The following is a 53,118-nucleotide window of genomic DNA, read 5'->3' on the forward strand; positions in this document are numbered from 1 at the left end:
CGCTGCCCTTCGACAGGCTCGGCGACTCGTTGAACGAGCAGTAGCCGGCATACAGCAGCACGCCGCCGCCTGGGAGCAGGCCGCGCAGGCAGGTCAGCGTCACGCTGTCCGAGACCTTCTTCAGTGCAGCGTGGTGTGGCAGCGACTTATCGTCGGCGGTCGTCAGTGTGACGGTGGTGGCAGTGAAGCCGTCGGGCAGCACCACAGGAACGTCAGTGTCCACCAGCGGAACCTCGACGTTTTTGGCATCACCGCCCGAGATCTCAGCAGCGGTCACGCCGGTAATCGGCACCCAGGTGGTGATCTTGCGGACGCTGCCAGTACCGGCGCCGGCCGGGTACTGGCTGGTGTCGGTCGTGTCCAGGCCCTCGATGGTGAACGAGGTGCCTGCGGCCGCCTTCAGGCGAAACACGCGGCCGTTGGCCTTGCTCCAGCCGCCGGTGTATTCGACGAAGTCGCCGGCGGCGAATGCGTTGGTGGCGGTGAACACCGCTTCCGAAGCGTTGCTCGCGGCGCTGATGAGAACGGCGGCGGAGAATGCGGACGCCAGAGCGAACGCGATGTTATTTGGCAATTGCATATCGGCCTTTCAGGGGTAAAGCCCGGAAGCCGGGCATAAAAAAACCGCCCGGCTTTCGCGGGGCGGCTTGTGGGTAAAACTGGTACGGGTCAGCAAAACAGCATGAAGTCCTGCATGACGCCGCGGCGGTCTGTTCCTTCGTCGTAGGTGGCCACGCGCCCGGTCGCCACTTCGACCTGCAGCGCGCTGGCGGAGCGCAGCGTGTCTTCGACCAGCATGCCGATCTCGGATGCTTCGATGCGGCGCGTGGCCCAGACGTTGACCTGGATGCGCACGCGCTGCTTGTCCGGACGGTCACCCGTGAGGAAGTTCAGCGGCTCCCCGCCCACCACCTGGTAGGTGATGTACGGAGTCGGCGTGTGGACCTCGGCCAGATCGGGGAATATCCGGCCGCCGGCCAGGTTGCTCAGCGCACTGTGTACGTGTTCTTCGGGTGTCATGATTCTGTGCGGTTCCTCGCAAGTTGCTGGGTCAAGGTGCTCGTCATGGCATCGACGGCAACCTGCTTTTTGCTCTCGTACGCCGGGCGCATGAACGGGTACGCCGGCGCGCTGGCCGTGCCATACTCGAGCTCGGCAGCGCGGCGGTGAGCTTCCCACCCCGTCGTCTTGCCGGTCTTCTTGCTGAGCTTCTTGTTTCGCGGCACGAACTTGTGGCCGCGCTCGACGAAGCGCCAGTAGAAGGCATCGGTCCCGCCGTACGTGCCGGCGCGCACCGTGACCAGGTAGACCTGGCGCCGCGCGCCATCCGATTCTTCTTCGAGCCGCTTGACGATGATGTTGTTGTGGATCGTGTAGGTCTTCGCCCGTGCCCGCGCGTTGCGCTTCGCTTCGTCACAGAATGGCTCGGCGCCGGAGAACCCGACCGCGCGCAGCCCGTCCTCGTCGATCGCGCTGGCGACCTGGTCGACGGTCTGCTGCACGGCGGCCGTCAGCTGCGATGTGTCGAAGCGGATCACGATGCCGACTCGCAGACCAGGAACATGAATGCCGAATCCCGGCTATCTGGCAGCGCCGACTTGATGTCGTAGATCTTCGCCTTGAACAGCACCCGGGCGCCGGTGTCGACGTCGGCCCGCGCGCGGATCCGTATCGAGCACTTGACGATCGCCGTATCGGCGCCGGCGCGCATCACCTCGGCGCCCGACTGGAACAGAACGTCGGCCCACACGGTGGCGATATCGGGCCAGCTCTCGATCGGCTGGCCCAACGCGTCCTTACCCGAGTCCCGGCGCTGCAGCGTGATTCGGTCGTTCATGTTCATGCGATCACCACCTCTGGCCACAAAAGCCGCTTAACGTGCTCGTTCTTCGGCTGACCGCCGGACTGAAAGTGTTCACTCAGGCGCGCTAGGATGAAGCCGGAGATGGCGTCCGGCACCGTCGTATGGTCGGGTCCGTAGCCGCACCGGATCTGAACCTCGACCGAGTTGATCGAACGTCCCGTTGCCGGCCAGGCGCGGCCCGGCGCAGCAATGATGAAGCCCGGCTCGCTTTCGCCGTCGACTTGGTAGTCCTCCGGGTGGAGCGTATGCAGGACCAGGCCGGCATCGTAGAACTTCAAGTGCACTACTTGGAGCAGCGGCGGCCGGCGAAGCGCGATCGCACCGTTGAAGCCGTCCAGCGTCAGGCGCCAGGTCTGCTCCATCACCGCGCGGTTCGTTTCGCCTTCAGCTTCAGTGGTGTAGGTCCGGATAGCACGTTGGATTTCTCCGTCAAGGGGCGACGTCCCGTCTTCGCCGACGTCCACGCGCGCCGCGGTGCGTGCTTCGGTCATCGAAACCGCCAATCCGACAGGAGGAGTAATCAGCTTCCAGCTCATCGTGTCGTCCCCTGCACTGCTGGCGGGCGGCCGGCGCCGTGCTGCGTGCCAGGCGCTGCCGGCGCGCGGGCATACTCGACAGCGGCCTCTTCTTGCTGCTTGAGCAGCTCGGTATTCGGCACGCTCGGCAGTTGCGATGCATCGATCATCAGTTGTCCACCCTGTTGAATTGAATGGTTCGGTAAAAGCGCTCGCTGTTCGCACAGTCGATGCGCAGGTCGCAGTAATTGACGCCGGCCGGCAAGGTGTCCATGCCACCCAGCTTCACCAGGATCAAGGGGCCCTGGATCACCGCCGGCACGAGCTCCTCCACGCCGACCGGGAGCGCCTTCACCGCGATCGCAGTCGTGTTGCTGTCAGCCAGATCGTTCCCGATATCGCCGACGTAGTAGCTTTGATCGTCAGCATCCTTGTTGAGCGAGTACACGCCCACTTGCTGCTTGAACCAGATCGTGCGGTCGAACCGCTCGCCATTCGCGCACGTGACGCGGAAGGTGCAGAAGTTGGCCGCTCCGGTGGCGGCATTGAAACCGCCCAGCTTCACCGGGATCAGCTTGCCTTGGATGACGGGCTGCTGAAGCACTGTTACGCCGGCGACGAGCGGCTCGACGGACACAGCCGTGGTCTTACGCTCGTCCAGGTCAACCGTGATGTTCGCTACCCAGTAGCGCTCGTCGAGCGGATGCTTCTCGCTCCACCACCGCCCTGCCTCCAGGTACGGGGCATTGGGTAACCGTACGCTCGGCACAGTGCCGAACTTCACCACACGGGTGCCGCCCGGGAATGCGACCCGGCGGGATTCTGCCACCGTCGCGGCAATGACGCTGTCTTGCGCCGGTGGAGCAGCGGCGACCTGCTGCTCTCCGAATGCATATTCGCCGAAGGCGCTAGTCCCAAATCCAGTCATTGCTTAATCGCTTCCGTTGGACGTAAAAAAACCCGCTCGGGGCGGGTCTCGTTTGCTACTTCGAAAATCTGGGTCGTAGTGTCCTGTAGCCATCATGCACTTTATCAATTAGGTACTTGGTCCAACCCTGAAGCCACGGCTCTGCACGCGTAGCTATCGCCCATGAGAAGACAAAGATTATGGTGGTTGTAGTTGCCAGCGCAAGCCATCTGTTAATACCATTCGCGGCCACCCAGCCCATCATTGCGGCACCCACAATTTGATGGAGCAGATACAAAGGGTAGGTCATCATGCCTGCGATTTGAATTGCTTTAACCATGCCAACTGGGAGGGCATGCAAACTTGCGTTTGCACGCACGGAAACGACGATCAGCGCTATGGATGCAAGCCAGATAACGCAAGGGATCGCGGCAGAATGATCAGATGCCACAGCTATCTGAGCGCAACCCGTGATGCAAAACAAAATAATCCAAAAAATATTTTCCGTATCATGCTTTTTTATTAGCTCTGACCAAAGGAACACTCCCAGTGCGAAAAACATGCCGTGTTCCATCAAGAGCAACTGCGGCACCCTCCCCTCTAGTGCCCAAGCCAATTTCGGTGCGAACGCATGGATTTCGTCGATTGCATAACTAGCACGAAAGATTGCATACATTGAGCTGAATATTCCAACCACAGCCGCTAGCAATTTAATGCGTTCAAACCGAAAGAATTTGATGACAAGAAAAACCGCTGCATAAAACGAAATTTCAATCCCAAGCGTCCAGTACGAACCATCAATCCACGGCGCCCAAGGCAAGAACGCCATGCTGTGCCTGAACGCGCGATACATGTCCTCATGTTGTCGGAAACCAACAAGAATCGTAGCTAATAACGTAATGGGTGCGCATATCCATACAGCCGGCCCAAGCCGAACAATCCGACTCCGAACGAATGAGAATGCACTGGCCTTCTCGCCAGAAAATGCAATGACAAATCCTGAAATGACAAAGAAAATTTGAACTCCGACCCATCCGAATTCCGTGACTTCGTAAAGCTCAGGAAATTTCACAATGCCTCTACTCGCACTTCCAACCAATCCATGAGGGTTAGTGCCCATCAGAAAACAGTAATGGAAGGCGAGTACTAGGCATGCTGCAACGAATCGCAATACATCAAGTCCAAGGATATGCTTAGCGTTGACTACAGGTCTCAATTTACGTTCTCCTAGAATATTACTATTTTATCATGGGATTTCCATTGAGAACTATCGCAATATTGCTATTTCATTTGCTTACGCCGGAACCGGCAGTTCCCAAATAACCGAATTCGGCTGCGCCTCAAGATCAGGCAGCAGGCGCAGTTTGTTGTCCAAGCGAAGCGCTGCCGAGTCAATGTAAGCGCCGCTGTACGCGCCGACCGGGTGCGTGATCGTGTATTTCTTCCACGACGTGCCGGAATCAGTGGTCGTGAACAGGTACATCTGGTTGTTCGTGCCGAGCGTCGCCGTGATGTTGTCGTCGGTAGTCGCTGCCGTCACGATGATCTTTCCGCCGTGGTACGCGACGTGTGGCGTGCCCGCGTCCTGCGCGCCGTTGTGCGCCATCAGACGCGTGCGCACCCATTTGTTGGTGGTCGTGTTGAACTTGGCCACCCACAGGCTGCGGAAGGCTTCGTCAGGGTGCTGCCAGCTTGCGACCAGCAGGGGTTGCCCATCAGCGCCGATCGCGATGCGTGCCACGCTTGAATTGTGGTTGTAGTTGTTGTTCGGGAACGCGATGTCACTGTCGTCCGTGCCGCTGACCAAGGGAAGATTCAGCGCCTTGCCTCGCATGGTCGTGAAGGTCGCCCCGCCATCCGTCGACTTGACCAGGTTGATGTTCTGGCGCGGGTAGCCCGACATTTCGAACGGTCCATTGCCTTGCAGGAACTCAGTCGTAACGTACAGCGTGTCGACGCTCGCAAAGGCAATCTCCATACCGTAAGAGCCAAGGTACGAGGCCGCATTACCAGCGAGGAAGTCAGCGCCTTTGCGGTCGAACGTGGTGCCATTCCACTTGTAGATGCCGGCCAGGTAGCCATTGCCCCGCGCGCCCATCCACATACTGCCGTCGAACTGGTTGCGGAAGAAGCGGCGGTACGAGCAATTCCCGTCCAAGCCGGTTGGCGCAGTTGTTGCAGCCAATGCCGAAATGTCCTCGGTAGGCGATGCAACACCCCTCCAAGAAGTGTGGTGCGCCTCGCCGTAAGCTATGACCTTGCCGTCATCGGTCACGCACACGCTGCCGTCCCGGTGCCCGATGGTCGTATCGTGCGTGCCGGTGGCCAGCTGAACGTCCTGGATCATCTCGTACGTGTTCTTGTTCAGCTTGGCAAGGCGCGATTGCTGCACGCCGCCAACGGTCACCGGGGCGACAACATAGACCGCGTTGACCGTCGTCCAGATCGGCGTGTATAGCGACAGCAGCGAGATCACCTTGGTGCCTGAGTACGGCGTGTTGAAGCTCGTTGGCGACAGGTTGCCTGCAGGCGAGACGCTCGCCTCGACCAACACAGGGCTTGGGACAAGCTCGAATCCTCGGATGCGCATCGTGCCGCCGACGGTGTCCTGCTGGCGGCCCATCTTGAAGTGCGAAATGCGGCCGGCATCTTCGCGGGTGAACGAAAACGGCAGTTGCGACCGCTCGACAATACCGGCCGCTTGAGGCGGGACGAGGTTGATCACTTTGTTCGCGTAGACAGGTTTTGAAGATTCGGTCCACGGCTCATAGGCCCCATAGAATTTAACCGATGCAGGCGATGGCTGATTCGGCGTGCCGGCCAGCGACCACAGCATGTAGACGTCGTACTTTTGCCCCACGACTGCGGTATCTGCCGTGAAATGGATTTGCCCCTGTGCGTTCGGGAAAGCGTAACTGGCCGCCCCGTCAACGTCCGTGGCGGTATATGGCGAACCGGTGCTGACTGCCATTTTGGATGGCGCGATCGTGATCGTCGGGTTCACAGGGACCAGGATCGGATTGGCGCCGTCGATTGTCTGAAGTGCACCAGCGGTCTTCGCGAACAGGCCAGTCACAGCCGCATACACACCGCCCTTCTTGATGAACGTGCCGACTGGACTGACGTACGCGCCGCCCTTCTTGACCTTGATGCCCATTACGACACCTGGATGTAGATCGTGCCGTTCGGGCGGCCGTCAGAATTGCTCGGCGCAGCGGTGGACAAAACGAAGCCAGGAACAGCGCCAGCGATATCGGTCTCGAAAGCCGCCAGCTTGGCTGCAAACGACGCCGGCATCGAGTTGAAGACGCTCAGGGTTGCGCCGGCGAACGTGGCCGCCGTCGTGCCGCCCGCTGAGCTGGACAGGACTGACGTGCGGGTGAGCACCGTCGCGCTGGTGACGGTGAACAGCGACGTTTCCTTATTGCCGGCGCCATCGTCGACCATGAACGGCACGCCCGTGTCGCCGACCGCTAGCGCCCCATCAATGATGGCCTGCGCCAGCGTGCGGAAGCCCGCCACTGCCGCGCTCAGCGTGATCGTTGCGGCGCTCGTGCCGGTAGCAGTAAATTTCAAGCGGTCAGCAAATTTCATGGGGCGCGGTCTTTCGTGGGGGATCGGTTACAGATAGATGGTTTTTATTTGCCCGCGCCGCTCGTACATCACCGTAGTGATGCCGCGCGCGCGGAGCATGTCCAGTGCAAGTGCATGCGTCGCGCGGTCGATCTTGCCGACGGCGCCATGCATATACACGGTGTTGCTTGTCAGGTGGTCGACCGTGATGATGCCGTCATACGGCCTGCGTGCTTCGTAGCCTCCCGGCCCGTCGTACGCGCGGATGGTCGAGACGGTCGTTTCCATGTGCAGGTGGGTCATCACGGTTGCTTTCTCTTAGCGCTGTGCCGGGTCGACGCGCGCGGTGCGTGCCTGCCCGGCGCCGGAGATGCGGAAGATTACTTCGCTGCTTTCGCAGCTTTGGTGTCTTCTTCGTGCGGTTTTGCGACCTTCCCGTCGATCAGGATCTTGGCCTGATCGGCCTCGAATCCGGCGACGTCGCCTGGACTGTAGATTTTCCAGGGCTTGATGAATTCGACTGTTTGCATGATGCGGTTCCTTGATGAAGGGTTGGCCGACCTGCAGCAGCAGGCCGGCAGTCAGGTCGCTTTAGGCGCCCCAGGTGACCGCGGTCAGAATTGCGATCGATTCGACGTGGCGCGGACCGAAGTCGTGCTTCGCGATGACGCGCACCAGCGTTTGATCACGCTGGAAGGCGCTCACGAGATTGCCGCCTTCGTCCTTGTACGTCGCTTCCTTCGAGTAATCGATCAGAAGCGTTTCGTCTTCGCCGATGAAGCAGTCGTTGAAGTCCACGAAGTAGATTTCCGACTGGTTCGAGCTGGCGCCCAGGTTGTTCGGGATCTGGGTCGTCTTGCCGACTGGATAGCCCTTCAGGTTCCCGTCCTTCATCTCGGGGTAGACCTTGTTACCGTTGCCGTCGCGCAGGCCTTCCAGGAAGCGGAACGAACGCGGCGACATGATCCAGCCTGGCGCACCCATGTTGGCGTTCACGTTTTCCAGAGCCAGAATCAGCTTGTTCAGATCGGTTTCAATCTTTTGCAGCGTGTCACCTGCGGACGCCGCGAATTTGAAGCCGGCCAGCGCCCAGGCCAGCAGGCCTTTCGGGGTTTCCAGGGTGCCGTCGTCGCGGATAAATGCCTTGTCTTCGCGCGAGCTCATGGCACCAGTCAGGTCATCCACCACCAGCTTGTCAACGTTCGGACTCGTACCGGCGTAGGCCAGCAGGTCGTTCGAAATCGGGACCAGGCCGGTCAGCTTCTTCGCTGACAGTTTCAGGTTGTCGAAGGTCTGGCCAGTCACACCGATATCCGAATCGCTGCCGGTGTAGCCAACGACTGCACCACCCTTCAGGCGCGGCAGGGTGATGTTGCCGTTCGTGAGCGGCAGCGTGCGCGCGCCGAGCCGGCGGACAACCGACTGCGGACGCCACAGCTCGATCACCTCGCGGGCCATGTTTTGCGGGACGAGCACGCCGCCGGCGCCAGGCGTCAGGGTGTTCAGTGCCATCGCGACGTCTTCACCGAAGTGATTGTCCATCGCAAACTTGGCGGCCACCTGTTGATTGCCTTGAGCGACAACCAGTGCGCGCACCATGCGCGACATGCCGGTACCAGGCGCGCTTGGCATGCGCGGCGTCGCCGGCATGCTTGCAGCGGCGGCAGGCGGTGCCGCGGGTTGGTGGATCGCCGACAGGGCGCGGTCGACAGGCACGGCGGCCGCAGCGGCCATGCTCTCGGACGCTTCCATGCGGGTGATCTGCGCGGTGAGCTCGCCGAATTTGGTTTGCAGACCGGTGAACTCGACCAGCTGTTCCGCGGTCAGTTGACCGCCGCCGGCTTCGATCAGGGCCAGGGCTTGCACGCTGGCGTTGACCTTGGCGCGTTCGCTGCGGAGTTCGTTAATGGTTGGCATATTGCCTCTCCTAGAATTGAAAAAGCCGCCTCGAGGGCGGCTTGGTTGCTTGTCCCGCGAACGCGGTCAAATTTGGGTTTGGAGCGCCATTGCTTTTGCGCGGGCGCCGATGGATTGCTTCGAATTGCGGGAGACGCGCGCCTCACGCGCCTGGGCAGCGATGCGGTCAATGGCAGCTTGGGGCGTCTCGATACGATCGGCGAAACCGACATCGATACCTTGCTGACCCATGAACACGCCAGCCTCGGTGCTGCGCACCGCGTCAGCGCCGATACCACGGTACCGGGCGACGGAGTCAACAAACTGACCGTAATATCCCTGCACCATGTCATTCAGAAACTTGAGTGACTGGTCAGTCAGCGGCTCATGCGGACTCAGGTCGTTCTTGTGCGCGCCAGCGTAGACCGTTGTCACCTTCACGCCCATTTGCTCGTTTCGGGCCGAGACATCCATGTGCTTGGCGATCACACCGACAGAACCAACGCCTGAGGTGCGCGACATGGAGACGTTGCCAATTGCCGACGCGATCAGGTAACCGGCCGAGTAGGCGCTGTAGTGGGTGATCGCGCTCATCGGCTTGACGCCGCGCGCTTCGAAGAGGAAGTCAGCCAGCTCGAAAGCGCCGACGGTGCTGCCGCCAGGGCTGTCGATGTCGAAAGCGATTTGTTCAACCGCTGGATCTGCGAGCGCTGCGCTGACTTGGCCACGCAGCTGCTCGTAGCTGGTCATGGTTTCACATGGGTTCATCTGCATGCTGCGACTCACCAGCACGCCATGCACTGGGATGATGGCCACGCCAGTATCTGCAATCATCTGACGGCGCGATGACTCGGCCCGCATGGCGGCCGTTTCGTACGGGCCATTATCGTCATCCATCATCTGGGGCTGCGCGCCGTTGAGGCTCAGGTTGACGATGTTCAGGCTCATTTGCTGATTGGCCCATGCCGCAGCCTGGTCTAGCATCGACTCGGTCACCATGAGTGGCTGATTAAAAATCATGCCGGCGATGCGGAAACGGTTCTTCATGCAAGGATTCCTTGAATTTCGGCGACTTGCTCAGCGCTCGCCTTGACGGGCGTAACCGGCAGCGGCTTGGCCGCGTCGACCATGTTGAGTGGCTGCAGGTACGTGTTGCCACCCTTGATAGGGGGCAGGTTTTCCAGGCGACGGATGTCGTTGACGGACAGCCATCCCCACTGGCGGGCGACCGCGTATGCGGCGTAGCGTGATCCTTGGTCGCCGCGCAGCAGGCCGGAGACGTTGAACTCGATGTAGTACTCGTCCCGCTCGCTCGGGAGCAGCAGGTCGCGCATCATCGCCTGCTCGTGCCGCTTGATCCATGGCAGCAGCGTGTAGATCACGAATTGGATCGCCTGGTGCTCGATGTTCGAGAACGTGGCCTTGTCCAGCTCCCCGATCATGTGCGGCGGCACCTTGTAGATGCGCGCGATATCGAGCGAAGTCAGCTTCAGGGCCGGGATCAGCTCCGCGTCGACGTTGGTCATCGACAGGGGCTTGAACGTCATCCCCTCCTGCAGCATCGCCACGCGCTTTGCGTTGGTGCTGCCACCGTACATCTGCTGCCAACGGTCGGTGATTCGATCAATGACGCTCTGGTCCTTGATCGGCGACGACTCGCGCGGCCGCTCGATCACACCCGACAGCGCGGTCCCGTTCAGGAACGACTTGCCGGCGTACTGCTGGATCGCCTGGGCGTGGCCGATGGCGTTCGCGTGCAGCATGATCGGCGACATGCCGACGTAGTTGTTCAGGCTCCACCACCGTACGTGATGCACCATCCGCTGCGGAATCGGCTCTTGGCCATCGATGCGGTAGTACGGCAGCAGGTCTGGGCCCTTAAGCACCTGCACACTCTCGGTGTCGACCGGGTACAAGCCGGTGACAGTGCCGTCGCCGTCCCGGCCGATCAGGCTGATCGAGTTGCCTCGGGTGCCAGCCTTCAGCTGGCTGTTCTCGCGGTATTCGAACGGCGTCTGCCACTCGTTCGGGGCATACGCCAGGATCCTGTAAAGCGGATGATCCTTGGCCGGCTCGCGACCACCGTCCTCAGTACGGCGGAACAGCTCGAGCGGCAGTTGCGCGATGCTTTCGGCGATCAAAGTTACGCACGCCTGCAGCGAAGTCAGCGTGAGGGCCGACTCGACCGTCACCAGCGGTCCCGCATCAGAGCGCGCTCCACCCAGGCCGGACAGCCAACTGCCGCCGCCGGCGCTAACCTGCGGGCTAAAAAACTGTTTGGCGAACATCCGTTATTCCTTGATGCCACCGCGCGCCATGGCGCGGGCAACGGTGTAAGACCAAAACAGCAGGCCAGCGCCAGCGACGATGAAGCCTGCTGGGAGGAAGATCATCCCGGCGCCGACGGTAATCGAAAGCAGGCCGATGATGCCGGCGACGAGGGTCGCCCAGTCAATAAAGCTCATATGCAAACGCCCTCGTCGTAGATTGATGTGGTCTGATTCGGGACTGGATCCAGTGCCATTAGTGAGACGGCATTGAAGAGCGCCATCAGCGGGTCGATCTTCGCGATGCCCGATGCCTGCTTCGTGATGAGGAGCGCATTTCCGCGCGGCTCGACCTTCGCATTGCCTACGCACCAGTTCATCAGAGGCTGGCCACCGTGCAGGAGCACGCCCTCTGCCAGCTTTCGCTCTGTCACGCTGATGGGGCCAACGAGTTTCCAGCCCTGAGGGATGCCGAAGCACATGGCTTCGTCAATTCCGGCATCGATCAGTGCCTGGAACATCACCTTGTGCGTCTTTTCCGGGTCCAGGCCAACCGATGCAAGCAACCCGGACTCGTTGATCTCCTTGACGACAGCGGCCACGGCGGCGACGTCACCGGGCAACTGCTCGATGATGATCAGATCGCCCTGTTCCTTGAAATCTTCGTAACGGCTCTCTTCGCTCTTGCGCCGGTCGAGTGCGATCGGATGTGCCCAGGCGCGCGTCCAAACTAGCCACTTTCGGGTCGCGCGCTCGCGCCCGACAACAGCCAGGCCCAATAAGTCGTCCAGGCCGCCGCCATCGATGCCAACTGTGATCACTTCGCAGCGCTCGAGCAGCTGTTCGAGCGTCAAGCCCGGCACCTTGGCCTGTTGCTCCCAAAAATCCGCGCCAGCCCAACGATCGGAGCGCAGATTCAAGCCGATCTCGACATTCAGATGCTTGGCCAGGAACTGCTGGAACTTGCCGTCCGTCCGGTGCTGCATCTTGCGCAGCTGATCTTCCAACCACTCGGCGCTCACGGAGCGCCCGATGTTTGGGTTAGTGATGTAGTAGGTCGAGGAGTCGAGGTAGGCTTTGGCCTTTACCATGGCTGCCGGGTACTCATAGAGCACGCCCAGCGATTTCTGATCGTGAATCTTTCCGTCTCGTACATCACGGAAATAGTTCAGCTTATCTTTGTAGACGCCGGCTGGCGGCTCGTCGCTTTGGGTGGTCAGGTAGATGACCCATCCCTCATCACGAGAAACCTGGCCACCCAGCGCTTCCATAAACATCGCCTCGGCATTGCCACGCTTGCCGAACAACCAATGCTCGTCAACCAGCACCTTTCCGGACTTTTTTCCGGACACGGTGTCAGTGTCAGCTGCTACGACCTTCAAAGAGGCGCGCGATACGCGATGCGTGATCGTCCGAACATGGTCCTGGACGTGAAAAAGCGCCAGTAGCTCGTCGTCGGCGCGAACCATCGCGGCGGCGGGCTTGAAGCTGTTGTCGGCTACTTCCTTGGTTGGCGCCAGAATGAGGTGCTCTTCTTCGTCGCGCCAGCACAGGATTACTGCAGTCAGCATGATGCCGGCGGCGATCGTCGATTTCGTGTTCTTCTTACTGATCAGCAGATAGTACTCGCGGATCATCTGCTTACCAGTTTCGGCGTCGTAGCCACCGAAGATCGCAGCGACGAAGTCGAACACCCATTGCTCACTGCACTCGCCGAACGTCGGCTTGCCAGGCAAGTCTGTCACCTTCAATTCTTTGAAGATGGCCAGCGCCTGCTCGGCCTGTTGCGGGAAAATCGGCGGGGGAATGATCGACAGCTTGGCCTTTATCCTGTCTTCCCAATCCGGACAGGCGGTAGACCATTCCATATTGTCGTCCTTACTTCACTGCCTTGAGCTGAGGCGGGGCCGCCGCCGCGAAGCGGCTGGCCACCTTCTTGGCGTCTTCGTTTTTCTGATCTTTTTTCCCGCCCTCACCCAGCTTCTGGTGCTTGAACGGCATCAGTGCTTTGGCGACATCAGCGCGGATGCGGATATCAGCGGCCGGCTCGTTCATCAGATTGGTGAGGAATTCCATCGGGTCTGTGGTCGATGGGATGTCGACCACGTCGTCAGCCTGCGGTGGTGGCGTGGGGACGTTCGCGCCGCTAGTGGCGCCAGTGCCACGCCGCTGATCAAGGTAGGCTTTAACATCCGGGTCTTTAACATTTCTGGACCCGGCTGCTGATGCCGTTTTTTCACTGAAACCGGCACGAATTGCCGCTTCCTTATTCGAGAACCCGGCCAAAACGGCATCGGCGAAGGCTCGCTTTTTGCCTGTTAAAGCCATTAACAATTTCCTCCAGGGGGATTTTTTTCTGCGCGTGAGTTGCTAGTCGGTGTCCGGGTCCGGGGCGTTGTAGACTTACAACACCCCCTCCCCTTTCCGGCCATCGTCAGCCGCGCGACCGCTCCGCAGCCTCACGAGCCGTCTTGGCGTCATGGCACGGAACGCACAACACTTCCTTGTTCGATTCGTCGTCACTGCCGCCATTCCAGAGCGGGATGATGTGATCGACCGGGCCACCGATGGTGGCGCGGCCTTTGCGCTTGCACTCTTGGCACAAGCCGCAGTCGCGCGCCCGGATGCGGTCACGGTCGCGCACACCAGCCGACCCACGCTTGCGCTCGACGGTTTCAGGGCGCTGCGTCGGCAGCATGGTGACTTTGCTTGCGGCTGGCCGCAGTTGAGTTCGTAGCTGCTGCAGCTTCACGTCAGCTCAATCTTGATTCCACGATCAACGATAGCGTCGATCATCTGATCGGCGCGAGCTGGGCAGAGCGGCGCGCACAGGAACGCGACGGCGAGCGCAGGACGAACCCACCAAGCGACATAGGTGCGCAATGCAAGGGATACGGTTACCATCAGGTGGCCTTCCATGGCTCATGTGCATGCTTGATGCCCTGCTCACTCAGAACCGCAGGCGCCGAGAACAGCGCGCGGATAACCTGCTTCACATTGGCAGGCACTTGGCGGGCCGACTCGACAATGCTGGTGCCTGGACCGCCATGGCCTTTGGCGCGCAGGATAGTCTGGGCTTCTTCGCAAGCAGCCATGTGTTCAGCGAGTTGGTTCAAGCGATGAAGGTCGGCGGCCTTGGCTGAGTGCGCGCCAGGCCCGAGCACGGCGCGAAGCATCTCGGCGCGATAGATGCGTGCGATGTCGTTCATGCGATACCTCGAATCCGATTGAATGTTGCTTGCTCCTGCAGCTTAAGCAAGCGATGGCGCAGCCAGTCCAACTCCTGCGCGACCGTCATGCTATTTCTCCCCGAAGCCGGCACGTCTTGTGCGGACTCGGTCTTGAACGATATGACCCAGATAAGTACGAGCAAGCCGACCAGGGGCCACAGCACGCCGAACGCCCAGCCCGGCGCGCCCAGTCGATCGAGCAGCAGCCAGAACAGGATGGCGAAGCCGAGCGGCGAACGCATTGGCAGGGACGACGACTTGATGACGGTGCTGTGCTTCATGCGTTACCTTGGCAAAAAAAAGCCGCCCGGCGCATGAATGCGAGGGGCGGCGAAGATCCTGTTGGCACAGGACTGGAAACGGGAGCAGACGGCGGGGCTCTCACCCGCGGCTTGCATGATAGACGAATAACGTGCGTCCATACAGCTGCGTCCGCATTGATCGGTTGGCCGGTGCGTGGGCCAGGCGGCGAGCCTCGGAGCTATCTGCTAGGTAGGCCGCAAAAGCAAAAGGCCCACCGGGTTGGTGGGCCTTTTGCTAGACGAGCGCCGGCTGTATTGCGGGCCGGGTACTCGACTGCCTCGGGTGACGTTGGCGCCGAAGCGCGCATTACGTGGATCGAGGGATATGTAAAGGCTGTAGTTTACGCCGCCTTTTTCAACAGCGCAACAGCAAAGTCATCGAGCAGCCTAACAGACTCCATGCTTCACTACGGCTTCTTTGAGCTCCATCTTGAAAGCTGAAAAATCGACGGCCTTTTGAATGAACTGAACAGCGCCTAGATCCCGCGCTTGGGCACGATCAGTCTGTAAGCCTGAACCAGAAAGCACGATCGTCGTAGGTGCGTCTCGGCTGACATCACGCAAGCGCCTTAAAAGATCAAATCCACTTACCTTCGGCATTTTAATGTCCAGCAGAAGCAGGTCAACGGACTGATTCGTCAAGATTTCGTAGGCCTCCTCACCATCCCGTGCTACGCACAGCTCATGTGGAACGTGGCTGTCCTCTAATGCGATAGTGGTCAACATAACGTCGACCGTTGCGTCGTCGACTAAAAGAATTTTTATCATTCCGAATGGTAGCAGAACATCAAGCATGTTCTGTTGCCCTACTATGCCGCTCTCCGCATTTTCGCTGAAGCGCGTGCGCTGTGAGCTTGGTACATCCCCTGCAACTCCGACACCATGTCCTTAACGCGCTCAACTTCGAGCGCGCCGCCTTGGATCGGCTCACGGCCACTGCCAGCGCAGTGGGTGCAGACCCGGTTGGCCACGACCTTTGTTCCGTTGCATGCCGAACACTCCCCGCCCAACCAGTGCGCCAGGCTGAGACGCGCGATCTTTGCATATATGGCATATGCAGCCTTGATGTCCCACTCAGCCTTGATGTTCACCCATTTCCGGTCAAAACCCTTGCGTGCTACCTCGCCTGTCCACACACGCAGCAATACGCCTAGGTCACGAGCACTGCTTTCGATCGCCTGCCGAGGCACGCCGGCGATACTGGCGCGCAGAAGCATGGTCCCGAACAAAGCGCCGGATCCTCCTGACAAATCGGCAATCGCTGCCGCGACCAATGGCTCTGTCTGGTGATGTTGATCGTCATCTTGCAGATTGGAAGTAGTCAGTGCTTGCAGATATCGTTCGGCGAACATGTTTTCTCCGTGGTAATTCGGACAGATTACCAGCTGATCACAATTGCTGAGTTGAGCCCGAGATTTTCCAAATGGCAAGTTCATCTGTGAGAGACAAGAATCAGCAATAGTCGATGCCACACGACTTCAAGAACTGTTAACATACTCCTCCGTATCGTTAATCAGACCTATAGCCTGTACTTACGGGCGTGCTTTGCCATCTAATGTCACCTCCTATGTTCAATCGTGTGATTCATTACGATCACCCAAGATAAAATTTTGCTTTTGCATAGTCATATATGGAAGAACTCAAACGTTATTTTATAGATCGTAGGCTCGGACGCGGCATTATCCGGGTTCTCCCCGATAATAGCGGATGCATTTTTGTCAATGTTGAATTCTACAGTGCTGGAACAGGACTTCATCGCGTACAACTGAAGGCATCGCCTCAATGCGTGGAATCCCATGCTGAGACAGGGAGTGATCTTCTGTTCAAGATGGGCCGCATCGCCATCTCTCAAATGCAACTTTGCATTCAAAAAAAGGCGTTATTTCTTGCTCATCGTAAGGTGGACTGTCTAATTCAGCCTTGGAACGGGGATCTTACAGAAGTTCCCTACGGCGGCGCTACATTAGGATGTTCCGCCCCTAACGAGCCTCGCGTAGCGAAAAAACCCAGGCGCGTGGTGCTAACAGACCCTGCTCACCTGAAGCGTTGACAAACCCATCAACTGCAAATATACGGTAAGCCAGTCGATATGGTTACTTTACTAGTTCTTTAGAAGAGTGAAAACAGCCGCCTTGCCGGTCGACGGTCAAGTTAGTTCTATGTGCTTGCGCCGAAATCCATATTCGACCTCTCGCATCAAAAGCTCGATCGACATTGGATATTGGATACTTATTGCAGTCGGACCGAAACATTGGTGCAGCCATTGTTGGTAGGAGGACAAATCTTTGAACTGACATACGTGGGCGAGAAGATCTTTTCCGCTAATCTCGCTACGTAAATAAGCGCCAAGTACCGTATTATCGGACTGGCAAATACTTATGCCATCCGACTCCAGTCTCCGCACCATCTGTGCTGTCCAGTTGCCGCGCGATCGTTGCATGATGTTTCCTTGGTATGCACCTCTCGCATGCATCCACTTTTGCGAGCGTGACAATTCGTTAGATTGCATGCCCATGGTAGTGCCTTGGTGCAACAGCGTGTGAACAAAAAGATCGCAGAACAGCTAGAAAACCTAGTGGATCGACCAATGCCCGCTCTCGATCAGATATGTCAGCAGCAAGCCTGGCCAACATGTTAAGACAAACCATGCGTCCCGTTGAAGTCAAGGGATTTTTCCCAGCGCTGCCCGAATCCGGTTGCCTGCTATTAAAATTCTTCTACCGCCCACCCACCACCATCTTTTTTTGCTCTTGCTTTGATCGCAATAAATCGCATTGGGTAGAGATCAGCCGCAATTTTTATCTTTGCGCGAGCATCGTCTTGCCAGAAGCCCTTGACCTCGTGCATCTCTAATGCTCCGTTGGCCAGCATTACGGCGAAGTCCGGCGTGTAGAAGGTATTGTCGGCGAGCCTCAGCTTGACGCCCTCGAACTTAAACCATGCCACTTCACCGGCGTAGCGCCGCGAATCGAGCGTGGAGGCGTAAGCGGCCTCAGTCTTGTTCATGGAGCCGACCTTCAGCCGGCCTAGCGCCTGGAGCGCGCGCTGCGCGGTCATTGGCACCCTTCGAGTGATATCGCCAACGAGCTGGCCAGCTTCTCCCATAATTCGTGCATCTCACCCTTTCGTTACGGTTCGATCTTGCAATTGTTTCAGTTTGGCCTGGCGCCGCTCGACCCAGCGCTCGCGCAGCGCCATGTCCTTCGCTCGGATAAACAGCACGCATGCACGGTCATTCCAGGCAGCGAACGGCCAGTGCGATGGGCTGTCATCCTCGTGGCCTAGGCAATACCCCTGCCCTTGCTTGAGCTTGTCGGGGTAGCCCTCTGTCTTGAGGCGGTCGCAGCGCGCGCATATCTCGACGTCGTCACCAATCATGCTGGCCTAGCGGGCGGCAGGTCGCGGCGCACCAGATCCTTGAGCGACCCGATACCCTGCGGCTTCGGGGCGCGCCGCTCCGGCAGGGTTGGCGCAGCCACGGTCGGCATGATCGCCGTAAACGTGGGAGTCGCTTGCTTGAGCGCTGGGTCCAGCGCCAGCTCGATGCGGGCCTTGAACTGACCCATGTATTCACCCGAGCGCGGCGACAGGCCCAGCTCCGCACCTTTAGCCAGAATGGTTGCATCGGTCACCCACCAGTTTCCGCCAGCCGGCTTCGGCTGGTTGACTGGCGGCGTCCAGTCGGCAGCGTAGTGCTCCCCCGGCCCGAAGAACGTAGCCGCCTGCTTGATGAACTGCGGCTCGATCTTCATCGCCTTGACGTAATGGGCGTACGCCTGCGCGCCAGCGAGCATCTCCCCCGGCGTGGCGCCGATCGTGATCCGAGCAACCCATGCCTTGTGCGCCGCTTTCTTGCTCGCGCCTGGGCGCGCCGGGTAGACCTCCCACACGACTTCGAAATCAGCTGGGTAGTCGTTGCGAGCCACTTTCGCAGGGCGGCCACCAGCGCGCAGCAGATCGAGCTCGTCAAGCAGTTCGGTGACCGTGGTCGACTTGAGATGCACCGTCAGGGCACCGGCCGCAAGCGCGCGTAGTGGTGAATAATCACGCGGCATGGGCCACCCCCTTCTGCCGCTGCGCGACCTGGTGCTTTGCCCACTCGGCCGCGATCCAGGTCACGCCCTTCGGGGTGAAGCGCGCAGCGTTGTAGGCATGCCCGCTGACCTGCGCCGTGCCGGCCTTGACGCAGAAACGGCCGGCGTCGATGTGATGCGCGTGTGGGGTCCACTCCCCTCCCAGCGGATACATGATCTTCTCGCTGTGTAGGAAACGACGGAATTCGGGCTCCTTCGCGCCGAGCAGCTTGGCCACCTGGCGGAAGCCCTTCGTTCCGGTCGAGTCGGCGTAACGTTCGACGAAATCGACGGCGGGCGCTGCAGCGGCGAGCTGGGCGGCCTGTGCATCGATTACATCCTGCTGCTCGGCGGCCAATCGCAGCGCCGCGGCGAACGATTGCGGCACGGCCGGCGCCGGCGCCCGCGCTTCCAGCTCTTGCCAGCGGTCGACCAGGCGCGCGGTGAACTCTGGCGACAGTTGAGCGACGACCACGTAGGAGTCGCGCTTGCCGACACGGTACTGGCCAATGGTGCGCGGACCCGGTCCGTCATTCATGACTTCCTCATTTTGAGGGAGTGTGATCGCGCCGCGCGCCACCAGCGTTTCAATGGTCCGCAGCACGTTGTCGTGCCGCTTCTCCACCAGATCGGCTATCTCGCGGCTCGACATCGTCACGTCGTCGCCGTTGCTGGTCTGTAAATTCAGCATGCTTCCCATGTTGTTTCCTCTCGATCCGTTGGTGCAGTCGGCACGGCTTCGTTATCTGCGAGCATGGCGGTGCATTCGGCCAGCAGCGCCAACTGGGCGCCGTAGCGAGCCTCAAAGCGCGCCTTGTATGGATGAACCGCGATCAGTGTCGGGTTCGGGCCGGTGCCGTCCTGGTGGTGGCCAGCGCATAGTGGCAGAACCAGCAGGTGCGCGCCCGGCTTTGTGCGGCCGTCGATGTGGTGCACGCTGACGTCAGGGTTGTGCCACCCGTCCTTGCGGCATGCCACGCAACCCAGGTCGGCGATCGCGCTCATGAACCGCGCTTCGTCGGCGGTCGGCGGGCGTCCCTTCATTCCGCGCGAGGCCATAGGCTTCGGCAGCTTCGGCAGCTTCAGCGCGCCGGCCCGGGCCTTCGTCTGCACTGCAGTGACCCGCAGCAGGCCAGCGCCAGCTGCGGGTGTCTTGAAGCCGGTGCCGCGTGCCATCGGGGTCTTGCGGGACAATGAACCGCCCGTCTTAAGAGGTGTGCGGCGCATCATGCTACGATCGCCTCTTGACAACTTGAGGATGGGAAATGCGAGCTACACCCGTTTATGCATATCAAGGCTACGTCGTCGATGTTTACTATCTTCCCGAGCCGGGAGGCCAGTACAGCAGCATCTTTTCGTTGCGCCAAGGTGCGCTTCTTCCCAAAAAAACCTGGCACCCGAACTTTTCGGTCCACACAGAGGCTCGCAATGCTGCCGTGGTCCACAACACTATAGATGCGGCGCATCGAGCAGTCGCCGAGCGTGCAGAAAGATGGATTGACGAACATCCCATCCAAAACATCTAGGACCGGCGCACGCCACTGCACAGGCCACTGCATTTCCCGGTCATCGCACCGTACATTGGTACGGTAAGGATTGCGCGCATGGCGTAGGGGTCGTAAGCAGTGAACATAAAGACTTTCAGCCCGAGACGGGGCTGAGTCGAATCGCATTACATGACCATGGGCTGATTTCTGAAGCCCTCCAAACGGCTTTTGGCTTTTCGATATATAGTGTCGGCCATTAATTTCGTTTGAGAAACATACATGAGCACATTTACAACCCGCGATTCTGTGAACCCTTGGGATGAAGGCGACTACCGTGTCTACGGATTCGCGATTCTTGCTTCCGGAGGTGGCTTTTGGCCGGCGTACTCTATTGAGAGGATTCACGGAATTCCCGACGCTCCCAAAGAAGTTGTCGGGCTGCATGAAATCCAGGCGCGGTCCTTTGACTCCGAGGAGCTTGCCAAGATCATGGGCGTATCCCATGGCGTGTATCGAGTCCGCTTGCGCGATGGCTTGGAGTCGTGACATCAACATGCTGCCACCCGCTTGAATTCGACCACCCACACCCATGGGTTGGCATCCCAGCTGCCGGCGCCGTTGATCGATTCCCACAGGTCGCGGTACGCGCGGATCGATGGCGGCAGGAACTGGCCGGCGCAGTAGCCGGCCATGTGCCGGTCCTCGATCGTTACGCCCTCGGCACGCGCGTCCTTCTCGCTGATGTCCTGCAGCCGCTCGACGCGCACCGACACGATCTCGAGCAGGATGCGGCTGGCCGCGCGCGGCATGTGGATGCTGGGCGTCCAGCGCGGAACCACGTTCGGATCGCACTCGCCGTCAGCCCGGTATTCGAATTCGCCGTCATCGAGATCGCAGAACGTTTCGCGCACCCACAGGCGGTCGCCCGGCTGTCCGTAGGGACAGATAGCGGCATCGCTGCCAAGCGGCTTGCCGCCCAGCTGGTTAAAAGTTAACAGCGCCTGCGTGACGCGTTTGTGTACGATCTTCCAGCCGCCGACCCAGCTATCGTCGTGCTGCACCTGCAGCTTTACCGCGCGCCGCGTCTGCGTCTTCGAGCCGGCGAGCAGCGAGCGCACCATGGCGCCGCTGAATAGGATCGGGCGCTCTTTCATGCCCCACCCCCACCAACGGTTTTGAACGAGGTCTCGCTACGCACCGACCACGCAGGTATGTCCTGGCGCAGGCCACGACGGTCAGGGATGTACTTCTTGCTCAGCGCCGGGCGCGCAAAGACATCCGAATGGCGTGGTGCCGCGACCTGGCCTACGTGCTTGACATGCACGATGCCGGCCAGACGGTCGTAGGAGATGCGGGCGTACAGGCTGACGGCGATTCGGCCGTCCTGCTGCACGGTCAGCCAGCCGGTGCGCAGCGCGCGCTGCAGTGCATCGCCCTTGAGTTTCGCCTCACCGATGGCATCCAGTGCAGCCTCGAGGTCTTGCTCCTTCATCGGGCCATGTTTGTAAAGGTGCTCGCCTGCGGCAAAGGCCGCAGTGCCGCGCGTAGGCTGGCGGTAGTTACTATGCTCGGTCATGACCAAGGCTCCGAAAAATGAAATTTGCGAACTGGCAGTCGTCGGCGTGGGGCCGGCCCTGTGGGCGACCGCACGCAGTGCACCGCGGCGCGGAGTGGCGGATGTACGTCATGCGGCCACCCCGGCGATCTGCCGCTCGTGCGCGAAGTTCGCGCGGATGAGTGCTTCGGACAGTGGCGGGCAGACACTGTTGCCACACATGCGCACCTGGGCCGATTTCGTGAGCGGGATGCGCGGAAGCGAGAGCGGATCAGCTGTGATCTGAGCGCCGTCGGCGAATAGCAGCGCAGGATCCGGAATCTCGTCGATGACGTACCCAGCCGGGAAGCCCTGAGCGCGGTAGAGCTCGTGTGGTGCCAGCATGCGCAGGCCGATGTCCACGATCTCGTAATCCTGGCCGTGAATCGTCACTAGGCCGAAGCGGTCGCGGCTGGTGACTGTCGCGAGCGGTGAGCTCGGCGCCTGGTCTTGATCCGTCCCGTAGTACGCCAGCAGGAAGGCGCGCACCTCGGCGTGATGCTGCCCGCCGGCGCTGATCGTGTGCAGCGGCTCGTCGGCGCCGGCGGCCGTGCTCGTGCCGCGCAGCTTTACTAGACTACTGGCAACCAGAGCCGACTTCCCTCCACCGCCGGCCGTGACCGTGCCGAGCGGCGCGCCGGCGGCGTGGCCGATGCTCTTGCCCATGTCGCGCTGGACGTGCGCCACCACCAGACTGTGATGATCTGTGCTGGTTACCGTGCCGATCGGCTGCACCATCTCGGACCCAACCACGCCGGTGTAATGCTTCGCGAGGAATGCCGTGGCCAGCGCCTTGTTGCCGCTGGCGACCACGGTGCCGAGTGGCTGGTCGACATCCTTCACGCCCTGGCCCCAGCGCTTCACGCCAGATGGCGATTGCTCACCGTGCGCTGCATCGACCAGCACGGCCGACACCAGGCCGAAGTGCCCGCCTTTTACTTGGGCGCATACCGTGCGCAGCGGCTCGCTTGCCGACATCACCCGCTGGTTGCTGGCATTGGCGTGCTCGTTGAGGAATGCAGTTACGAGAGCGGCCTTCGTCGAGCCAACGACGGTGCCGAGCGGCTTCTCGATATCCAGAGCGCGCGGCGCCTGCCCTTCGCGCTCACCGTAGCCGACCTGCACCATCGTGGCCGTGGCCAGCGCCTTCTCGCCGCGCTGCGCGCCAGTGATGGTACGGAATGGCTCGTGTATCGACTCGCTGCGATCGCTGCCCTGGTGCGTGACCGGGACGATACTCGGCACGACAACGGCGCGGTGGTTCTCGGTGGTCAAGGTACCGAACGGCTGGCATGCGGTTACTGGCTTGCCGGCGTAGACCGGGCCGCCCTGCCCCACGATGAACGGGTCGGCCGCGTCGACCACGTAACGCATGATCCCCTTGGCGATGCGACGCAGCGTGGCCTCGGCCAGCGGGCGCTTGCGGGTAAAGATGCTCGGGCACTCCAGCGACCAGTCGATACACTCCGCCGCGGTGCGGTACGGCTGCAGCTTGCCGGCGCGGACGCCGATCGAATCCGGCGCGCCGTTGGTCGGCTCTGGCCACAGGATCGGCAAGCCGTCGCGGCGCGCCACCAGAAAGAAGCGCTTGCGAATGGTCGGCGTGTCGTAGTCGCTCGCACGCAGTTCGCGGTGGTCGACCTTGTAGCCGTGCGCCTTGAGCTGGCGAACGAAGCTGTCGAACGTCTTACCGCGCTTCGCCGGATCCGGCTTCCAGGCGCCGTCAGCGTCTTGGATCAGCGGACCCCACGTTTTGAACTCTTCGACGTTCTCGAGCATGATCACGCGCGGCCGGCACTTTGCTGCCCAGCGCAGCGTCACCCAGGCCAGTCCACGGATCTTCTTCTCGACCGGCTTCCCGCCCTTCGCCTTGCTGAAATGCTTGCAGTCTGGGCTGAGCCACACCAGGCCGACCGGCTGGTTGCCGGTCACCACGATCGGATCGACGTCCCACACGCTCTCGCACAGGTGCTTCGTACGCGGGTGGTTGATGGCGTGCATGGCCAGCGCTTCGGGGTCATGGTTGATCGCGATGTCTACGTGGCGACCGAACGCGGCCTCAAGCCCGGTGCTCGTGCCGCCGCCGCCAGCGAAGTTGTCGATGATCAGCTCGCTGCCCAGGTCGAGGCCCATTGTCATGAGGTCGCGCTTCATGCCCGCACCTCCGGATCACGTGCGCCGAACAGCGCAGCTACCAGCGGGTCGCGCGCGGGCGTCACCAAGCTCAGGCGCACCGAGTAGTGCACGTCGTCTTCCATGATATGTACGAGGCGGCCGGCGCCGAGCTTTACGATATCGCTCGGGCGCTTCGGCACACCGGTGGGCCGCGCCACCGGCGCCGTAGCCAGCTGAGCGAGATAGGCCTGGGCCTGCTCGGGCGTGATCGCGAGGAAGCACATCGATTCACTGTCGACGCGCGCGGTCGTGATGCGGCTGCCGAGATCGACCAGGTACTTGCGTACGCCGGATGGGCCCATCTGCAGCAGGTTTCCGATCTCGTCGCGCCGCAATGGGCGGATCATAAGTTCAGCCACCAGGCGGCGCAGGTTGTCGATGCGCGCGGCGGTTTGGCCAGGGGTGACGTAACTGGCGCGCGTCATGTTGCGCTCCGTGCTTCTTTGGCTGCAGCGTCGGCAGCGTGCAGCACTGGAACCCAGTCTGGCGTGGCCGATCTTAAAGGCTCCGAGCGCATGGGCATCAGTACCCCTACGAAATCCTGCTCCGTGGGAAGACGGATGACAGCACTTCCATTTGGGTCGCCATTCACGTTGAAAAACTGCATAGCGCTATAGCGCCCGCTGTTCCGCTTTGAAGCTGCCAATGCCGCCTTTTCGGCCGGCGCGAGCACCGATGCACTGTACGTACCGAGTAATCCAGGCTGCAAAGTGTCTGTCTTAGGTATCACCCGCTCGTAGCGAGGGAAATTGCCCTCGATCTCAGGGAGGCCGGCTTGGATATAAATTTCCGCCCCAGACTTGTCGATCACGGCAAGTCGATCGCCGATCATCACGATCTCGCGGTCATCGCTCAGACCTACGGCGCAAGCCTGCTGCATACGGGTGTCAAAGCGCAAGATGACTTCATGTTCGCAAACTGCATTTCGATCATGGATAGCACCCAGCGCATTGCCGTTTGTAGCGACGATGATGGCACCGCCACTCGAATGGGGACGCACATTGATGCCGTTCAGGTAATAGCGAATCTCGTTCTTAGCCATGAACGGCAGGATCAATGGCAGCAGCTTGGCGGTCAGGCGCAAGTTGGCGTGTTTGTTTTCGCTCATTGCTCACCCCCGATCACGGCGCGAGCGGCCGCATTCAGGTCGGAATCGGTGAGCACGACGCGGCTGGTGGCCGTGACGTACACGACGTCGCCCGCGCGCAGCCAGTCGTTGTCGATCACGAGCTCGAGCAGCGACTGGGCGTCGCTATCAACCGGGTTGATCGAATACCCTTGCACAGGTGCGAAGCGCGCAGTCGAAGACTGGTCTTCACCGGCGTGCACCGGCGTGATATTTGATTGTGCTAACATGCGTTCTCCAAGTAGTTGCTTCATCAAAGCCCGGTCGCACCCGGGCTTTTCCATTTCTGCCGTTCAGCGATGCTTCGCTGGTACTTCTCTTTACTGCGCCAACTCGCGAATTTCTTTCACCGGTACACCCAGGTGCTCGTGGATGCTCAAGATCGTCGACGGGCCCAAGGCCGATCCGGCGCGCATCTTGCTGATTTGCGCTGGCGAGACTTCCAGCTCACGCGCCAACGCCGCGTCGCTCTTGATCTGGAAGCGCTCGCGCAGCGTGTCCAGCAGCTTTGGTACGTTCGTCAATTCCGCTCCCTGATGTGATGTTGGTGACGGCGCCGACCCGCCGCCTGGGTGTTGCCTACGTTGCGCCTTGCAGGAAGCTCTTCTCCAGCTTCTCCACCGCCTCCGCCAGCTCGTTTCCGTCCTGATGGTGGCGAGACTGCGCACGCTCCTTTTCCGGCCCCTTCGCGGCGGCCTTAGCGCGTCGGCTCGACACCCATTTGCTCGCTTTGGCCAGCACCTTGTCTTTCTCCTTCTGATCGTCCATCTCGGCCCCTTTCCTTATTCACTTTTCGATACGCCTAGCACCCGAAACCCTTTAAACCCGCATGAAAGGCTTCGGGGCGCCGCCACGTGCCCGGCGCGCGCTCGACTGCGGCCAGGTCCGTTGCAGGCCCGTTTTGGACATACGACCTGCGGCCTCCCTGCGGGTACGATGTGCAGGGTCAAGTTCGCGGATCGAAGCTGCCAACTGCTGAAGGCCCAGGCCGATCGCAGCGCTCATCGACAGGCCGACCGGATCGAAAACGGCCTTGTTGGCCAGATAGACGTCCGGCGAAAGGTAGCCTTTGACCGAGATGGTCTTGGCGTTCGGGTTGTTCATGGTTTTCTCCTAGTGATGCGGGTTACAGGAATGGATGAAGCGATGCGAACACAGCAAAGACTGGCTCTAGCTGGGCGCGGAGTCGGTTGACCGGCGAGCTTGGTTTTCAGCAAACTGGGCCGCTGAAGACCAGATATCCGGACGTAGATCCGTGAGAGTCAGCTTCGGCTCAGCGGCGATCAGGCGGCGGCATAGCCGCGGTGATGCACGCCGATGGCCTCCAGCCAACAGGTAAAAGTAGCCAACCGACGATCCAACCTCCGCTGCGAGCGCATCGCGTTCCACCGGCGTGGCCTGCTGCAAGTATGTTTTCATGTCCATGCGACTTACTTTACCAAAAAGATAAAGCACGCACAAGTAGATATTTATCTTTTTGGTTGTTTATCTGAATGATAAAAACCCGGATGATGTGTTTATGACTAGAGAAGAAATCCGCCGAGAGAATGCACGACTGCTCGCATCAAGCGCTGGGAAAAAAAGCGCTTTCGCGCGACTCGTGGGGATGGATGCGTCTCAGGTAAGCCAGATCATTGGCCCGACTCCTTCCAAGAACATCGGCAACTCGATTGCAAGACGGATCGAACAAGCGCATCACCTTCCAGAGGGCTGGCTGGATGTGCCGCACCCGGAAATGACCGGCACCGCCGCGTCAGCAATCAGCTTAGAAGGTACGAACAAGTTTGATGAAAATGTTTCGCCAGCGCGCCTTGGTGGCCGCCCAATTCCTGTGATCTCGGCTGTGCAGGCCGGAGCACTGAAGGATATGGAGAACCCCTATCCACTTGGCGCCGGCTTTGCAGTCGAGTACACGGACGACGACAACCTCTCACGCTGGGCGTTCAGCCTAGAAATTGAAGGGCTGTCAATGATGCCGGAGTTTCGCGAGGGGGATCGAGTCATCATCGACCCAGAAATTTGCCCCAACCCTGGCGACTTCGTGGTTGCAAAAAACGGTGGTGACCAAGCCACGTTCAAGAAGTACCGGCCTCGCGGAATGGATGCTGGTGGCAACGTAGTGTTTGAGCTCACACCGCTGAACGATGACTTCCCGACGCTACGCAGTGATACACATCACTTGATCGTCATCGGCGTGATGGTTGAGCACCGGAAGCGGTATCGCCGCTCACGCGCTTGAGAGACGGCGGAGGTACAGAAAAGTACGTATGCGGATACGGATGGGTTGGCGTACCACGGGTTACGCTGCGGCTGCGCGCCGGCGTACAGGGCTTCGAGACGGAGCCGGAGTTGGCACTAGGCGAGCATCTGCAAATTCCAGCTAGCGATTTCCAGGGCCTCGGATCTGAACACGACGCCCTGCTTGCGATGCAGGTGAGAGATCGGGGCCTAGAACCATTGGTCTTCGAGGATGACTGGATTGTGATCGACACCTCGGACACGGCGCGGCGCGATCGTGAAGTCTACGCGGTGAACTGGGATGGGGAGGCGTGCATCACGCAACTGCAGCGGCGTGGTGGTCAGTGGTACCTCAGCTTCATCAACCCTGATTTTAAGCCCTTAAATGCGCGCAGCGGCTGGCTCTCTATTGTCGGACGCGTGGTTTATCAACCTGGTCGAATGCTGACCGGCAGAATGTAAGGAACATGGAATGTCAACGGACATTGGCAAGGATACGGTGATCAGCGCGCTTGAATCATTTTCGCAACGCATAAATGAGATAGCGAATCGAATCGATGGACGAAGCCAGGTCAATCCGTTTGAAAAAGGTTACCTGCAGACTCTCTACCGTCAACTCAAATCTGACGTAAGGGCTGCTTGTAAGCGGGGCAAGGTTCAAGATGGGATTCACGATCAAACCGACTGGGAGCGATACTATTTCGTCCCTGCGATGAGGAAAGCGGCCATTTCACTGCGGCCCAAGATCAGTTCGCACCCAATCACTGCAAACTGGCTCGACTCATTACTCGATGCTGGGATGGAATTTACCTATTATCTGCACCAGTTACAAGACACCTCACCATCGTATCAGTAACGATCATCTCGGCAAGGCCAGCTAGCCAACAAACGCATGTACACGGCCACGAGACGCTTAAATAACAGCCTTAAATATCTCGCCCGATGTGACAAATGGATAGCCTTCCGAAATAATTCCTTAGTAGCATTAGTTCAAATTCCCTGTTTTTTGACAGCTACTTGTGAGGGCAACGATGACGAAGATCAAGTGTCCAGGGTGCAAGGTTATCTTGTCTTCCCGTAGGCAAAGCGCGAGCTGTCCCTGGTGTGGTACGCAACTAGCAGCCGCAGACGCACTACGGCCTTTTTCGCCAGGCGCGCAATGTAGAATTTGGCCAAGCTGGAGAGGCTGGGCAGCAGCTGCGCTAATGCTCGGCACTGCAGGTTGCCTAGTTTTTGTGGGCTACACCCGGATAATTCCGGCGACAGAAGCGGATCACACCTGGAGAGCATATCAAGCACTCGCATCCTGTCAAGATCAGATAAAGACGCTGTCTCGTGCCGGTGAGGTCCCGCCATTGCCCGATGCGAGAAATCAAGGCACCTATCCAGAATTCTATTTTGTCTGGCCGAAAGACACCCTCTACTACTTCCCCTCTGATAACGACCTTAATGTTCCCGCTGCGACATGCCGGGGCGATTTGCGGTCAGGCCAAATCGTTGAGCTGTTCATGAACGGCCAAGACGTAACCACAGTGCTGCAGCCCAACAAGTCGTGATCATCAGCGAACACGCGATCGCTCCTTCTTACCTCTGGTGACTATTGGCGAGATTTCGGCGCCTGCGCCCCAGCTATACTCCCGCGAGCGAAACGGCACGCTTAGATGTCGGGAATTCCAACCTTGCACAGGCCTTTAACATGAAATTCTTCGGCATCTTAATTTTGGTGGTCGGCTTGGCGCTCAGTGTTTTCGCTCTCAATATGAAGGTCAATGTCGAAGTGGAGTCGAGAGACTTCGGCTACGGGGTCCGTACCCCGGCAATGAGCGTTGCGAACGTTAATCTTATGGAGCAGCGCCAGAACTTGTTAATCTTCTCAGGCGTGCTCGCAGTTGTCGGCGCGATCTTGACCGGTTTTGCCTCAATGCGTCCAGCGGCACCTGCACCTGTGCCGGTCATCCTGAAGGAGGGCGAAGGGCTACTCGACTTCTTGAACGAAAAGCCCACCGTGAAAACAGTCGAGAAAACCGACGGTTTGTGACAGCCAGAAGGCCGCGAACTTGCTCCATACCTCCGGTGGGTTTTGGCGAGATTTCGGCGCCTGCGCCCAGCTATACTCGCGCGAGCGAAACGGCACGCTTAGATGCCAACTCAAAGTCCAAAATGCAGAAAACCTTTGTCGCCCTCGCAATCCTCGTGAGCTCGGTGTTGGCGCCAGCCGTCGTGGATGCTGCCGGGATCAGCATTGGAGCTGCCCCCCAAGGCGATGCCCAAGCCGTAGCTACCAAAATCATCACAGAGAACCATCGAGCATGCAAGAAGGTATCCGGAGCGACACGTCACGCTGATGGATCGATCAGAGCACAGTGCAATGGCACGAACTTTCTTGTCTTCGCGATCTTCAACCCGAAAGAAGGCCGCTCCGTTGAGCTTGCGTTGAACTGCACCGCAGCTAAAAAGCACCTACGCATCGCATGTTGAGTTCGGCGGAGAGCTGAGCGCTCTGCGGTGCAGTGGAATCTATGGCAAAGATGGTTTACAAAGATTGGCCTCGCGTCACCAACCATCCGCGAAACTCAAGCACACCACCTACAGAACTACTTCAAATTAGACACGATGTCATCACAAGTTAATGATGTAGCTCAAAAGATCAGAGAACAGCGCACTGCCTATGAGAGGCAGCGAAGGAAGGCGTTTGCAACCACGAAACATCGACGTCGCCACGGCCCGGTCGGTGAATACAGCTGGCGCGATAGGCGCCTTATGGTAAAAGTCCCAGAAATCTTAGACTTGACGCGGAATCGGACGGCTACTTACGAGCTCGCTGAGGCATGCCGTACTAACTGCTTAATCTTGAAAAAACGCATGATTCTGGATTTTGAAGAAACTAAGGTGATTTCGTCTGCTGCCATTCTCTACCTTGTAGCGGAATTCGATCGATGCAGAACTGTCGCTGGGGTTTTGATGCTCACGGGCACCTACCCGAGGGACAAGCGGTTACATCGACAAATGCGAGACAGTGGCTTTTTCGAAGCCCTGGGCGTGCGTAGCGAAATTGACATTGCGCCGAAATCTTTTCCATTAGAGTACATTAAGGTCCGTAAAGGTACGCAGGCTGATGGTCGGTTAGCTGTTGAGTTGCGCTCCGCTTTGCTCGGCCCCCATGAGGGGCAGCTTACGAAGGACAAGCGGAGTTCGGTCTTCCGAGGTCTGACTGAAGCAATGACCAACGTCTCTCAGCACGCCTATCCTGATGATTGGGAGGTTGGACCGATCAAGGTCATCAAGAAGGGATGGTGGATGCTTGGCCATATCAACAAGCTTCGGAAAGAACTGAAGATCATGATTGTTGACCAAGGTATCGGCATTCCGCGTAGTCTGCCGCGCACACATCGTGATGTACTGCCAGCAATACTTGCGGCGCTAAATCTGGAGAACAACGAGGGTGCCATGATTCATGCTGCCATGGAAGTTGGACGCTCCCGCATGGGCCAAACTCACCGCGGCAAGGGCTTGAATGATCTGAAACAGATCATAGATATATGTCAAGCAGGGACTCTACGGATCTTGAGCAAGAAGGGAGAGTACGTGTACCGTGTCCGTGACGGGATCTCTAGCTCAGTCGTGTACGGGCAGGACGTTCCGCTCAATGGTACACTCGTAGAGTGGACAATTCCACTTAGTGCAATATTGCCGTTCTTGGCCTTCACTGAGAACGGAATCGAGGAAAAATGAAAGTGATAAATATCGCCAAAGAGTTCTCTGCTTATCCAGTTGGACGATTTTATGGGGATGGTCCAGATAGTGGTGAACGGTTTAGAGATGAGTTCTTGGAAGCTCCCTTGAGTTCTGGGGAGGTCGTTGAGGTACATCTTAGCGGTACGGAAGGGTTTGGGTCATCATTCCTAGAAGAGGCATTTGGAGGTATCGTTCGGAAGTTGAAGCTTACCCAAGATGATGTAAAAAATCGTCTTAAGCTAGTGGCAGATGATGATCCCATGGACCAGAGCTATCTCGCGGAAACGATCGAGTACATCACCAATGCATGTCGGTCGTTACAGCGATCGAGTCTTCTACGCACGTGATGACTGCTCCTCCAGCAAACAGTCCTACCGAATGGCTCGAGGTAACGAAACTTGGCATTCAGATCACGGGCTACGTAGTTACGTGGGCTATCGTTTTGTTCGGTTGGCGGGTCAGCAACACACAAAACAAGCGGCGAGATGAACGGAAAGAGCTACGTGACCAGATCAGCTCAGTTACAGATTCCCTTCGGGAGGTCGAATCAAATGTAGTTAGCTATTTGACGGACCTTGAAGCAAGTCGGGACTCAAGTTACTGGACTGTGCATTTTGGTGTGCATCAGGTCAACTCTTCAGTAGTTTTATGCAAACTATTCAAGACCAGTGATATTGACAAATTGCTGCGGCAGTACAGGCAAGCAATCACTGATAAAGCGATGCCTGGGCCGACATCGGTACCGCCCAAAGGTGCCGAATTGGATAGTGTGCTGAGATCTGTCTCAGCCTCTAGCAATGCGTTGATACGGGGACTAGAAACGCGGTACCGAGAGTTGTACCCGTTTTCTGCTGTTCAAAAATGAGAGCCCGCTCTAGCGGGCTTTTTTACGATCAAGTCAGTCACCGCCTGGCAGTGTGTCTGCGAGGGCAGCGTAAAACAAAGCCTTGAATTATTTCAGGCTTAGTTGTCACCATTGCAACATTTGCTTCGACAGTGCAAAGCGTCGATAGTTGTGCCATAGCCTTTCTCGCTCCCTCGAGGCCCCGGAGTGCTCTATTTGCGGTCGACCGCTTGGCAGTTATAGTATTAGCTGACAAATTTTCGAGCATTGTAGACGTGATCTCCATAGTCCCGTAGAAAGCTGGCCAGCCGGAAACCAGTGGATAAGGGATGCCAAAAGCCTCCGCCTCGATGCGGGTCAGCGACTTTATTTCTCCCCTTGCTTCAAGGTAAACCTCGAGAGTCAATTTTTGCGACATTTTCGGGCCTTTTTTACAACGCACCCTCTATAGGTACTGTTCAGGTTCTGTTCTTGGCTGTTCAGGTAGGTATTTCTAAGTTATCGGCTTCGCTTTATCCCAGCGGAGCCTCGGTTCCAGAGCGTAACCCTCCCTAAAGCGGTCGACGTTTATCGACCTCCGTGGTGGGCTACCGCATCCCATGCTTTCGCCTTCGGACACTTTCGCTTGTTCGCAGACTTCCCAGGCATCTCTACCTGTCCCCCGGCGCGCTCTACGATCCACCCACGCGTTGCCCTTCCGGTCGTCCTTGGCACTTGAGCCTGAGCGTCGGCGGTTTCCCCTCCCTGCCCCAAGCCTGCAATCAGCCAAAATCGGCCAATGGAGGCAATTGTACACGCCATAAATCTTTTTGATAAATAGTTCTTGCGCGTTATTTATCTTATTGGTAAAGTTGCTTCATCGAGGCGAGCTCAAGATTTGAGCTGCGAAATTGGAGACAACATGACCGAGCAATGGAATAACGAATATTTGGCGGCAGCCTTTGCTGACGAGATCGCGTTGGCGAAACTTCACCCGCAATGGCGCCGCACATTTAAGGCGCCCAGCTTCTTGGGCATGAGCGAGTCACTCATCTACAGCCCGCGCACGAGCACTTTCGGCAACAGCGCTAGCTCGCCACGCCTGACCTTCTCAACGAAGATTCCGCAGGTGCCGCCGCACTGGCGCCGGACATGGGATGCCGCCGGCGCGCTCAGCACCGAGCTGGGCCTGAGTATTCGCCACGATGCTGACGAGGGCACCGTGTCCGTCGGAGTGGGCGTCGGGCGGCGCAACGTAACCGAGTCCTATGCCGAGCATCCGGACGCGAACGCCGCGACGCTCGCAGCAATTGTCCGCGCCGCAATCCAGCGCCTGGCCGACCTGCGCGCCGCGCACTGATGCCGAGATCACCATGATCCGCTTTCTCCTCTTCTTCGGCATGGACTGGGCCGAGCGCCACCCAGGCGTGATGCTCGCTTTGCTGGCCCTGCTGATATGCCTGGCCGGCGCAATCGATCCGATCGCGCCACACCTGTAACTGACTTCCCGATAACGAAGGAACTACGATGTTTTTCCGAAACCTCCAGATCTACCGCCTGCCGACGCCATACGCAATGACCGCCGGCGCACTGGCGACCGCTCTTGCGCATCAGGCTTTCGAGCCGGCCTCAAGCAGCGAGCTGCTGCGCCAAGGGTGGCAATCGCCGCGCGGCGCCGGCGCGCTACTCGTGCATGCAGTGAACGGCCAATTCTTGCTGCAGCTCGCTACCGAGAAGAAGGTACTACCCGCAAAGGTGATCAACCAGGTCGCCACGGCGCGCGCCGATGAGCTGGAAGAACAGCAAGGGTTCCGCCCAGGGAAGAAGGCGATGCGCGAGTTGAAAGAGCGCGTTGCCGACGAGCTGCTGCCGCGCGCGTTCCCGATCCGCTCGGCCGTGCTCGTATGGATCGATCCGGTCAATGGCTGGCTCGTGGTCGATGCGTCGGGCCCGGCCAAGGCTGATGACGTCGTCAAGCTGCTGCTCAAGGCGGTCGACAAGATGCCGCTGGAATCGCTACGCGTGCAGCGTTCGCCGGTGGCCGTAATGACTGGTTGGCTCGAAGCCGATGAAGCGCCGTACGGCTTTACGATCGACCAGGATGCGACGCTTCGCGCTACCGGCGAGAGTCGTGCCCAGATCGGATACAAACGCCACACCCTGGATCCACAGGACACCCGGCGCCACATCGCCGCTGGCAAACAGTGCACCCGCCTGGCACTGACGTGGAACGACCGCGTCAGCTTCGTGCTGGATGAGTCGCTGGCTATCAAGAGCGTCAAGCCGCTGGACGTGCTGAAGGAAAACGGTACCGGCGTGTATGACTCCGACGAGCGTTTCGACAGCGACTTCGCTCTCATGTCTGGCGAACTGGCCAAGCTGCTGGCGGACCTTGTCGAAGCGATGGGCGGTGAGGCGCGGGCATGAAACGTCGCGCCCGTCGCGCACCTAGCGCCGATTTGCAGACGTGGACGCCAGCCGACCGCACGGCTGTCCAGCAGTCTCGATTCAATGCGCAGTCGAACCGCCACCAGCGCGCGGTGGCGATCGAAAAAGCTTTCGCATCAGCACGCCCAAAGGAGCAAATAAAGTGACCACGACTAGTACCACACAAGTACTGGCGCCAGAGCTGCAGCGCCGCGTCGACGAACATGCCCTGCCCGACTGCCCGACTGCCCGCTGGACTGGGGCAGCGACGGCACGCCGCTGCCAGCATCGAGCATCGTCTACTTCTACCGGCCGCACGCGGGTGGCTTCGCCCTGTGGGCCGAAATCAAAACGCAGGAGCGGTTGGCTGAAGTGCGGGCATCGCCCGACCACTTCGAGCTGCGCGTGCTGTTCACGCTCCCCGTTGAGGATCTGGCGCGCGGCGCGCTGGTGCCGATCATGGAAGCGCGCCTGCGCCTGGACCGCATCAAGAAAGCCACCGACCAAGCCATCTCCGGCATGCACGACGTGATTCGCGAACTGGCGGTGAAGACATGAACGAGCACCGCCTGCGGGTCATCAAATGGAAGTGCGCGATCGTCGTGCTGTATTGCGCCGCGTGCGCCTCGGCCATTGCTCACGGGTGGCCGCTATGACCTATGAAGAATTGCGCATCAACTACCAGAGCGACGAAGAGATGGCACGCGACCTGCTCCGCAAGCTGATCGTCGCAGAAGCAGCAGCCACGATCGCGCAAGCGCATCGTATGCGTGCCGAAAACAAGCTGGCGATGACAATGCCGCGCCGCATTAACCGAGACCGAGAGGGAAACTGATGACGATCACCCAAGCCATCCAGCTCACCAAAGAGCGAATTGCCCGTGCATTTGGCATGCCCGTCCATATGTTGATGGACGCTGATCGCCCAGCGATGCCGCGCATCTGGTCGCTGTGCATGACCGGCGAAAACTATGGCGAAGTCGGTCCGGCCGGCAGCGCCTTCCAGCATCGCGGCGAAAAGCACGAGCGCGTGCTGGTGGTCGAGGTGTCCACTGCCGCCGGCGCGCTCGCCGACCAGATTAACCTCCGCCTCATCGATGCCATCGCCGCACAATCTGTCCAGCCGGCGGTACTGAGCCAATCTTGGGAGGCGATCGGACCCGTGCCAGTCGATCGAGACGACAACGGCTGGTGGTCGCATCCCGCAATCCCGAACTTCGACGAAGACGTCGATTCGTATTTGGCATGGGTGAAGGCCGTCGGCCTCGAAATGAAATACAAGGCACTGGAGAGTGATCCTGATCACCCTCTCTACGACGCATGGTTCGAGAACGGCGAATGCAACGCTTCGAGCTGGGCGCCGGAAGAACCCGCCGGCAACGGCTGGTTCACCTTCTCGATCCACGACAGCGAAGACGGGCCGATTTGGGGATGGGCGCGCAGGGTCGACCGCGCGGCAGCTCTAGCATCTACATCAAGCGAGCGCCAGGAAGGCGGTCAATCGTGAGACGAGAAGTGACGGAGCGCGATCTGCGCGCAGCAGAATACAGCGACGGCAGGCCAGACGAATACGAGTTCAGGAGCGACGGCAAGATCGTCCGCAAGGATCGCTTCCAGCGCGGCATGCGAGACATCGCGGCCATCGTCTTCGGCTGCGGCCATGACTATGAGATCGTCGACGTGATCAAAGCCATTCACACCCTGCACGGCGTACGCTTGGCCGCTGCGTTGGATATGGCGCGCGACGTGTTCGAGTCCGAGCCAAAGGCGTTGGAAGCCATCGAATATCTGAAAGCCGTGCTTGAAACCCAAAAAGAAGGGAAATGACAATGGAACGAATCACACGCTTTCTGCGGCTGCCGGTAGTAATCTCTCTAGTCGGGAAATCGCGCACTGCAATTTACCGCGATATCCAAGCGGGCATCTTCCCGGCGCCTATCCGGATCGGAGCGCGCTCGGTAGCTTGGGATTCGACTGCAATCGAAAAATGGCAGGCTGCTCGCATCGCCGCATCTGTTACGACTTCGAGCTGATATACCCGCACAACCGATAATTAGGATGCTCTGGAAGGTCGAAAGTAGCTCGACAAGGGCCGCCGGATAGGACTCTCACGATAACTTGATCAGGCACCCCCACGTCCTGAAGATAATTCTCAGCTCGTTGAACGCCTAAAGAGGATTTGATAGTCACGGCAGCACTAACGTCGACTGCGCGCACGTAGTCTAGGCGCCGGCATTCTTGCTTGGAATCAGTAGTCATCATCGCAACCCGAATAGAAATGCAACAGTTATGAATTCAGACTGACCTTCTTATCGTGTCAAAACCTGTTCGTACACCATAACTGCAGTAGCAGGGAATAGATACTCGAATGCAAAATGATCTTCAACCGGCGCAACAAAGCTGTAGGGGTAAATGTAGGGGTAAATACCGTAGAAAAGAAAAAGGCCAATCCGAAGATTGGCCTAAGTGTTTGATTCTTATGGTCGGGGCGAGAGGATTCGAACCTCCGACCCCGTGCACCCCATGCACGTACGCTACCAGGCTGCGCTACGCCCCGACTAGTCAATAATTATATCAGAGCCACAAAAAAAATCTTGCGCTTTTGCCATACCTGTCGCGGTGCTATGGCCCGGCACTGACTTCCGCTTACTTCCACTCCCCGCGCAACGTCATCACCTGCTGCTGCAGATATTCCGGTGTCGCCAGCTCCGGCGCCACTGGTGTTCCCACCGCCAACGACAGTTGCGAGCGCATGCCGCGCGCGATGCGGCGGCCAAACAGATTGCCCTGGTCGCGCGTGAACCAGCTGCCCCACAGCCCACGCAGCGCCATCGGAATCACCGGCACCTTGTTGCGCTCGACGATCTTGGTGATGCCATTCCTGAACTCGCTCATCTCGCCCGTTTTCGTCAGGCGCCCTTCCGGGAAGATGCAGACCAGCTCGCCGTCATGCAGCGCGTGGGCGATGTCGACGAAGGCCTTTTCCATCGTCCACGGGTCTTCCTTGGCCGGCGCGATCGGGATCGCATTGACGGCGCGGAAAATCCAGCGCAGGAACGGCGTCTTGAAGATGCGGTGGTCCATCACGAAGCGGATCGGGCGCGGGCTGGCTGCGTTGATGACGATCGCATCGACGTAGCTCACGTGGTTGCAGACCAGCACCGCCGGGCCTTCGGCCGGGATATGCGAGGTGTCGATCATGCGCACACGGTAGACGGTGTGGATCAGGATCCAGGCCAAAAAGCGCATCAGGAATTCCGGCACCAGCGAGAAGATGTAGATGGCCACCACCGCATTGAGCAGCGCCGTGGTCAGGAACAGCTCCGGAATCGAGAAGCCCTGCCCAAGCAGCAGGATCGCCACGCCAGCCGAGGCCACCATGAAAATTGCGTTCAGGATATTCATGCCGGCGATCGTGCGCGAGACGTGCTTCTGGTCGCAGCGCGTCTGAATCAGCGCGAACAGCGGCACGATGAAGAGGCCCCCGAACACGCCGATCATCACCAGGTCGAACAGGATACGCAAGGCGCCGGGCTGGCCCAGCAGCGCCAGCCAGTCGACGATCGCCGTGCCCGCCATGAACCCCGAGCTGGCGAAATACAGGTCGATGCCGAAGACTGACAGGCCGATCGAGCCGAACGGCACCAGGCCGATCTCGACCTTGTGGCCCGACAGGCGTTCGCACAGCAGCGAACCGGCGCCGATGCCGAGCGAGAACACGGTCAAGAGCAGCACGAACACGCTATGATCGCCGCGCAGGTAATCCTTGGAAAACACGGGGAATTGGGCCAGCAGCAGCGCGCCATAGAACCAGAACCACGAGTTGCCCAGCATCGACAGGAACACGGTGCGGTTCTTGCGCGAGTACGACAAGTTGCGCCACGATTCGGCAATGATGTTGCGGCTGATGCGCAGCTCGGGCACCGGCGCCGGCGATGGCGGGATGCGCCAGCTGGCCAGCAGACCCAGCACGGCAAACAGCACCGTGCCGCCGGCCACCAGCATGATGCCGTTCGGCCGGCCAACCAGCACCGCGCCAGCCACTTCGCCCAGCAGGATGCCGACGAACGTCCCCATCTCGACCACGCCATTGCCGCCGACCAGTTCATCCGGTTTCAGGTTTTGTGGCAGGTAGGCGTACTTGACGGGCCCGAACAGCGTCGAGTGCATGCCCATGCCGATCACGGCCGCGATCAGCAGCCACAGATTGTGCGTCATCCAGCCGATACCGGCCACCAGCATGATCGCGATCTCGGCGATCTTGACGATGCGCGCGAGCCTGGCCTTGTCGAACTTGTCAGCGAGCTGGCCGGCCGTGGCGGAGAACACCACGTACGGCAGGATGAACAGGCCGGGGATCAGATTGTTGATGAGCGACGGGTCGAGCGTGGTCCAGTTCAGCGCGTCGTAGGTCATCACGACCAGGAGTGCCGTCTTGAACAGATTGTCGTTGAACGCGCCCAGGAACTGGGTCCAGAAAAAGGGGGCGAAACGGCGCTGGGTCAGCAGGGAGAATTGGCTCGGTTGGCGCATGCTGGAGGGCTCGGGTGACTAGGATGCCGTAATGTACAACGGCAAGCACGGCCGAACAAAGCATGTTTCTCATATTCATGCTTGCGTATTCGCATCTGATACCGAAGGTCGTGACCGGCGATACGAAACAGCATGGAAGAATCATGGGGCACTACCCGGCCTACATGATGCGGGTGGCCGCCCTGCAGCCACCCTGTGCTCAGCCCAGCGACTCCAGACGAATCCGCGTCACCTTGCCAATCACGGCCGGCATCGCCTCGATCCTGATAATCGCCGCATCGATGCTCTTCTCTTGCGTCTGGTGCGTGAGCATGATGATGTCGATATCGGTCTGGTTGCCCGGCTCTTTTTGCAGCACGGCGTCGATCGAGATGTTGCCGTCAGCCAGGATGCGCGTCAGGTCGGCCATCACGCCCAGCTGATCCTGCACGTGCACGCGCAGGTAGTAGCTGGTGGTGATGTCGGCCATCGGCATGATTGCCACGTCGCTCATCTGGTTCGGCTGGAACGCCAGGTGCGGCACGCGGCCGGACGGGTCGACGGTGGCCAGGCGCGTCACGTCGACCAGGTCGGCAATCACGGCCGATGCGGTCGGTTCTGCGCCGGCGCCCTTGCCGTAGTACAGCGTGACGCCCAGGGCATCGGCGTGCACCAGCACGGCGTTCATCGCGCCCTCGACATTGGCGATCAGGCGCGCGGCCGGGATCAGGGTCGGGTGCACGCGCAGCTCGATGCCTTCGCCGGCGGCAGTTGTCGTGCGACGGGTGATGCCCAGCAGCTTGATGCGGTAGCCCAGCTGTTCGGCGTAGCGGATGTCGACTGCCTGCAACTGGCTGATGCCTTCCACGTAGGCCTTGTCGAATTGCACCGGGATGCCGAAGGCAATCGCCGACATGATGGTCAGCTTGTGCGCGGCGTCCACGCCTTCGATGTCGAAGGTCGGATCGGCCTCGGCGTAGCCCAGCGCCTGCGCCTGGGCCAGCACGGTGGCGAAGTCCAGGCCCTTGTCGCGCATCTCGGACAGGATGAAGTTGGTGGTGCCGTTGATGATGCCGGCCACCGATTCGATGCGGTTGGCAGTCAGGCCTTCGCGCAGTGCCTTGATGATCGGGATGCCGCCGGCCACGGCAGCTTCGAACGCAACGATCACGCCCTTCTCTTGTGCGGCCGCGAAAATCTCGTTGCCGTGCAGCGCCACCAGCGCCTTGTTGGCGGTGACCACATGCTTGCCGTTGGCAATGGCTTGCAGCACCAGTTCGCGTGACAGCTCGTAACCGCCGATCAGTTCGACGACGATGTCGATGTCTGGATGGTTCACCACGGCGAACGGATCGCTGACAACCTCCACGCCATCACCGATGACCGTGCGTGCGCGCCCGGTATTGCGCGCGGCAACCATCGTCACCTCGATGCCGCGGCCGGCGCGGCGGCGGATGTCTTCCTGGTTGCGCTTGAGTACATGGAAGGTGCCGGCACCAACAGTGCCGATGCCCAGCAGGCCAACTTGAATCGGTTTCATAAAATCTGTTTCTCGTGAGGTCTGGGCGCGACGCGCTGAATCAGGCGTGGCGCCGTCGGTAACCGTCGAGGAAGCGCGCAATGCGTCCGCAAGCGTCGGTCAGGTCGTCGGAATTAGGCAGGAATACCAGCCGGAAATGGTCCGGGGCAATCCAGTTGAAGCCGGTGCCTTGCACCAGCAGCACTTTTTCCTCGGTCAGCAGTTCGCAAATGAACTGCTGGTCGTCCGTGATCGGGTACATCTTCGGATCGAGGCGCGGGAACATGTAGAGCGCAGCTTTTGGCTTCACGCAGGACACGCCCGGAATATCGGTAAGCAGTTTGTAGGCGAGGTCACGCTGCCGGAGCAGACGCCCGCCAGGACCCACCAGGTCGTTGATGCTCTGGTGGCCGCCCAGCGCGGTCTGGATCGCGAACTGGCCCGGCGCGTTGGCGCACAGGCGCATCGAGGCCAGCATGTTCAGGCCGTCGATATAGCCTTTGGCATGGCGCTTTTCGCCCGAGACCACCATCCAGCCGGCGCGGTAGCCGCACGAGCGGTAGTTCTTCGACAGACCATTGAGCGTCACGAACAACACGTCGTCGGCCAGCGACGCCATCGAGACGTGCTCGGCCATGTCGTACAGCGTCTTGTCGTAGATTTCGTCGGCGTAGATGATCAGCTGGTGCTGGCGCGCCAGTTCGATGATCTCGAGCAGCACTTCGCGCGGATACAGGGCGCCGGTCGGGTTGTTCGGGTTGATGACGACGATAGCGCGCGTGTTCTGGGTGATCTTGCTGCGCATGTCGGCGATGTCGGGCATCCAGCCGGCGCCTTCGTCGCAGATGTAGTGGCGCGGCGCGCCGCCGGCCAGGCTGACGGCGGCGGTCCACAGCGGATAGTCGGGCGCCGGCACCAGCACCTCGTCGCCATTATTCAGCAAGCCCTGCATCGACATGACGATCAGTTCGGACGCTCCGTTGCCCAGGTAGATGTCGTCGATCGTCACGCCGGTGATGTTTTTCTCTTGCGTGTAGTGCATGACCGCCTTGCGCGGTGCAAACATGCCTTTGCTGTCCGTGTAGCCGGCTGCGCCGTGCATATTGCGGATCATGTCGCTGACGATCTCGTCCGGCGCATCGAAGCCGAACACGGCGAGGTTGCCGATATTGAGCTTGATGATCTTCTGGCCGTCTTCTTCCATCTGACGCGCCTGCTCCAGGGCCGGTCCGCGGATCTCGTAGCAGACGTCGTCGAGCTTGTTCGATTTGGCAATCGGTCGCACAGTATCCCCTGGAAAACGCCTGCACTGTTGCAGTGCGCAAAAATACCATTCTGCCCAAAGCGCACGGTTTAGGCAACCTTGCCGATCCGGTTACAATGGGCATCCGCACAGTCACCGCTTACCAGCGCCCACTTCGCCTATCGCCATGAAGCTCCATTCCGACAATACCCAGCAATACCAGACCGTGACCGGCGTCGATGCCAGCGGCGTCGAGATCAACGCCCAGCGTTACGATTACAGCCTGACGCTGCTGCCGGAGATCCCGCCACGCCCCTGGAACGTGACCGATTTCGACCAGCTCACCGCCGCCCATTTCGATGAACTGGCGCAGGATGCGCCGGACGTCGTCATCCTCGGCACCGGGGCGCGCCAGCGCTTCGTGCACCCTCGCCTGGTCACCAGCCTGTCGAGCCGGCACATTGGCGTGGAGAGCATGGACAATGGCGCCGCCTGCCGCACCTACAACGTGCTGATGGGCGAAGGCCGCAAGGTCACGCTGGCCCTGATCCTCGAACGCACCGCCTGAATCGATACAACAGCGGTTCAACAGGCCCGCAAACGTTTCAATCCGGGTAAATATTGCGATTCTGCCCACAAGAGTACTAGCGGCGGATAGCACCGACGGATTATCATGAGGTGCCGCTCCCCGCCATGGCGCGCCGGGAGGGTCACCTGCAGCTGCGCTGCGACCGTCAGGAGAATCCCGTGGCCGAGAGCCAACATGCAACCTTTGCCCCCTTCACCGCCCCGATGACGGGCGAGAAACCGTTTGAACTGCTCGGCCGTCCCGCCAAGTACACGGTGCTGTATTTTTATCCCAAGGACAATACCCCTGGCTGCACCACCGAGAGCATCGCCTTTCGCGAAGCGTATCCCGAGTTCCAGGCACTGGGCGCCGACATCTACGGCCTGTCCCGCGATTCGCTGCGTTCGCACGAGAACTTCAAATCCAAGCTCGGCCTGCCGTTCGAGCTGATCTCGGACGCCGACGAGGCCGTGTGCACCCAGTTCGACGTCATGAAGATGAAGAACATGTATGGCAAGAAAGTGCGGGGGGTCGAGCGCAGTACGTTTGTCATTGACGCTCAAGGCCGATTGGTGAAAGAATGGCGTGGCGTGAAGGTCAGTGACCATGTGACTGAAGTGCTGGAATTTCTGAAGAGCCAGCCCTGACAATGGATGGCTCCAGTTTGTTCAACCTGCTGGATCGCTGCCACTTATTTTGAGTCGACCTGTAATTCAACCTGTCCTGCACCTGCACTATCCCCACCCGGTTGCCCGCCGGGCCGGCGCATTTCCCGGCTCGGCCGTGTTGCAACAGTTCAACCGCAACTCCCCTTATCCCTGTTTAGTCGCGTCATCTCGTGCGCCAGCGCCATGTGGCCCGCGCGCGCACGGTCTTCCAGACTTTTTTTAGATTGAGAACCTGATGCCACTGCCAAAAATACCGAATGAGCCAGCAACCATGCTGCTGGTCAAAGATTACCCCAAGGCCGAACCCGGTCGTTCGCCGGTGCGTTCGATCTCGGCCAAGCCCGACCCTGAAGTCGATGACCTGATCAGCGGTCAAGCCGTGCCGACGCCGAAGTCGCGCGCCCGCCGTAAAGCCGAAGACACCCTGGCCGCCGCGCAAGCGCCCGTGCGTACTCCCCCGGTTGCCGAAACGAAGCCGCAGGCTGCTCCTGAAGCTGCACCAAAAGCTGCATCTCAGGCTGTATCTCAAGCTGCACCTCAAGCTGCACCTCAGGCAGCGAACGTTGCCCCGATCTCGGCCAAGCTGCGCGAGCAGGATGCCGAGCAACTGCATTCCGCCAAGCAGAAGCCAGTGGAAGCGCCAGTCAAGTCGTCCACCAGCCGCAAGGCCGACCGTTCGGGCCTGACCAAGGTGTTCGTGCTGGATACCAATGTGCTGATGCATGACCCAAGCTCGCTGTTCCGTTTCGAGGAACACGACGTCTATCTGCCGATGATGACGCTCGAGGAACTCGACAACCACAAGAAGGGCATGTCCGAAGTGGCGCGCAATGCACGCCAGGTGTCGCGCACGCTCGACGCCTTGATCGCCAACGTTGATGACGACGCGATCGAGTCCGGCATTCCGCTGTCCAAGCTGGGCAACAAGGATGCCAAGGGCCGCCTGTTGTTCCAGACCCGCCTGACCAGTGCGCCGCTGCCGGAAGGCCTGCCTGAAGGCAAAGCCGACAACCAGATCCTGGGCGTCGTGCGCGCACTCGAGCAGCAGCAAGCGGGCCGCGCGATCGTGCTGGTGTCGAAAGACATCAATATGCGCATCAAGGCGCGCGCCATCGGCTTGCCGGCCGAAGACTACTTCAATGACCACGTGCTGGAAGACAGCGACCTGCTGTACTCGGGCATCGTCCAGCTGCCGGACAACTTCTGGGACACGCACGGCAAGGACGTCGAATCGTGGCAGGAAAACAAGAACGGCAACTCGGCGACCTATTACCGCGTGACCGGTCCGTTGATTCCAACGCTGCTGGCGAACCAGTTCGTCTACATGGAGCCGAAGGATGGCCAGTCGCCGCTGTACGCCCAGGTCAAGCAGATCGACGGCAAGACCGCCGTGCTGCAAACCCTGCGCGACTATAGCCACAACAAGAACAATGTGTGGGGCATCACGGCGCGCAACCGCGAGCAGAACTTCGCACTGAACCTGCTGATGAATCCGGAATGCGACTTCGTCACGCTGCTGGGCCAGGCCGGTACCGGCAAGACCCTGCTGGCCCTGGCCGCCGGCCTGGCGCAAGTGCTCGAGACCAAGCTCTACAACGAGATCATCGTCACCCGCGTGACGGTGCCGGTCGGTGAAGACATCGGCTTCCTGCCAGGCACCGAGGAAGAAAAAATGTCTCCGTGGATGGGCGCATTCGACGACAACCTCGAAGTGCTGATGAAGTCCGACGGCGATGCCGGTGACTGGGGTCGCGCGGCAACGCAGGACCTGATCCGCTCGCGCATCAAGATCAAGTCGCTCAACTTCATGCGCGGCCGTACGTTCGTCAACAAGTTCCTCATCATCGACGAAGCGCAGAATCTGACGCCCAAGCAGATGAAGACGCTGGTCACGCGCGCCGGTCCTGGCACCAAGATCCTGTGCCTGGGCAATATCGCGCAGATCGACACGCCGTACCTCACCGAAGGCTCGAGCGGCCTGACCTATGTGGTCGACCGCTTCAAGGGCTGGAACCACGGTGGCCACGTCACACTGGCGCGCGGCGAACGCTCGCGCCTGGCCGATCACGCCAGCGACGTGCTGTAATTGTTGTGCCGTCTGCGCCGCGCAGACGCAGTCCTGAAACGCCCGCCCTCACCGGCGGGCGTTTTTTTTTGGCGCAGTCAGCGTTAAATAGTGAAAAGTTGTGCAGTGACGAGCATTACCCTGGTTCAACGCCTGCCCCCAGCGTCAGGCAGCAAACCGCGTCGCATAAAAAAACGGCGCCAATGGCGCCGTTTCCCGTTGCGTTCACACCGCACTTACATGATCTTGGTGCCGATCCACCAGGCCACCGCCGCCATGAAGGCCGACGCGGGAATCGTGAAGATCCACGCCCACACGATATTGCCCGCCACGCCCCAGCGCACGGCCGAGGTCTTGCGCGCGGCGCCCACGCCGACGATGGCGCCGGTGATCGTGTGCGTCGTCGAGACCGGAATGCCGAATGCACTCGAGAGCAGCAGCGTGACCGCACCGCCCGTTTCGGCGCAGAAACCGCCTACCGGCTTGAGCTTGGTGATCTTCTGGCCCATGGTCTTGACGATGCGCCAGCCGCCGAACAGCGTGCCGAACGCGATCGCCGCGTAGCACGAGATGATGACCCAGGCCGGTGGATATTCGGCCGTCGCGCTCGTGTAACCGGCGGCGATCAACAGCATCCAGATGATGCCCATCGTCTTTTGCGCGTCGTTGCCGCCGTGGCCCAGCGAATACGCCGCAGCCGACACCAGTTGCAGCTTGCGGAACAGGTTGTCGACCTTTCTGGGCGTGGACTTCACGAAGATCCAGGCCACCATCAGCATGATGATCGAGCCCAGCACAAAGCCCAGCAGCGGTGCGACGACGATGAACGCCACGGTTTTGATCAGGCCACCCGAGATCAGCGAGCCGGTGCCCGCCTTCGCCACGGCCGCGCCCACCAGGCCGCCGATCAGCGCGTGCGACGACGACGAGGGAATCCCGTAGTACCAGGTGATGACGTTCCACGAGATGGCCCCGACCAGCGCGCCAAAGATCACGTAATGGTCGACCACGTGCGGGTCGATCGTGCCCTTGCCGATGGTTTGGGCGACCTTCATGTTGACCACGAAAATCGCGATGAAGTTGAAGAATGCCGCCATTGCGACAGCGTGCTGGGGTTTCAGAACCCCGGTCGAGACCACGGTGGCAATCGAGTTTGCCGAATCGTGAAAACCGTTCATGAAATCGAATACCAGTGCCAGGAGCACGAGCATTCCCAGCACGTAGATGCTGATGTTGAGATTATCCATGGTTATGCAGGTCTGCGACGCTTACGCGTTTTCGACGATGATGCCTTCGATGATGTTGGCCACGTCTTCGCAGCGATCGGTGACGGTCTCGAGAATCTCGTAGATGGCCTTCATCTTGATCAGGTTGCGCACGTCCGGCTCGTCGCGGAACAGCTTGGACATCGCCGCGCGCATCACGTGGTCGGCGTCCGATTCCAGGCGGTCGATCTCTTCGCACAGCGCGACCATCTTGGCGGCATTATCCATATTGTGCAGCAGCGAGACGGCTTCCTGCACCTTCAGGCAGCAGGCCAGGCACAGCTCGGCCAGGCGTTTGGCTTCCGGCGTCACGGCTTGCAGGTCGTACAGCGAAATCGTCTGGGCCGCGTCTTCCATCATGTCCAGGATATCGTCCATGCGCGTGATCAGCTTGTGGATGTCGTCGCGGTCGATCGGGGTGATGAAACTCTTGTGCAGCAGGTCGACCGTGGCATAGGTGATCTTGTCAGCCTGCTTTTCGATCGTCTCGATCGCATGGGTGCGGGTTTCGAGGTCGTCGAAATTGGTCATCAGGCTGACCATTTCCTGCGCGCCCTTCACGCACAAGGCGGCGTGCTGGTTGAAAAGATCGAAAAACTTGCCCTCGGTGGGCATGAAACGTCCAAACATAGATTCTCCGTATTGACTCTCTGGGATTACGCGGTCGCGCCGGGAATGCGGCCACGCGTAAAGGCGGCCATTAAAACATCAATGGCCGCCTCGGTGTTACAACAAATGGTTATTTAGTCACCTTGGTACACAGACAGGTTGCCGCTGTAATTGCCGAACTTGGTGTACTGGCCGATCCAGGTCAAGCGGATCGCACCAATGGGACCGTTACGCTGCTTGCCGATGATGATCTCGGCCGTGCCCTTGTCGGGCGAATCGGGGTTGTAGACCTCGTCGCGGTACAGGAAGATGATGACGTCGGCATCCTGCTCGATTGCGCCGGATTCGCGCAAGTCGGACATTACCGGGCGCTTGTTCGGCCGTTGCTCCAGCGAGCGGTTCAGCTGCGACAGCGCCACTACCGGGCACTGCAGCTCCTTGGCCAGACCCTTGAGCGAACGCGAAATCTCCGAAATTTCAGCCGTACGATTATCGCCCGGCTGGCTACCCTGCATCAGTTGCAGGTAGTCGACGATGATCAGGCCCAGCTTGCCGCACTGGCGCGCCAGGCGCCGTGCACGTGCGCGCATCTCGATCGGGTTCAGCGCCGGCGTTTCGTCAATGTACAGCTGGGCGTCGTTCATCTTCTGGATGGCGTGTGTCAGGCGCGGCCAGTCCTCGTCGTTCAGGCGGCCCGTACGCAGGCGGTGCTGGTCGAGCTGGCCGACCGAGCCCAGCATACGCATCGCCAGCTGGGTGCCGCCCATCTCCATCGAGAAGATCGCGACCGGCAGACCGGCTTCGATCGCGACGTTCTCGCCGATATTGACCGAGAACGCGGTCTTGCCCATCGACGGACGACCGGCGACGATGACGAGGTCGCCCGGCTGCAGGCCCGACGTCATGCGGTCGAGGTCGATGAAGCCGGTCGGCACGCCGGTGATTTCGCCCTGATTCTCGCGGCTGTAGAGCTCGTCGATGCGTTCGACGACCTGCGTCAGCAGCGGCTGGATCGGATTCCAGCCCTGCTGGCCGCGCGAGCCGGATTCGGCAATGGCAAAGATCTTGGACTCGGCTTCGTCGAGCATCTGCTTGACTTCCTTGCCCTGCGGGTTGAACGCATTGCCCGAGATTTCATCGGCCACCGTGATCAGCTTGCGCAGGATGCCGCGGTCGCGCACGATCTCGGCGTAGCGCCGGATATTCGCGGCGGACGGCGTGTTCTGCGCCATCGCGTTCAGGTATTGCAGGCCGCCCACGTCATCGGCCTTGCCGAGCTGGTTGCAGGCTTCGTAGACGGTGATGACATCGGCCGGTTTGCCGCCGTTAATCAGGCGCACCATCTGTTCGAAGATGATGCGGTGGTCGTAGCGGTAGAAGTCTTCCGCGTTCATGAAGTCGGCAATGCGGTCCCATGCGGCGTTATCGCGCAGCAGGCCGCCAATGACGGATTGCTCGGCTTCGATGGAGTGCGGGGGGATACGCAGGGCGTCGAGTTGCGGATCTGGAGGTGCTGCATTCATGGGCGGGATTATACCTTTTCCGGTCCTGCGACTGGCAATAATGGAAAGCCAAAAAGCAAAAAAGCCGGGCGGACCCGGCTTTTTCAGAACTGCGTGCTCAGCACATGTACAGCGTGTGCTTAGGCAGCTTCGCCCACAACGGCGACGGTGATTTCCGACACGACGTCGGTGTGCAGAGCGACTGCAACCGGGAATTCGCCGGTGGTTTTCAAAGGGCCGGTCGGCAGGCGCACTTGCGACTTCTCGACAGCGAAACCTTGCTTGGTCAGCGCTTCGGCGATGTCGAAGTTGGTGACCGAACCGAACAGACGGCCATCAACGCCGGCCTTCTGGCCGATGGTGACGGTCATGCCGCTCAGCTTGTCGCCTTCTGCCTGGGCAGCCGACAGCTTTTCAGCTGCTGCTTTTTCCAGTTCAGCGCGCTTGGCTTCGAACTCGGCGACGGCGCCGGCGGTAGCGCGGCGGGCCATCTTTTGTGGGATCAGGAAGTTACGTGCGTAACCGTCCTTGACCTTGACGACGTCGCCCAGGTTGCCGACGTTGACTACTTTTTCCAACAGAATGATTTGCATAGTGATCTCCAGATGTCTGACTGTCGTGACCGACGATTAACCGTGGTGCAGGTCGGTGTACGGCAGCAGCGCAAGGTAGCGTGCGCGCTTGATCGCGGTGTCGACCTGACGCTGATAGTGCGCCTTGGTGCCGGTCAGACGTGCTGGCATGATCTTGCCGTTTTCCTGGACGAAGTCCTTCAGGGTGTCGACGTCCTTGTAGTCCACCTGCTCAACGCCAGCGGCGGTGAAGCGGCAGAATTTCTTGCGCTTGAACAGCGGGTTTTGCTGTTTGCGCTTCTCTTTGAGTTTCGCTTTGTTTTTGTCGAACTTTTTACCGAATGCCATTTGAGGCTCCTGTATCTAAATTGCCGGGTTAAGCGGCACTGAAATCAATGATGTGAAACACCAGGGCTTTGCTGTTGCGATTTTTCCGTGCAAGAAATCCGTTGAACCTGTAGCTGGCGCCCAATTCGGCGCTGGCAAACCTGCCCGAAATCTCGCCCGCGGCGAACGCGGGGACTTCGAACGCGACCGACCTGTCGACTCCGGCCTCTTCCTGCTGCGATTCATGCATCAGGACGGCTGAAACGATTGGCACACCGGCCGGGGTGTAACGCAGTACGTCGCGCTCGGCGATGGTCGCCATGAGCTGGAGGTGGTTTGCGCTATGCACCCGGTATTACTGGTTACTACGAATGACTGGGGAAAACTTAAGCAGCAGCAGGCGCTGGCGCAGCGGCTGGAGCGGCTGCTGGCGCAGCGGCTTCGGCACGGTGGCTCTTGGCTGCGTCTTCGCGCTGTACCGATTTCATCATCGGCGACGGTGCGGTTTCAGCTTTTTTCAGCTTGACGGTCAGGTGACGCAGAACCGCATCATTGAACTTGAATGCAGTTTCCAGCTCGACCAGGGTCTCGTTGTCGCATTCGATGTTCAGGCAGATGTAGTGTGCTTTTGGCAGCTTCTGGATCTGGTATGCCATCTGGCGGCGGCCCCAGTCTTCAACGCGATGGATGTTACCGCCGCGGCTGGTCACCGTGGTCTTGTAACGCTCGATCATCGCCGGGACTTGTTCGCTCTGGTCCGGATGGACGATAAACACGATTTCATAATGACGCATGCATTACTCCTTGAGGACGTTTAACAAATGCCCACCTCGGCGTCAAGACGAGTGTGGGAAGGGAAAGCCGGCAATTATAACCCGTCCAGGCGTTGATCGCAACTATCAGGACAGGTCTTCAGGGCCGTCGCCTGTCACCCTATGATGGTCCATGCAGCGACCTTCGCCGTCAGTGTCCGCCGCACCAGAGCGTTGTTCAATCCAAATTTATTGAGGAGTTCCATGAAACGTCATCTCGCCTCTCTCGCCGTCGTTGCCGCACTGGCCATGTCGAGCGCAATTACCACGCCGGTGATCGCTGGTCCTGGAGTCACCACGACCTGGACGTATTATTCCGACGACACATACACTCAAGAAGTTGGCTGGAGGCAGTTTACCTGCCAGGGTCGAACGATCAAATCCGGTATCCAGACGCAGTATGTCGTGACCACCGCAGAAGACTACTGCTAATCACCCGATGTTGAGCAGCACGTAATTCACGCCAATACACGCAGCCGCGACACCGATTTGCGCCTTTTTCAGGTGCTTGCCGTGATGTCGCGGCTTTTTTTGCGATTTTTTTTGGAATACACCTTGCGCGCAGCAGAATACTGTACAAAAATACAGGTTACTTACATAACCGGTTGCTGTAACACATTTATGCTAAAGCTCACTGCACGGCAAGAACAGATCCTGAACCTGATCAAGGAAGCGATCGAGAACACCGGTTTTCCCCCAACCCGGGCTGAAATCGCGTCCGAACTGGGCTTCCGCTCGGCCAATGCGGCTGAAGAACATCTGCAAGCACTGGCGCGCAAGGGCGCCATCGAAATTTCGCCGGGCACGTCGCGCGGCATCCGCCTGATCGGCGCGAGCGTCGAGGCGATCCCGATGCCACCGCCGTCGTTCATGTCACTGCCGCTGGTCGGGCGCGTCGCTGCGGGCAATCCGATCCTCGCGCAAGAGCACGTCGAAGCAACTTATAACGTCGATGCGGCCATGTTCGCGGCGCGCCCGGATTTTCTGCTGAAGGTCAAGGGCTGGTCGATGCGCGACGCCGGCATCATGGATGGCGACTTTTTGGCGGTCAAGAAAATCGACAGCGCCAAGAACGGGCAGATCGTCGTTGCCCGCCTGGGTGATGAAGTCACGGTCAAGCGCTATCGCAAGACGGGCGATTTGGTGGAGCTGCTGCCAGAAAACCCTGACTTCAATATCATTGCCGTCTCGCCGGACGAAGAGTTCGCGCTCGAAGGCCTGGCTGTCGGCTTGATGCGTAGCTGGAACTGATGTCATGGCGCCGGCCTACCCGGCCGGCGCTTTCCCTACCCTCTTCGCTTATTTCGACGCCTTCTTCACCACCGCATTGTGCTGGTTGATGAACGCCTCGGTCGCACTGCGCCATGCCGCAAAATCCGCCAGGATCATCTTTGAACTAACCTTCGCGCCTTCCGCGATGTTCTGCCGCACCTGCTCCAGGTAGGCTGCTGACGCGTCCGCTTCCTGCTTGTTCATCAGCTTGGCGATATCGGCCGGAATCTTCTTCGTCAGCGGCGATTGCGCATTCAAATTGGTCACCATCTTGTTGTAACAATCCTGCCAGCCCGTCACCAGCTTGTTAACGCGGTCGATTTCGTCGTTTACTTTCGACACCGCCGGAATGCGCGGCGACGGGCAGCGGTATTCGCCCGACTGCAGCTCGGCGCCATCATAACCCTTGATCCAGTAGTCGATCTCGGCGCGCCTGGTGACGCGCTGCTCCATGACGACCAGCGATTGGGCTGCGACCTTGTTGCCCTTGGCCGCCGACTTTTCGAACAACGCCTTGGCCGCCGCCTCATCGACCGCGCCCGCCTCGCCATACCAGTACATCTGGCCCAGTTGCTGCTGCGCTTGCGGATTACCGGCATTGGCCAGCTTGGTATACAGCTTGAGCGCGCCCGCGTAATCCTTCTTTTCGAACAGCGCGTTGGCGTCTTCCAGCTCGCCCGCATAGACGGTGCTGGCAATAGTCAGAGAAAGGCAGAGCAGGAAACGTTTCATGGGCATCCGAGGAAAATGACAGGGTGACGATGGCGCATCATAGCCCCCTTTTACAGCGAGACTCAACCGTAAAAATGACAAGGCCGGCATCGCGCCGGCCTTCTTTGCATGGCTTTACGCCACGCGGTAACGCCACGCGGTACACCGTGCTTACGCGTCCAGCGCCTGACGGAAGTCCCCGACCAGGTCGTCGGTGTCCTCGATACCCACCGACACGCGGATCAGCGACTCGGCAATGCCCATGCTGGCGCGGCGCTCGGCGCCCATCTCGAAGAAAATCGTGTGGGCCACCGGGATGACCAGCGTGCGGTTGTCGCCCAGGTTCGAGGCAGGAATCGCCAGTTGCAGGCGGTTGAGGTAATCGAACGGATCGATGGCCTCGTGCAGCTCGAAACTGAGCAGCGAACCACCGGCGCGAAACAGCGACGTGACGATGTCATGCTGCGGGTGCGACGCCAGGCCCGGATAGTGGACCTTCGCGACGCGCTCGTCAGCCTCGAGCATCGTGGCCAGCGCCAGTGCATTGGCGCAGGTACGGGTCATGCGCAGCGCCAGTGTTTCAGCGCCGACGGCGATGTGATGCGCCGCTTCCGGTCCGAGCGACGCGCCGAAGTCGCGCAGCGCTTTCGCCCGCAACTGCGCCATGCCCTGGGCCTGCGCCGGCTGCTTGCGAAAATTCGGTGCGATGTTCGGATACGCGCTCCAGTCGAACAGGCCGGTATCGGTCAGCGCGCCGCCCAGCGCAATGCCGTGACCGCCAATCGACTTGGTCAGCGAATTGACGACCAGCCCGGCGCCCACGCTTTTCGGGCGGAACAGCCATGGCGACGTCATCGTGTTGTCGACCACGTACAGGATGCCCCGCTCACGGCACAGCGCGCCGATGCGGGCCAGGTCCGCCACTTGCGTGCGCGGATTGGCGATCGTCTCGACGAATACGATGCGCGTGTTCGGCGTCAACGCTGCTTCGACCTGTGCCACATCGGTCGCATCGACAAAGGCGACATCGACGCCCTGCCCCGCCACCGTCTGCCACAGGCTGTTGGTATTGCCAAACAAGAAGCTCGACGAGACGATGGCGTCGCCTGCCTTGAGCAGCGCCTGGAACAGCGCGCCGATGGCCGCCATGCCGGTGCCGAAGCACAGCGTGGCGACGCCATCTTCCATCTTGCTGACCTTGTCCTCGAGCGCGCTGATGGTGGGATTGCCCTGGCGACCATA

At 59.7% G+C, this 53,118-nt stretch carries 71 protein-coding genes and 1 tRNA gene (2 of these 72 running past the window's edge); 21 read left to right on the forward strand and 51 right to left on the reverse strand.

Annotated features, from left to right (window positions below):
- The 24 genes from AC56LH_RS12865 to AC56LH_RS12980 all read right to left on the reverse strand — a co-directional run.
- Positions 1–580: the 5' portion of a phage tail tube protein gene (locus AC56LH_RS12865; protein ID WP_499646572.1), read on the reverse strand. It extends 53 nt beyond the left edge of the window; the window shows 580 of its 633 coding nt (coding positions 1–580); it begins with the start codon at positions 578–580; the stop codon falls past the left edge of the window.
- Positions 581–669: 89 nt separating this feature from the next.
- Complete coding sequence (locus AC56LH_RS12870; protein ID WP_499646574.1) at positions 670–1,020, reverse strand: DUF3168 domain-containing protein; 351 nt, start codon at positions 1,018–1,020, stop codon at positions 670–672.
- Entirely contained in the window at positions 1,017–1,538 is a 522-nt protein-coding gene (locus tag AC56LH_RS12875) for an HK97 gp10 family phage protein (RefSeq protein WP_499646576.1), read from the reverse strand. The genes AC56LH_RS12870 and AC56LH_RS12875 overlap by 4 nt, the downstream gene beginning before the upstream one ends.
- A complete protein-coding gene (locus tag AC56LH_RS12880; protein WP_499646581.1) occupies positions 1,535–1,843 on the reverse strand; it encodes a phage head closure protein in 309 nt (102 codons plus the stop codon). The genes AC56LH_RS12875 and AC56LH_RS12880 overlap by 4 nt, the downstream gene beginning before the upstream one ends.
- Positions 1,840–2,400 (reverse strand): head-tail connector protein, encoded by a 561-nt coding sequence (locus AC56LH_RS12885; protein ID WP_499646588.1) that lies wholly within the window; start codon positions 2,398–2,400, stop codon positions 1,840–1,842. Before AC56LH_RS12885 ends, AC56LH_RS12880 begins: the two co-directional genes overlap by 4 nt.
- On the reverse strand, positions 2,397–2,549 hold the full coding sequence (locus tag AC56LH_RS12890; RefSeq protein ID WP_499646590.1) for a hypothetical protein: 153 nt from the start codon (positions 2,547–2,549) through the stop codon (positions 2,397–2,399). The genes AC56LH_RS12885 and AC56LH_RS12890 overlap by 4 nt, the downstream gene beginning before the upstream one ends.
- Positions 2,549–3,307 carry a hypothetical protein gene (locus tag AC56LH_RS12895; RefSeq protein WP_499646592.1) on the reverse strand — a complete coding sequence of 253 codons (759 nt, stop codon included), beginning with the start codon at positions 3,305–3,307 and terminating at the stop codon, positions 2,549–2,551. Before AC56LH_RS12895 ends, AC56LH_RS12890 begins: the two co-directional genes overlap by 1 nt.
- Before the next feature lie 55 nt (positions 3,308–3,362).
- The gene (locus tag AC56LH_RS12900) at positions 3,363–4,502 is read right to left on the reverse strand and encodes an acyltransferase family protein (protein WP_499646594.1); all 1,140 of its coding nucleotides are present in this window, start codon (positions 4,500–4,502) and stop codon (positions 3,363–3,365) included.
- A 78-nt stretch (positions 4,503–4,580) separates the two neighbouring features.
- Entirely contained in the window at positions 4,581–6,443 is a 1,863-nt protein-coding gene (locus AC56LH_RS12905) for a hypothetical protein (protein WP_499646596.1), read from the reverse strand.
- Entirely contained in the window at positions 6,443–6,880 is a 438-nt protein-coding gene (locus AC56LH_RS12910; protein WP_499646598.1) for a hypothetical protein, read from the reverse strand. Before AC56LH_RS12910 ends, AC56LH_RS12905 begins: the two co-directional genes overlap by 1 nt.
- 27 nt (positions 6,881–6,907) lie before the next feature.
- Positions 6,908–7,162, reverse strand: coding sequence for a hypothetical protein (locus AC56LH_RS12915; RefSeq protein ID WP_499646600.1), 255 nt, complete (start codon positions 7,160–7,162; stop codon positions 6,908–6,910).
- A 77-nt stretch (positions 7,163–7,239) separates the two neighbouring features.
- Positions 7,240–7,389, reverse strand: a complete 150-nt coding sequence (locus AC56LH_RS12920; protein WP_482898103.1) for a hypothetical protein — start codon at positions 7,387–7,389, stop codon at positions 7,240–7,242.
- Between the two features lie 61 nt (positions 7,390–7,450).
- A complete protein-coding gene (locus AC56LH_RS12925; protein WP_499646602.1) occupies positions 7,451–8,776 on the reverse strand; it encodes a phage major capsid protein in 1,326 nt (441 codons plus the stop codon).
- Between the two features lie 66 nt (positions 8,777–8,842).
- Positions 8,843–9,802: a S49 family peptidase gene (locus AC56LH_RS12930; RefSeq protein WP_499646604.1), complete on the reverse strand. Its 960-nt coding sequence runs from the start codon at positions 9,800–9,802 to the stop codon at positions 8,843–8,845.
- Positions 9,799–11,043 carry a phage portal protein gene (locus AC56LH_RS12935; protein WP_499646606.1) on the reverse strand — a complete coding sequence of 415 codons (1,245 nt, stop codon included), beginning with the start codon at positions 11,041–11,043 and terminating at the stop codon, positions 9,799–9,801. Before AC56LH_RS12935 ends, AC56LH_RS12930 begins: the two co-directional genes overlap by 4 nt.
- A gap of 3 nt (positions 11,044–11,046) precedes the next feature.
- Positions 11,047–11,220 carry a hypothetical protein gene (locus AC56LH_RS12940; RefSeq protein WP_499646608.1) on the reverse strand — a complete coding sequence of 58 codons (174 nt, stop codon included), beginning with the start codon at positions 11,218–11,220 and terminating at the stop codon, positions 11,047–11,049.
- On the reverse strand, positions 11,217–12,890 hold the full coding sequence (locus AC56LH_RS12945) for a terminase large subunit (protein WP_499646610.1): 1,674 nt from the start codon (positions 12,888–12,890) through the stop codon (positions 11,217–11,219). Before AC56LH_RS12945 ends, AC56LH_RS12940 begins: the two co-directional genes overlap by 4 nt.
- A gap of 10 nt (positions 12,891–12,900) precedes the next feature.
- On the reverse strand, positions 12,901–13,350 hold the full coding sequence (locus AC56LH_RS12950) for a terminase small subunit (RefSeq protein WP_499646612.1): 450 nt from the start codon (positions 13,348–13,350) through the stop codon (positions 12,901–12,903).
- 106 nt (positions 13,351–13,456) lie between these two features.
- Positions 13,457–13,720 (reverse strand): HNH endonuclease, encoded by a 264-nt coding sequence (locus AC56LH_RS12955; protein ID WP_499646614.1) that lies wholly within the window; start codon positions 13,718–13,720, stop codon positions 13,457–13,459.
- 50 nt (positions 13,721–13,770) lie between these two features.
- A complete protein-coding gene (locus tag AC56LH_RS12960) occupies positions 13,771–13,941 on the reverse strand; it encodes a hypothetical protein (RefSeq protein WP_499646616.1) in 171 nt (56 codons plus the stop codon).
- The gene (locus AC56LH_RS12965; protein ID WP_499646618.1) at positions 13,926–14,231 is read right to left on the reverse strand and encodes a hypothetical protein; all 306 of its coding nucleotides are present in this window, start codon (positions 14,229–14,231) and stop codon (positions 13,926–13,928) included. Before AC56LH_RS12965 ends, AC56LH_RS12960 begins: the two co-directional genes overlap by 16 nt.
- Positions 14,228–14,533 (reverse strand): hypothetical protein, encoded by a 306-nt coding sequence (locus AC56LH_RS12970; RefSeq protein WP_499646620.1) that lies wholly within the window; start codon positions 14,531–14,533, stop codon positions 14,228–14,230. The genes AC56LH_RS12965 and AC56LH_RS12970 overlap by 4 nt, the downstream gene beginning before the upstream one ends.
- Before the next feature lie 408 nt (positions 14,534–14,941).
- Positions 14,942–15,349 (reverse strand): response regulator, encoded by a 408-nt coding sequence (locus AC56LH_RS12975; protein ID WP_499646622.1) that lies wholly within the window; start codon positions 15,347–15,349, stop codon positions 14,942–14,944.
- Positions 15,350–15,363: 14 nt separating this feature from the next.
- Entirely contained in the window at positions 15,364–15,906 is a 543-nt protein-coding gene (locus AC56LH_RS12980) for a hypothetical protein (RefSeq protein WP_499646623.1), read from the reverse strand.
- Positions 15,907–16,184: 278 nt separating this feature from the next.
- Here AC56LH_RS12980 and AC56LH_RS12985 point away from each other — a divergent pair, with 278 nt between their 5' ends.
- Positions 16,185–16,604, forward strand: coding sequence for a hypothetical protein (locus AC56LH_RS12985; protein WP_499646625.1), 420 nt, complete (start codon positions 16,185–16,187; stop codon positions 16,602–16,604).
- Positions 16,605–17,260: 656 nt separating this feature from the next.
- Here AC56LH_RS12985 and AC56LH_RS12990 read toward each other — a convergent pair.
- Genes AC56LH_RS12990 through AC56LH_RS13010 form a run of 5 tightly spaced genes read right to left on the reverse strand, consistent with a single transcriptional unit; the run spans position 17,261 to position 19,857 of the window.
- Complete coding sequence (locus tag AC56LH_RS12990; RefSeq protein WP_499646627.1) at positions 17,261–17,611, reverse strand: PDDEXK family nuclease; 351 nt, start codon at positions 17,609–17,611, stop codon at positions 17,261–17,263.
- A gap of 60 nt (positions 17,612–17,671) precedes the next feature.
- Positions 17,672–17,932, reverse strand: coding sequence for a hypothetical protein (locus AC56LH_RS12995; protein ID WP_499646629.1), 261 nt, complete (start codon positions 17,930–17,932; stop codon positions 17,672–17,674).
- Complete coding sequence (locus AC56LH_RS13000) at positions 17,929–18,609, reverse strand: LvrA C-terminal domain-related protein (RefSeq protein WP_499646631.1); 681 nt, start codon at positions 18,607–18,609, stop codon at positions 17,929–17,931. Before AC56LH_RS13000 ends, AC56LH_RS12995 begins: the two co-directional genes overlap by 4 nt.
- A complete protein-coding gene (locus AC56LH_RS13005; protein WP_499646633.1) occupies positions 18,599–19,327 on the reverse strand; it encodes a phage antirepressor KilAC domain-containing protein in 729 nt (242 codons plus the stop codon). Before AC56LH_RS13005 ends, AC56LH_RS13000 begins: the two co-directional genes overlap by 11 nt.
- Positions 19,312–19,857, reverse strand: coding sequence for a Ref family recombination enhancement nuclease (locus AC56LH_RS13010; protein WP_499646635.1), 546 nt, complete (start codon positions 19,855–19,857; stop codon positions 19,312–19,314). Before AC56LH_RS13010 ends, AC56LH_RS13005 begins: the two co-directional genes overlap by 16 nt.
- Positions 19,858–20,393: 536 nt before the next feature.
- Between AC56LH_RS13010 and AC56LH_RS13015 the strand changes: the two genes are divergently transcribed.
- Entirely contained in the window at positions 20,394–20,660 is a 267-nt protein-coding gene (locus tag AC56LH_RS13015) for a hypothetical protein (RefSeq protein ID WP_499646637.1), read from the forward strand.
- Positions 20,661–20,662: 2 nt separating this feature from the next.
- On the opposite strand, the gene AC56LH_RS13020 is transcribed toward AC56LH_RS13015, so the two are convergent.
- The 9 genes from AC56LH_RS13020 to AC56LH_RS13060 all read right to left on the reverse strand — a co-directional run bounded on the left by AC56LH_RS13020 (position 20,663) and on the right by AC56LH_RS13060 (position 26,113).
- Entirely contained in the window at positions 20,663–21,268 is a 606-nt protein-coding gene (locus AC56LH_RS13020; protein ID WP_499646639.1) for an ASCH domain-containing protein, read from the reverse strand.
- Positions 21,265–21,690, reverse strand: a complete 426-nt coding sequence (locus tag AC56LH_RS13025) for a hypothetical protein (protein WP_499646641.1) — start codon at positions 21,688–21,690, stop codon at positions 21,265–21,267. The genes AC56LH_RS13020 and AC56LH_RS13025 overlap by 4 nt, the downstream gene beginning before the upstream one ends.
- A 108-nt stretch (positions 21,691–21,798) precedes the next feature.
- Entirely contained in the window at positions 21,799–23,862 is a 2,064-nt protein-coding gene (locus AC56LH_RS13030) for a DNA cytosine methyltransferase (protein ID WP_499646643.1), read from the reverse strand.
- Positions 23,859–24,308, reverse strand: a complete 450-nt coding sequence (locus AC56LH_RS13035; protein ID WP_499646645.1) for a hypothetical protein — start codon at positions 24,306–24,308, stop codon at positions 23,859–23,861. The genes AC56LH_RS13030 and AC56LH_RS13035 overlap by 4 nt, the downstream gene beginning before the upstream one ends.
- Complete coding sequence (locus tag AC56LH_RS13040) at positions 24,305–24,991, reverse strand: hypothetical protein (protein ID WP_499646646.1); 687 nt, start codon at positions 24,989–24,991, stop codon at positions 24,305–24,307. The genes AC56LH_RS13035 and AC56LH_RS13040 overlap by 4 nt, the downstream gene beginning before the upstream one ends.
- Positions 24,988–25,239: a hypothetical protein gene (locus AC56LH_RS13045; protein ID WP_499646648.1), complete on the reverse strand. Its 252-nt coding sequence runs from the start codon at positions 25,237–25,239 to the stop codon at positions 24,988–24,990. Before AC56LH_RS13045 ends, AC56LH_RS13040 begins: the two co-directional genes overlap by 4 nt.
- A gap of 90 nt (positions 25,240–25,329) precedes the next feature.
- Positions 25,330–25,533: a helix-turn-helix domain-containing protein gene (locus AC56LH_RS13050; RefSeq protein WP_343024518.1), complete on the reverse strand. Its 204-nt coding sequence runs from the start codon at positions 25,531–25,533 to the stop codon at positions 25,330–25,332.
- 55 nt (positions 25,534–25,588) lie between these two features.
- Positions 25,589–25,777 (reverse strand): hypothetical protein, encoded by a 189-nt coding sequence (locus AC56LH_RS13055; RefSeq protein ID WP_499646650.1) that lies wholly within the window; start codon positions 25,775–25,777, stop codon positions 25,589–25,591.
- A 51-nt stretch (positions 25,778–25,828) separates the two neighbouring features.
- On the reverse strand, positions 25,829–26,113 hold the full coding sequence (locus AC56LH_RS13060; protein WP_499646652.1) for a hypothetical protein: 285 nt from the start codon (positions 26,111–26,113) through the stop codon (positions 25,829–25,831).
- A gap of 373 nt (positions 26,114–26,486) precedes the next feature.
- On the opposite strand from AC56LH_RS13060, the gene AC56LH_RS13065 reads away from it, so the two are divergent.
- From AC56LH_RS13065 to AC56LH_RS13130, 14 genes are all read left to right on the forward strand, one after another.
- Entirely contained in the window at positions 26,487–27,248 is a 762-nt protein-coding gene (locus tag AC56LH_RS13065; RefSeq protein WP_499646654.1) for a LexA family protein, read from the forward strand.
- Positions 27,245–27,709, forward strand: coding sequence for a S24 family peptidase (locus tag AC56LH_RS13070; RefSeq protein WP_499646656.1), 465 nt, complete (start codon positions 27,245–27,247; stop codon positions 27,707–27,709). The genes AC56LH_RS13065 and AC56LH_RS13070 overlap by 4 nt, the downstream gene beginning before the upstream one ends.
- 10 nt (positions 27,710–27,719) lie before the next feature.
- Positions 27,720–28,103 carry a hypothetical protein gene (locus AC56LH_RS13075; RefSeq protein WP_499646658.1) on the forward strand — a complete coding sequence of 128 codons (384 nt, stop codon included), beginning with the start codon at positions 27,720–27,722 and terminating at the stop codon, positions 28,101–28,103.
- Positions 28,104–28,943: 840 nt separating this feature from the next.
- The gene (locus tag AC56LH_RS13080) at positions 28,944–29,285 is read left to right on the forward strand and encodes a hypothetical protein (protein ID WP_499646660.1); all 342 of its coding nucleotides are present in this window, start codon (positions 28,944–28,946) and stop codon (positions 29,283–29,285) included.
- Positions 29,286–30,109: 824 nt separating this feature from the next.
- On the forward strand, positions 30,110–30,979 hold the full coding sequence (locus AC56LH_RS13085; RefSeq protein ID WP_499646662.1) for a hypothetical protein: 870 nt from the start codon (positions 30,110–30,112) through the stop codon (positions 30,977–30,979).
- Positions 30,976–31,329: an STAS-like domain-containing protein gene (locus tag AC56LH_RS13090; protein WP_499646664.1), complete on the forward strand. Its 354-nt coding sequence runs from the start codon at positions 30,976–30,978 to the stop codon at positions 31,327–31,329. The genes AC56LH_RS13085 and AC56LH_RS13090 overlap by 4 nt, the downstream gene beginning before the upstream one ends.
- A 1,398-nt stretch (positions 31,330–32,727) precedes the next feature.
- The gene (locus AC56LH_RS13095) at positions 32,728–33,165 is read left to right on the forward strand and encodes a hypothetical protein (RefSeq protein WP_499646666.1); all 438 of its coding nucleotides are present in this window, start codon (positions 32,728–32,730) and stop codon (positions 33,163–33,165) included.
- 13 nt (positions 33,166–33,178) lie between these two features.
- Positions 33,179–33,304: a hypothetical protein gene (locus tag AC56LH_RS13100; protein WP_343024529.1), complete on the forward strand. Its 126-nt coding sequence runs from the start codon at positions 33,179–33,181 to the stop codon at positions 33,302–33,304.
- Positions 33,305–33,332: 28 nt separating this feature from the next.
- Positions 33,333–34,232 (forward strand): recombination-associated protein RdgC, encoded by a 900-nt coding sequence (locus AC56LH_RS13105; RefSeq protein ID WP_499646668.1) that lies wholly within the window; start codon positions 33,333–33,335, stop codon positions 34,230–34,232.
- Between the two features lie 372 nt (positions 34,233–34,604).
- Positions 34,605–34,790 (forward strand): hypothetical protein, encoded by a 186-nt coding sequence (locus AC56LH_RS13110; RefSeq protein WP_499646670.1) that lies wholly within the window; start codon positions 34,605–34,607, stop codon positions 34,788–34,790.
- Between the two features lie 25 nt (positions 34,791–34,815).
- On the forward strand, positions 34,816–35,067 hold the full coding sequence (locus tag AC56LH_RS13115) for a hypothetical protein (RefSeq protein ID WP_499646672.1): 252 nt from the start codon (positions 34,816–34,818) through the stop codon (positions 35,065–35,067).
- A complete protein-coding gene (locus tag AC56LH_RS13120; RefSeq protein ID WP_499646674.1) occupies positions 35,067–35,738 on the forward strand; it encodes a hypothetical protein in 672 nt (223 codons plus the stop codon). The genes AC56LH_RS13115 and AC56LH_RS13120 overlap by 1 nt, the downstream gene beginning before the upstream one ends.
- Positions 35,739–35,746: 8 nt before the next feature.
- Positions 35,747–36,058: a hypothetical protein gene (locus AC56LH_RS13125; protein ID WP_499646676.1), complete on the forward strand. Its 312-nt coding sequence runs from the start codon at positions 35,747–35,749 to the stop codon at positions 36,056–36,058.
- A gap of 2 nt (positions 36,059–36,060) precedes the next feature.
- Positions 36,061–36,264 (forward strand): helix-turn-helix transcriptional regulator, encoded by a 204-nt coding sequence (locus AC56LH_RS13130; RefSeq protein ID WP_499646677.1) that lies wholly within the window; start codon positions 36,061–36,063, stop codon positions 36,262–36,264.
- Positions 36,265–36,711: 447 nt separating this feature from the next.
- Here the strand turns inward: AC56LH_RS13130 and AC56LH_RS13135 are convergent.
- From AC56LH_RS13135 to AC56LH_RS13150, 4 genes are all read right to left on the reverse strand, one after another.
- Positions 36,712–36,788: transfer RNA gene (locus AC56LH_RS13135), tRNA-Pro, on the reverse strand.
- Positions 36,789–36,877: 89 nt separating this feature from the next.
- A complete protein-coding gene (locus AC56LH_RS13140; RefSeq protein WP_499646678.1) occupies positions 36,878–38,764 on the reverse strand; it encodes an MFS transporter in 1,887 nt (628 codons plus the stop codon).
- Between the two features lie 199 nt (positions 38,765–38,963).
- The gene (locus AC56LH_RS13145; RefSeq protein WP_499646679.1) at positions 38,964–40,283 is read right to left on the reverse strand and encodes a homoserine dehydrogenase; all 1,320 of its coding nucleotides are present in this window, start codon (positions 40,281–40,283) and stop codon (positions 38,964–38,966) included.
- 40 nt (positions 40,284–40,323) lie between these two features.
- A complete protein-coding gene (locus AC56LH_RS13150; RefSeq protein WP_499646680.1) occupies positions 40,324–41,547 on the reverse strand; it encodes a pyridoxal phosphate-dependent aminotransferase in 1,224 nt (407 codons plus the stop codon).
- Between the two features lie 145 nt (positions 41,548–41,692).
- Between AC56LH_RS13150 and AC56LH_RS13155 the strand changes: the two genes are divergently transcribed.
- The 3 genes from AC56LH_RS13155 to AC56LH_RS13165 all read left to right on the forward strand — a co-directional run bounded on the left by AC56LH_RS13155 (position 41,693) and on the right by AC56LH_RS13165 (position 44,827).
- Positions 41,693–42,073 carry an Mth938-like domain-containing protein gene (locus tag AC56LH_RS13155; RefSeq protein ID WP_499646681.1) on the forward strand — a complete coding sequence of 127 codons (381 nt, stop codon included), beginning with the start codon at positions 41,693–41,695 and terminating at the stop codon, positions 42,071–42,073.
- 179 nt (positions 42,074–42,252) lie between these two features.
- Positions 42,253–42,720 carry a peroxiredoxin gene (locus tag AC56LH_RS13160; RefSeq protein ID WP_499646683.1) on the forward strand — a complete coding sequence of 156 codons (468 nt, stop codon included), beginning with the start codon at positions 42,253–42,255 and terminating at the stop codon, positions 42,718–42,720.
- Between the two features lie 292 nt (positions 42,721–43,012).
- Positions 43,013–44,827 carry a PhoH family protein gene (locus AC56LH_RS13165; RefSeq protein ID WP_499646685.1) on the forward strand — a complete coding sequence of 605 codons (1,815 nt, stop codon included), beginning with the start codon at positions 43,013–43,015 and terminating at the stop codon, positions 44,825–44,827.
- A 215-nt stretch (positions 44,828–45,042) separates the two neighbouring features.
- On the opposite strand, the gene AC56LH_RS13170 is transcribed toward AC56LH_RS13165, so the two are convergent.
- The 7 genes from AC56LH_RS13170 to rpsF form a co-directional block, all read right to left on the reverse strand.
- Positions 45,043–46,053 carry an inorganic phosphate transporter gene (locus AC56LH_RS13170; RefSeq protein ID WP_183555510.1) on the reverse strand — a complete coding sequence of 337 codons (1,011 nt, stop codon included), beginning with the start codon at positions 46,051–46,053 and terminating at the stop codon, positions 45,043–45,045.
- 21 nt (positions 46,054–46,074) lie between these two features.
- A complete protein-coding gene (locus tag AC56LH_RS13175) occupies positions 46,075–46,701 on the reverse strand; it encodes a DUF47 domain-containing protein (protein WP_183555511.1) in 627 nt (208 codons plus the stop codon).
- A 113-nt stretch (positions 46,702–46,814) separates the two neighbouring features.
- Positions 46,815–48,203 (reverse strand): replicative DNA helicase, encoded by a 1,389-nt coding sequence (locus AC56LH_RS13180; protein WP_343025177.1) that lies wholly within the window; start codon positions 48,201–48,203, stop codon positions 46,815–46,817.
- 119 nt (positions 48,204–48,322) lie between these two features.
- The gene (rplI, locus tag AC56LH_RS13185; RefSeq protein WP_183555513.1) at positions 48,323–48,775 is read right to left on the reverse strand and encodes a 50S ribosomal protein L9; all 453 of its coding nucleotides are present in this window, start codon (positions 48,773–48,775) and stop codon (positions 48,323–48,325) included.
- A gap of 36 nt (positions 48,776–48,811) precedes the next feature.
- A complete protein-coding gene (rpsR, locus tag AC56LH_RS13190) occupies positions 48,812–49,102 on the reverse strand; it encodes a 30S ribosomal protein S18 (RefSeq protein ID WP_183555514.1) in 291 nt (96 codons plus the stop codon).
- A 28-nt stretch (positions 49,103–49,130) separates the two neighbouring features.
- On the reverse strand, positions 49,131–49,430 hold the full coding sequence (gene priB / locus AC56LH_RS13195; RefSeq protein WP_499646687.1) for a primosomal replication protein N: 300 nt from the start codon (positions 49,428–49,430) through the stop codon (positions 49,131–49,133).
- A 37-nt stretch (positions 49,431–49,467) separates the two neighbouring features.
- The gene (gene rpsF / locus AC56LH_RS13200) at positions 49,468–49,875 is read right to left on the reverse strand and encodes a 30S ribosomal protein S6 (protein WP_183555516.1); all 408 of its coding nucleotides are present in this window, start codon (positions 49,873–49,875) and stop codon (positions 49,468–49,470) included.
- 222 nt (positions 49,876–50,097) lie between these two features.
- Here rpsF and AC56LH_RS13205 point away from each other — a divergent pair, with 222 nt between their 5' ends.
- Both AC56LH_RS13205 and lexA read left to right on the forward strand, forming a co-directional pair.
- On the forward strand, positions 50,098–50,325 hold the full coding sequence (locus tag AC56LH_RS13205; RefSeq protein ID WP_499646689.1) for a DUF6289 family protein: 228 nt from the start codon (positions 50,098–50,100) through the stop codon (positions 50,323–50,325).
- 189 nt (positions 50,326–50,514) lie between these two features.
- On the forward strand, positions 50,515–51,144 hold the full coding sequence (lexA, locus tag AC56LH_RS13210; protein WP_332531557.1) for a transcriptional repressor LexA: 630 nt from the start codon (positions 50,515–50,517) through the stop codon (positions 51,142–51,144).
- 48 nt (positions 51,145–51,192) lie between these two features.
- On the opposite strand, the gene AC56LH_RS13215 is transcribed toward lexA, so the two are convergent.
- Both AC56LH_RS13215 and AC56LH_RS13220 read right to left on the reverse strand, forming a co-directional pair.
- On the reverse strand, positions 51,193–51,897 hold the full coding sequence (locus AC56LH_RS13215) for a tetratricopeptide repeat protein (protein ID WP_499646691.1): 705 nt from the start codon (positions 51,895–51,897) through the stop codon (positions 51,193–51,195).
- Positions 51,898–52,047: 150 nt separating this feature from the next.
- On the reverse strand, positions 52,048–53,118 hold the 3' portion of the coding sequence (locus AC56LH_RS13220; protein WP_499646693.1) for a cystathionine gamma-synthase family protein. 171 nt of this gene lie beyond the right edge of the window; the window shows 1,071 of its 1,242 coding nt (coding positions 172–1,242); the start codon falls outside the window, past its right edge — the gene reads right to left on this strand; the stop codon is at positions 52,048–52,050.

The organism is Telluria sp. LT1R51-2 (assembly GCF_059685775.1).

Bases quoted from the DNA above. Each gene is read 5' to 3' on its own strand.
- AC56LH_RS12870 (WP_499646574.1), bottom strand. From the start codon at position 1,020: ATGACACCCGAAGAACACGTACACAGTGCGCTGAGCAACCTGGCCGGC.
- AC56LH_RS12880 (WP_499646581.1), bottom strand. From the start codon at position 1,843: ATGAACATGAACGACCGAATCACGCTGCAGCGCCGGGACTCGGGTAAG.
- AC56LH_RS12885 (WP_499646588.1), bottom strand. From the start codon at position 2,400: ATGAGCTGGAAGCTGATTACTCCTCCTGTCGGATTGGCGGTTTCGATG.
- AC56LH_RS12890 (WP_499646590.1), bottom strand. From the start codon at position 2,549: ATGATCGATGCATCGCAACTGCCGAGCGTGCCGAATACCGAGCTGCTC.
- AC56LH_RS12895 (WP_499646592.1), bottom strand. From the start codon at position 3,307: ATGACTGGATTTGGGACTAGCGCCTTCGGCGAATATGCATTCGGAGAG.
- AC56LH_RS12905 (WP_499646596.1), bottom strand. From the start codon at position 6,443: ATGGGCATCAAGGTCAAGAAGGGCGGCGCGTACGTCAGTCCAGTCGGC.
- AC56LH_RS12910 (WP_499646598.1), bottom strand. From the start codon at position 6,880: ATGAAATTTGCTGACCGCTTGAAATTTACTGCTACCGGCACGAGCGCC.
- AC56LH_RS12915 (WP_499646600.1), bottom strand. From the start codon at position 7,162: ATGACCCACCTGCACATGGAAACGACCGTCTCGACCATCCGCGCGTAC.
- AC56LH_RS12920 (WP_482898103.1), bottom strand. From the start codon at position 7,389: ATGCAAACAGTCGAATTCATCAAGCCCTGGAAAATCTACAGTCCAGGC.
- AC56LH_RS12925 (WP_499646602.1), bottom strand. From the start codon at position 8,776: ATGCCAACCATTAACGAACTCCGCAGCGAACGCGCCAAGGTCAACGCC.
- AC56LH_RS12930 (WP_499646604.1), bottom strand. From the start codon at position 9,802: ATGAAGAACCGTTTCCGCATCGCCGGCATGATTTTTAATCAGCCACTC.
- AC56LH_RS12935 (WP_499646606.1), bottom strand. From the start codon at position 11,043: ATGTTCGCCAAACAGTTTTTTAGCCCGCAGGTTAGCGCCGGCGGCGGC.
- AC56LH_RS12940 (WP_499646608.1), bottom strand. From the start codon at position 11,220: ATGAGCTTTATTGACTGGGCGACCCTCGTCGCCGGCATCATCGGCCTG.
- AC56LH_RS12945 (WP_499646610.1), bottom strand. From the start codon at position 12,890: ATGGAATGGTCTACCGCCTGTCCGGATTGGGAAGACAGGATAAAGGCC.
- AC56LH_RS12950 (WP_499646612.1), bottom strand. From the start codon at position 13,350: ATGGCTTTAACAGGCAAAAAGCGAGCCTTCGCCGATGCCGTTTTGGCC.
- AC56LH_RS12955 (WP_499646614.1), bottom strand. From the start codon at position 13,720: ATGCTGCCGACGCAGCGCCCTGAAACCGTCGAGCGCAAGCGTGGGTCG.
- AC56LH_RS12960 (WP_499646616.1), bottom strand. From the start codon at position 13,941: ATGGAAGGCCACCTGATGGTAACCGTATCCCTTGCATTGCGCACCTAT.
- AC56LH_RS12965 (WP_499646618.1), bottom strand. From the start codon at position 14,231: ATGAACGACATCGCACGCATCTATCGCGCCGAGATGCTTCGCGCCGTG.
- AC56LH_RS12970 (WP_499646620.1), bottom strand. From the start codon at position 14,533: ATGAAGCACAGCACCGTCATCAAGTCGTCGTCCCTGCCAATGCGTTCG.
- AC56LH_RS12975 (WP_499646622.1), bottom strand. From the start codon at position 15,349: ATGCTTGATGTTCTGCTACCATTCGGAATGATAAAAATTCTTTTAGTC.
- AC56LH_RS12980 (WP_499646623.1), bottom strand. From the start codon at position 15,906: ATGTTCGCCGAACGATATCTGCAAGCACTGACTACTTCCAATCTGCAA.
- AC56LH_RS12985 (WP_499646625.1), top strand. From the start codon at position 16,185: ATGGAAGAACTCAAACGTTATTTTATAGATCGTAGGCTCGGACGCGGC.
- AC56LH_RS12990 (WP_499646627.1), bottom strand. From the start codon at position 17,611: ATGACCGCGCAGCGCGCGCTCCAGGCGCTAGGCCGGCTGAAGGTCGGC.
- AC56LH_RS12995 (WP_499646629.1), bottom strand. From the start codon at position 17,932: ATGATTGGTGACGACGTCGAGATATGCGCGCGCTGCGACCGCCTCAAG.
- AC56LH_RS13000 (WP_499646631.1), bottom strand. From the start codon at position 18,609: ATGCCGCGTGATTATTCACCACTACGCGCGCTTGCGGCCGGTGCCCTG.
- AC56LH_RS13005 (WP_499646633.1), bottom strand. From the start codon at position 19,327: ATGGGAAGCATGCTGAATTTACAGACCAGCAACGGCGACGACGTGACG.
- AC56LH_RS13010 (WP_499646635.1), bottom strand. From the start codon at position 19,857: ATGATGCGCCGCACACCTCTTAAGACGGGCGGTTCATTGTCCCGCAAG.
- AC56LH_RS13015 (WP_499646637.1), top strand. From the start codon at position 20,394: ATGAGCACATTTACAACCCGCGATTCTGTGAACCCTTGGGATGAAGGC.
- AC56LH_RS13020 (WP_499646639.1), bottom strand. From the start codon at position 21,268: ATGAAAGAGCGCCCGATCCTATTCAGCGGCGCCATGGTGCGCTCGCTG.
- AC56LH_RS13025 (WP_499646641.1), bottom strand. From the start codon at position 21,690: ATGACCGAGCATAGTAACTACCGCCAGCCTACGCGCGGCACTGCGGCC.
- AC56LH_RS13030 (WP_499646643.1), bottom strand. From the start codon at position 23,862: ATGAAGCGCGACCTCATGACAATGGGCCTCGACCTGGGCAGCGAGCTG.
- AC56LH_RS13035 (WP_499646645.1), bottom strand. From the start codon at position 24,308: ATGACGCGCGCCAGTTACGTCACCCCTGGCCAAACCGCCGCGCGCATC.
- AC56LH_RS13040 (WP_499646646.1), bottom strand. From the start codon at position 24,991: ATGAGCGAAAACAAACACGCCAACTTGCGCCTGACCGCCAAGCTGCTG.
- AC56LH_RS13045 (WP_499646648.1), bottom strand. From the start codon at position 25,239: ATGTTAGCACAATCAAATATCACGCCGGTGCACGCCGGTGAAGACCAG.
- AC56LH_RS13055 (WP_499646650.1), bottom strand. From the start codon at position 25,777: ATGGACGATCAGAAGGAGAAAGACAAGGTGCTGGCCAAAGCGAGCAAA.
- AC56LH_RS13060 (WP_499646652.1), bottom strand. From the start codon at position 26,113: ATGAACAACCCGAACGCCAAGACCATCTCGGTCAAAGGCTACCTTTCG.
- AC56LH_RS13075 (WP_499646658.1), top strand. From the start codon at position 27,720: ATGTCAACGGACATTGGCAAGGATACGGTGATCAGCGCGCTTGAATCA.
- AC56LH_RS13080 (WP_499646660.1), top strand. From the start codon at position 28,944: ATGAAATTCTTCGGCATCTTAATTTTGGTGGTCGGCTTGGCGCTCAGT.
- AC56LH_RS13085 (WP_499646662.1), top strand. From the start codon at position 30,110: ATGATTCTGGATTTTGAAGAAACTAAGGTGATTTCGTCTGCTGCCATT.
- AC56LH_RS13090 (WP_499646664.1), top strand. From the start codon at position 30,976: ATGAAAGTGATAAATATCGCCAAAGAGTTCTCTGCTTATCCAGTTGGA.
- AC56LH_RS13095 (WP_499646666.1), top strand. From the start codon at position 32,728: ATGACCGAGCAATGGAATAACGAATATTTGGCGGCAGCCTTTGCTGAC.
- AC56LH_RS13100 (WP_343024529.1), top strand. From the start codon at position 33,179: ATGATCCGCTTTCTCCTCTTCTTCGGCATGGACTGGGCCGAGCGCCAC.
- AC56LH_RS13105 (WP_499646668.1), top strand. From the start codon at position 33,333: ATGTTTTTCCGAAACCTCCAGATCTACCGCCTGCCGACGCCATACGCA.
- AC56LH_RS13115 (WP_499646672.1), top strand. From the start codon at position 34,816: ATGGAAGTGCGCGATCGTCGTGCTGTATTGCGCCGCGTGCGCCTCGGC.
- AC56LH_RS13120 (WP_499646674.1), top strand. From the start codon at position 35,067: ATGACGATCACCCAAGCCATCCAGCTCACCAAAGAGCGAATTGCCCGT.
- AC56LH_RS13130 (WP_499646677.1), top strand. From the start codon at position 36,061: ATGGAACGAATCACACGCTTTCTGCGGCTGCCGGTAGTAATCTCTCTA.
- AC56LH_RS13140 (WP_499646678.1), bottom strand. From the start codon at position 38,764: ATGCGCCAACCGAGCCAATTCTCCCTGCTGACCCAGCGCCGTTTCGCC.
- AC56LH_RS13145 (WP_499646679.1), bottom strand. From the start codon at position 40,283: ATGAAACCGATTCAAGTTGGCCTGCTGGGCATCGGCACTGTTGGTGCC.
- AC56LH_RS13155 (WP_499646681.1), top strand. From the start codon at position 41,693: ATGAAGCTCCATTCCGACAATACCCAGCAATACCAGACCGTGACCGGC.
- AC56LH_RS13165 (WP_499646685.1), top strand. From the start codon at position 43,013: ATGCTGCTGGTCAAAGATTACCCCAAGGCCGAACCCGGTCGTTCGCCG.
- AC56LH_RS13170 (WP_183555510.1), bottom strand. From the start codon at position 46,053: ATGGATAATCTCAACATCAGCATCTACGTGCTGGGAATGCTCGTGCTC.
- AC56LH_RS13175 (WP_183555511.1), bottom strand. From the start codon at position 46,701: ATGTTTGGACGTTTCATGCCCACCGAGGGCAAGTTTTTCGATCTTTTC.
- AC56LH_RS13180 (WP_343025177.1), bottom strand. From the start codon at position 48,203: ATGAATGCAGCACCTCCAGATCCGCAACTCGACGCCCTGCGTATCCCC.
- rplI (WP_183555513.1), bottom strand. From the start codon at position 48,775: ATGCAAATCATTCTGTTGGAAAAAGTAGTCAACGTCGGCAACCTGGGC.
- rpsR (WP_183555514.1), bottom strand. From the start codon at position 49,102: ATGGCATTCGGTAAAAAGTTCGACAAAAACAAAGCGAAACTCAAAGAG.
- rpsF (WP_183555516.1), bottom strand. From the start codon at position 49,875: ATGCGTCATTATGAAATCGTGTTTATCGTCCATCCGGACCAGAGCGAA.
- AC56LH_RS13205 (WP_499646689.1), top strand. From the start codon at position 50,098: ATGAAACGTCATCTCGCCTCTCTCGCCGTCGTTGCCGCACTGGCCATG.
- lexA (WP_332531557.1), top strand. From the start codon at position 50,515: ATGCTAAAGCTCACTGCACGGCAAGAACAGATCCTGAACCTGATCAAG.
- AC56LH_RS13215 (WP_499646691.1), bottom strand. From the start codon at position 51,897: ATGAAACGTTTCCTGCTCTGCCTTTCTCTGACTATTGCCAGCACCGTC.